Raw genomic sequence first — 57,671 nt, 5'->3', positions numbered from 1 at the left:
ATGGATTCGATTTATCTAGTGAACATATCACAAATAAATTTAGGATATACGACTATGTCAATAATCCAGAACATCTTACCCTGCTAAATAATTATGATGAAATCATTTATAACATTGGGAATAATCCATATTATCATAGTCACATCTATGATGTGTTCTTGAAGTATAATGGCGTGGTCATTTTACATGAATACGTGCTCTATTATTTGATCACAGGGTATTATTTAGATCTCCTCCATGATTCCGAGCTTTATCTAGATGAGCTCATGATGAACCATGGAGATGGTGGTTATGCGGAAGGATTAAGAATCCTGCATGATTCATTGCCTCCTTTACAATATAAATTTCCGGAGAAGCTCCCTCTAAATAAGCGTCTGATCGATCATGCCAGAGGGATCATTGTCCATTCCGAGTACGCACGAAACGAAGTTTTGAAAATTAATCCAAATGCTAATTGCCGAGTGATATCTCAAATTGGCCCGAATGCTGACAATATTAACGTTAATGCCGACAGAAAAAGGGAGCTGCGACAGAAGTATAATATCTCCGATGACGATATACTAATAGCTTCGTTTGGATATGTTTCCTCGTCAAAACGAATTCATCAAGTTGTGGAAGCCCTGTCTCAATTACCAATTACGAATTATAAGTATTTGTTAGTGGGAGAAGGTGATTACGTCAAGCCGCTGTTAAAAAAACATCGGCTGCAAGATAAGGTCATCTTCACTGGTTTCACAACTATCGAAGAGTTCGATGAATTGATTGCGGTATCGGATATAATCGTGAATTTAAGGTACCCATATATGGGGGAAACCTCGGCTAGCTTAATTCGTGCTCTGTTACTTGGAAAGGTTGCTTTAGTGACGGATATAGGATGGTTCCGGGAGCTGTCCGATAAATGCGTGATTAAAATACCGTTGGATGAAAATGAAGTTGCTAACATCCGGCATCAATTAGAGCGCTTAATTGGCAATGCAGAACTACGTGAATCTTACAGTACAGCGATTCAAGCCTACGCTGACTCCGAGTTGGATCCTCGTAAGATTGCTCGCAACATTGTGGCATATTTAGGGGAGTTACAACACCGTCGCCAGAAAGAAAGATTGTTTAATGCAATCTGCGATGAAGCAGCACTCGCCCTGAATGGCATGGGAGTACAGGAAGAAAGTTTTTACGTGAAAGATGTTTCCGAACTGATTTATTCGGTGATAAAAACTCGTGGTGAATGAGCTCGTGTGAAGGGGGCCAGGGCGTGTAGTGCACGTACTGCGGCAGATTAAATACGAAGTTTTACGAAGGCAGGCGGCTTGTTTTGAAAAATATTGCATGGCAAAGCAAAAGTATTTCATTTAACGGTGTGAAACATTCTATATTCATATTAGCGTTTTATTCACTATTGTTTACAGCTTTTTTTTCACCAGTACTTTTTTCTAACCGGTATCTATCGCCTGGCGATAGTTTTATCCAGTCGATTCCGGCGTTTACTTGGAATTTAGATCTTTGGAATATGTATTTGTTCTCAGGTTTTCCACAGTTCGCTGATCCACAAGCTATGATGTGGTACATGCCAAGGCTTCTTTTTAATGCCTTGTCATTCAATCTGTTCATTGTCAGCGCATACGTGTTTGCCGGCAGTTTTATGTATGGCTATGTCTTTCACTTAACTCGTAGTATTTTTGTCTCGCTTTTCGCGGGCATAACATTCAGTATGAGTGGGTTTTTCATGGCCCATCTTGGTCACGTGAACATGATTCATGCCGCGTGCTGGTTGCCACTACTCTTGTTAGGGCTAGAAAAGATGAAGGCATTAAAAGGAAGTCGATTCTGGTTTCTCATCACGGCTCTCGCTGTTGTCAATATTATTCTAGCCGGCCATCCACAGATCATGTTTTATTGCTTAGCGTTATCTGCACTGTATCTATGCTTTTTGTCTTATCACCACAAGAAAGTAGAATGGACTTACTTCATCACGAGTAGTTTTGCCGTAATGGCTGGCATATTAATAGCGGGTGTTCAGTTGATCCCTACATTTGAACTCAGTGGTCTTAGTGTTCGATCAACTATGACTTATAGTATGTTTAATGAGTACTCTCTACCACTGAAGCAAGTGTTTATCTTATTTTTTCCTTACTTGTTTGGTGGCTTAGGTGAGAATCTATATGGAGCAGGATATTTTGGTCGTTGGAATCTGACAGAGATATCTAGCTACGTAGGCTGGTTACCTATGTTGCTGGCAAGTGTAGCTATATTTAGTCGACAAATCTTTCGCAATAAGCTCCTGTCGTTCTGGGCAGTAATCATGGCGGTGTCTTTCGTATTAAGCCTGGGTGACGCTACATTTCTATCGAAAGTCATGTTTCACGTGCCCGGATATAATTTATTTCGTGCACCAGCCAGGAACTTACTGGAATTTTGCTTTGCCATTTCGGTATTAGGCGCGTTTGGACTGCACAAAATCTTAAATTTCGATTTACAGCGACGAAAAATCTTACTTGGGCACGTAGTTTTTGTCGCATTTGTGCTGTCTACGATTATACTGAATTACAACGATTTAGTTGAGAAAGCAAAAGAAAAAGGGGTTATGCTCAGCGTCGATCCATTTTCTAATATAGCAATTACAATACCGCTATTGTTTCTTCTTTTGTCCCTCGGCGTCTTTCTGATGTTAAAGCCGAACCAAGGAGCAGCGGCAGTTTTGTGTATCGTGGTCTTAATATGTGACTTGTCGAGCTTTGGGTGGTTTTACGAGTGGCGGTTCGCTACACCGGAAGCCACGGCAATTGAGCACAAGGAAGGACAAGCTTCACCGCACAGTCGAGTTGTTATACCAGAGAGCGTGGATTTACATAATGTGAACCTAACCCCTAACACGAATCAAATGTCAAATATAATGAGTGTGAACGGCTATAATCCCTTGTTATTAAAATCATACCATTCGTTTGTTAACATGGAAACCCGAGGTTCGATTGACAGAAGTCGATGGAATAACACAGTGATAGATCTACTCGCTGGAAAATACATCTATGTATCAGACCCACCTCAGACGGTGGTGGGCGATCAACTTGAGTTTAGTGATGTTCCATTGAACTTACATCTCAGTAAAAATAACGTATCGACTTTAACTTTTAACGTGAACAATTTCGGAGCAGACCAGATCGGAATTATTGCGAGGTTGAGCAATTCCGTTGGGTTGACGGATAATGTCGAGGTTGCCAAGATTCATATTGTATATGCTGACGATGATCTGGAAACAAAGACACTGTTAGCTGGTAAGGACGTCAGTGAATGGGCATATGACCGTTCGGATGTAAAGACTGCTGTTCAACACAGTAGAGCTGCAGTATACAACTCCTTCGAAATTAAGGATGCCACTCTGGGAGAAACGTTTTTGGGACACAACTATCATACAGTGAAAGTGTTAACCAAAGATAAGCCCGTCAGATCTATGAGCGTTGTTATAAATGATATACCTGAAGTTTATCTGGATATAAGCAGTATTAGCCTATTTAACTCGGCTGAAAAAGTGTCGTACCAAGCTAACATCAACGATACTTTATTTTCCGACAACGCTCGCTGGGTGAAGCATGATTTGTCTGCCACTAGCAATATTATTCAGTATGAAAATAAAATGGCACTGCCTATGGTGCGATCGGTTCGCGACATACAATACTACAGTAAAGATGAAATCCTCAACATTATAACAAACAACAGACTGCCTAATGGAGAGCCGCTAAATATAGCATCTACTGCACTTCTGAGTGAACAACCAGAGTTTGACGGCATCATTACTGCGAATTCTAATCTGGAATTGATAGACGACGACAATGATTTCAAACTGATTCGTTCTAATCATGCCTCCCCGAGCTTTGTCGTAATCTCTAATGTGAATTATCCTGGTTGGAAAGCATATATTGATGGAATTGAAACAAAGGTTTATGAAACGGATTATCTTTTACAAGGTGTCTATATTCCTGCAGGAAACCACACCATTGAAATGAGATTTGAGCCCGTATCATTCAAAATCGGAGTGATTTGTTTATTGCTCGGTTTGTTTTGCATCATCGGGTACGTTGTTTTTCAAACCGTGTATTATAACAAAAAACCGAAAGGACTTAATAGCAATGGATCGCATTTCAGATAAAGTTTCAATTGTCATCCCAGCTTATAAAGAAGGAAAGCATGTTTTTACTTCGCTACAGTTGATCAGTTCTCACATAGCCAGTGTCTGCGATGAATATGAGATTGTAGTAGTAGATGATGGATCTCCCGATGATACATGGGAACAGCTTCTACTATCAACCAAAGTTATTAGGCATCTAAAAATAATCAGATTAAGCAGAAACTTTGGGAAGGAATTAGCGTTGTGTGCCGGGCTTGAAAATGCCAATGGGGATGCTGTTATTATTATGGACGCGGATATGCAGCATCCACCCCATTTGATTCCTCAGCTAATTGCCACTTGGAAGACCAGTAACGCTGATATAGTTGAATGCGTTAAAAGAAAACGTGGTACAGAGACACTAAAAAACAAACTGGGAGCAAAGTTGTTTTATGGTATTATTAGTAAATTAACAGGTTACAAGCTTGAAGGTGCATCAGATTTTAAACTGCTAGACAAGAAAGTACTGCTTGCATGGAGCAGTATGGCAGAAAGGAATACATTCTTTAGAGGAATGGTAGCCTGGCTTGGTTTTCAAAAAGAACAAATCGAATTCGACGTGGAAGAACGTGTGGAAGGATCAACCAGTTGGAGCATATTTAGTCTAACTAAATTAGCCATTCAAGCTGTAGTTTCTTTCTCCACTTTCCCATTAAGGATCGTTAGCATTATAGGTGTCATAACCTTTTTAGCATCAATTATATTGGGGATTCAAACCTTGCATCACAAAATTATTGGTTCGGCAGTTACCGGTTTTACCACTGTCATTCTGTTACAATTAATTATCGCCAGTATTATTATGGTCAGCTTGGGCACGCTGGGAGAATATATAGCGGCTATTTATAATGAGGTGAAGGGCAGACCCAGATATTTGATAAGTCAGAGGGTGCAGCATGAGAATGCCAAAGTATATTCTAACTAGCAGAATGCTGAAGTATGGCATCGTGGGAGTTCTGGGAACGGCCATTCATTTTATTTCCTTAATTTGGTTCGTAGAATTATGTTACTTAGACCCAGTTCTTAGCTCAGCATTGGGCTTTGGTATTGTAGTAATCGTATCATACTATCTAAATAAGACATGGACTTTTCAGTCCAATAATCGAGTGGTAAATGAATTTGTCAAATACTTAGTCACCTCATGTATTGGCTTACTGCTAAATGTGCTAATAATGCATGTGTCAATCAGTATATTCAATTTGGGCTATTTGCTATCACAGTTGATAGTTACAATGGTAATTCCTATTACGAATTTTGTGTTAAACAATGCATGGACATTCAAAAAGCAAATACCATCCCAAAATGCAGCCTTGAACATATACACAGAAGAAACCATTGGCTCTCAGAAGAGAGAGCCTGAATAATCTAAGAGTACACTCTCTCCACATTTTGTTTCCTTGCATTATGCTTCTAAATTTACAAAAAAGGGGATTAGAAATAAACTGTTCTATGGAATAATTGTCTGTTGTAATTCTTATTGTGCTGAAAGGACACATCCCTACAATATTTCCTCATCTGGTTAATTGGTCTGCCTGCCATAGCACTGATGAAACCAGTTTATAAAAAAAGTTCATTCAATTGCTGTGTTTGGTAATTGTAATGTATGTCTTAATTAAATTTGTCAGATGGGACCCCATCGGGGTGTGGGCGGAACCACATTTCCTATCGGACTTACGTGTAGGCATAGTCTTCGCGTCGTTAGCTTACTTGCTTGTTAGTTTCTACAAACGCCAGACACGAGCGAAAAACGACTTTGAAAGTCAACTACTGCTGGCAGGTTTTACTATACTCCGTATTTAACTCACTATCCCGTAATTAATTTCATTGCTTGGTTGGCAAAAATCATCACATTGGGGTGATGGGCCACTTGGATTCTTCCAATGGCCCATTTATTATTTGATCCTACTTGTATACGCGTTCATCATTGTGCAGCCAACAGAGAAAGATAGTATTAGAAATCTTGTTAAGAAAGGATTTGCCCGCAATCGCGCAAACTGAGGTAAAGGGACTATGAGTATCAACCAACAGATGCAGGGCTTGGCACTCGAATGTGGAGCATTCGACGCACGCCGGAGGACATCCACACATGCTCTGGCTAGGAGTGGGCACAGTCATCGTGCGTGGCGATGACTTGATAACCAAGCTTCGAGCGGATTTAGGACACGCTGAGGGATCGCCGTATTTCACGTTGCGTAAGACGTGGGCATACGTGTGTAACGTTGATGGTCACTATCGCTGACAGCGGCAAAAAATCAGATGCAGATAGTTTGTATCACTCGCCCCCGCCAAAACCTTGTCTGCATAATTGTCCAAGTCCCCACATAGACATGTTATCAGTTGCTTTTACTATGTGCTGGAGGGGATTGGAATGCGGCGATTCACGTGGGTGATTGCCTTAGTCATGTGCTTGAGCCTTGTGTTGGCCGGGTGCGGTAAGAAGGATGCAAGTTCGATTGTAAAGGATTTAGACACAGCATTGAATAAGCTGGATAGTTATCAGGGTGTGGGCACCATGGTGCTGCATACCGGGCAGGAGCCGCAGGAGTACCACGTTGAGGTATGGTATCAGAACCCTCACTATTATCGGATTTCCTTGAAAAACGAAAAAAAGGACATCACGCAGATCGTGCTGCGTAATGATGATGGGGTGTTCGTCTTGACACCGCATTTGAACAAGAGCTTCCGCTTCCAAAGTGATTGGCCGGAGAATCAAGGCCAGGTGTATTTGTATCAGTCTCTGGTTCAGAGCATCCTCCTGGATAATGACCGTCAATTCACGACAGAAGAGAAAAGCTATGTGTTTGACGTGTTGGCGAATTATCACAACGGTTCATTGGCCCGCCAGAAAATTTGGCTGGATCAAACAAATTATGCGCCTCAACATGTGGAGGTCTCTGACTCCAGCGGCAATGTGATGGTAAAAGTGGATTTTGCTCAGTTTGAGTTTGGTAAAAAGTTCGAGAAGGATTCTTTCGATATGCAGCGCAACATGACGAGCTGGAAGATTGAGTCGCTTCCTACGATGGCGCCATTGGGCGAGACCAATGCGGCAGAGAACGCTGAGGGCAAAACCGATGTAAGTGCCAAGGGAACCGATGCAGCTGCTACTTCTAACATGGACACATCTAGCGCGGCCACATCTAGTATGGGCGCATCTAGCCCGGTCACCGACACAGCAAACAGTAATGCAAACGCTGGCAGCACCAACGGAGCTACTGCAAGCCCAAGCACTAACCAAAACGCCGGCTCCGCGGCAGTGACACCCGAATCAAGCAGCGGAAAGGCAGCGAAGAAGGAGTTTGGCGTGATAGAGCCATACTACACGCCGGCTGGCGTGAAACGGCAGGATGTGACTGACATCAAGCTCGGAGAAGAAGCGGCAGTAATGCTGCGATACTCCGGTACGTATAACTACACACTGATCGAGTCGCATCCGGAAACTCAAACTGTGTCTCTGCTGCCAGCCGATGTCGTAGATCTTGGGTATACCTTAGGCGTGATAACAGGCGAAGAGAAGAAAACGTTGATTTGGACCCATGACGGCGTGGAGTTCAGGTTGTCTACGGCGGACCTCCCCGTATCTGAGATGATAAACGTCGCACAATCTGTCCAAGGTCAGACGGGCAAATAAGCACCGGGGAGAATGGGCGGCCTAAGACACAGCTAACAGCGATTGATCACTGGCTTACTAGCACCAACAGCGCCGTCGCACCCGTTCTATATATTGTTGATTGACACCCGGCGGCTATCGCATTACCATAAGTCTATTGAGTAAAATCAATGAGGGGGTTCCCTGCTCCAGGGGGCTTCCTTTCATTTTGTTAAGAAGGTGGACTTATGGACTCGTTTTACCGACCGACACGGGTAGAGATCTCTTTGGATGCACTGCGGCATAATCTGACTGAGTTTCGTCGAGTATTACCGGCTCATGTGAAGATGATGGCAGTGGTCAAAGCAGATGCGTACGGTCATGGGGCGGTGGAAGTTAGCCGGGAAGCATTGCGCTGCGGTGTTGAATATATTGCGGTTGCTTTTTTGGATGAGGGATTGGAGCTGCGGCAGGCTGGTATTACAGCGCCGATTTTGGTTTTGGGCTACACGCCGCCGGACGCGCTGGAAATGGCTTGGGAGCACGATATCACGGTGAATGTGTACAGCCACGATATCTTGGATGCGTTTGAGCGGTTGCAGCCGAGAGAGAAGCCGTTGTCCATTCATGTAAAAATCGACTCCGGCATGAACCGTCTTGGCTTAACCACCGAGGCAGAAGCGGTAGCATTCATTGAACGTGCACTGAAGATCCCGGGGCTGCACGTAGGCGGGTTGTTTACCCACTATGCCTCAGCAGATGAGACGGACAAATCCTACACACTGGAGCAGTACGAACGTTTTGATAAAGTAGTACGGCATTTTAGCGAACGCGGCATCGAATTCGATTATGTTCACGCCGGCAACAGTGCGGCGGCGATAGATGCGCCTCATCTCACCTACAACATGGTGCGCCTTGGCATCAGTATGTATGGCATGTATCCATCCGAAGAGGTCAATCATCAGGTAATCGAACTTCAGCCCGTTCTCAGCATCAAAACCGGAGTGGTAATGGTCAAAACGCTCCCAGCCGACTCCGGAATCAGCTACGGAACGATTTATCGGACAGCAGGTGAAGAAACAATCGCAACATTGCCGATAGGGTATGCTGACGGTTTTTCGCGAATGCTGACGGGAAAGGCGCAGGTACTAATCCGAGGGCAGCGATTTCCGATAGTTGGTAGAATTTGCATGGACCAGTGCATGGCGAATGTAACTGGACTAACCGACATCGGTGACGGGGAAGAGGTTGTCATTCTCGGCAGTCAAGGCGGTGACCGGATCGCTGCAGAGGAGCATGCCGCATGGCTAGGCACGGTAAATTACGAAATCACTTGTATGATCTCCCACCGGGTGCCGAGAATATACATTCGGAACGGCCAGGTGGTGTCTACGGTCAACCCGCTTATGCGGCAGGGCTGGAGCGCCCGACAGTAATGAAGAACGTTGGACAACATTTGCCAACCATTTTTTATCGCAGCGTAAGAGGAATTTTAGAATAAACCGCGAATATGTATACAGCGTACTTCTGGAGATAGGACTTTGAAGTGAAAAAAGGTGTAACATATTTGCTATACCTTGCGCATATACTCATCTTGTATAATTTTGCTGTATATACGCCATAATGGTAATATTGTCTGTACGTTTTTGGGGGTGCATGTTTGGTGTCCAACGCTCATAACACGAAAAGAATCATGATAAGCCTGCCTGAATACTTGCTCCAGGAAGTGGACGGCATCGTCGAAAAGGAAAACTCCAATCGCAGCGAGTTTATTCGTCAAGCGATGAAGTTGTATCTGGTGGAACGCAAGAAACGTCACCTGAGGGAAACGATGCAGCGGGGTTACATGGAAATGGCCAAGATTAACCTCAACATGGCCTCAGAGGCATTCGAAGCGGAGGAAGAAGCGGATAACACTCTTGACCGTTTAGTTAGCGGGGTGTAACTATTGATTGTAAAACGTGGCGACGTATTTTTCGCGGATCTTTCGCCGGTTGTGGGTTCGGAGCAGGGTGGCATTCGGCCTGTTCTGATTATTCAAAACGATATCGGCAATCGCTTCAGCCCTACTGTTATCGTGGCGGCGATTACGGCCCAGATCCAAAAGGCAAAACTGCCCACGCATGTCGAAATTGAAGCTGAAGCTCATGGGTTTGACCGGGATTCCGTCATTCTGTTGGAGCAAATTCGTACGATTGATAAACAGCGGCTTACGGATAAAATTACTCACCTAGACGAAGAAACGATGCGTAAAGTGGACGATGCATTGCAAATTAGCGTGGGACTGATTGAGTTTTAATGCATTTTATGGATTGAAGCGAGGGGACCCGTGATCAGGGTTGCCTCGCTTTTTCAGTTTTACGGAGGAGGACGAGCTGAGATGTCGATGTCAAAAGAGCAAGTGCTGCAATTGGAGGACAGGAAAGCCAAGGTTGAACTAACCGACGAAATGAAGAGGGCAATCCAGGAACGTATCCAAAAGCAGATTGCAGCAGAACTACAGCTGTCAATAGGCAAAGTCCGTACTACAGTGGGTCTGTTGGATGAAGGTAACACGATCCCCTTTATCGCTCGCTATCGCAAAGAAATGACCGGTGAACTCGACGAGAATCAGCTGCGCGAGATTGAAGAACGTCTGACTTATCTGCGCAACTTGGAGTCACGTAAATCGGAAGTGATTCGGCTCATCGACGAGCAGGGAAAGCTCACCGATGAATTGAAAGCATCTATCGAGCAGGCGGCGAAACTGCAAGATCTGGAAGATCTGTACAGACCATACCGGCAAAAACGCAAGACTCGTGCCAGCGTGGCGAAAGAGAAAGGCCTCGAACCGTTAGCGGAGTGGATCCTGTCACAGCCGCGCCAGGGGGATATGCAGGCTGAAGCATATAAATATGTGAATGATGACAAAGGAGTGCCGACCGCCGCGGATGCCGTTCAGGGGGCGATGGACATTATCGCGGAGCAAATCAGCGATGACGCAAAAGTGCGCGCGTGGGTGCGTAGATATACATTTGATCAAGGGATCGTGCGAACTGAAGCGAAAGACGCCGAACAAGAATCCGTTTATGAAATGTATTACAGCTACCAGGAGCCGGTGCGCAAGCTTCCGCCTCATCGGATTTTGGCCATTAATCGCGGCGAACGTGAGGATGTACTTAAGGTCACACTGGACGTGCCGACGGAGCGGGTGCATGATTATATCGCACGTCAGCTGATCAAGGGACCGTCTGTCACGCGTGACACCCTGCTTGCGGTCATTGAAGATGCCTACAAACGGCTGCTCGCGCCATCTATTGAGCGTGAAGTGAGAAATGAGATGATGGAAAAAGCGGAGGAGCAGGCCATCGAGGTGTTCGCCGAGAACCTGCGCAATCTGCTGCTGCAGCCCCCTGTGAAAGGGAAAGTGGTGCTGGGTGTGGACCCGGCATATCGTACGGGATGCAAGCTCGCGGTAGTTGACGACACAGGAAAAATGCTGCAAATCGCGGTCACGTACCCAACTCCTCCAAACAATAAGGTTGCGGAAGCCAAAGCAAAGTTTCACAAGCTCATCGACACCTACGGCGTCGAGTTGATCGTTATAGGCAACGGCACCGCGTCCAGGGAGACCGAGCAGTTCGTTGCCGACTTGATCGGCGAAATCAAAGGGCGCGAGCTCCAGTATTTGATCGTCAGTGAGGCCGGAGCGAGTGTGTACTCCGCGTCTAAGCTCGCCCAAAGCGAGTTCCCGGACCTGGATGTCGCCGAGCGGAGTGCCATCTCTATCGCACGGCGTTTGCAGGACCCGCTGGCGGAGTTGGTCAAAATTGAGCCTAAGGCGATTGGAGTCGGGCAGTATCAGCATGACGTATCGCAAAAAAGACTGGATGAAAGCCTGACGTTCGTTGTGGAGTCTGCGGTGAACCATGTCGGCGTCGACGTTAATACGGCGTCACCCTCGTTATTGGCATACGTGTCCGGTATCAATAGTACATTGGCCAAAAATGTTTTCAAATACCGGGAAGAGAACGGTAAGTTCACAAGCCGGGCTCAGCTGCAAAAAGTACCTAGGCTGGGCGCCAAAGCATTTGAGCAGTGTGCGGGATTTCTTCGCATCAGCGAGGGTAAAAATCCGCTCGATAACACGCCGATCCATCCGGAGTCATATGATGCCGTGGAAAAGCTGTTCCGCGAGCTGGATCTGGAGCTGTCGGCCATAGGCACGCCCGAGCTGAATGCCAAGCTGCAGCAGGTTCAGCCGGCAGAATTGGCTCCTAAGCTGGGCGTAGGCGTACCCACATTGAAAGACATATTGGACAGCCTTCAGCGTCCTGGCCGTGACCCCCGCGATGAGCTGCCGGCGCCTATTTTCCGCACGGATGTATTGCAAATCGAGGATCTGACGCCGGGCATGGAGCTGCAGGGCACGGTGCGCAATGTGATCGATTTTGGAGCATTTGTAGACATCGGTATCAAAAACGACGGATTGGTGCACATCTCACAACTCAGCGACACTTTTGTTAAGCATCCGAAGGATGTCGTGTCCGTTGGTGACACTGTGACGGTATGGGTGCTCAGTGTAGATGTGAAAAAAGGGCGCGTTAGCCTCACGATGAAGCAGCCTACGTGAGCGGTCTCGTCCACGCGCGAAATTACCACCATCTCGCTCCGCAAACACAAATAGAGCCTCGACTATGGAAGACCGTTTCTTCTATAGCGGGCTCTGTTTCTTTTTTTGCCGCGGCGCCTATTGCAGCAGAGAGGAAGAGTCCTCCGTGTCGCTCCGTCTTGTCCGGTAGAAAAACCAACAATCGTTCAGCAGCCGAACTTGTCTGCGATTTTTGTTATAAAACGCGCGCATCAATTGATTGCACAGCCATTGTGGCACAGGAATCAGCCCCTTTCCAGCCAGCCTGTTGTACGTGTCGGAAGGCTCATTCACAGACTGCATGCACGCATCGCTCATAAGAGTGGGGAGGCGCTGCGCCTGCGAACGGGTGGAGAGCAATACCCGTGTGCTGCGAATGAAGCTTCAAACAATTGTATAGCAACAGCATATGGCTGGTTGGGCATTCGGGTGCAGGTCCTAGTTGGTCCACTCTTCTTCCTCTTCGTACCATTGTTCCAACTGTGCCTGAAGTGCACGAATCTCCGTTAGCAGCGAGACCAGCGGGTAAGCGTATTCATTTACCGCGGCGAAAGTTCGTTCCAACTGATTGATATATTTCAGTCCGTGGTGCGGCTGATTTGCTGAATCCAGTACCTCTAAGCCATCGCACTCAGCGATCACTTTTGGCAACGACGGCACGTTTTGTGCGGTTAACTTCCCGAGCTCTTTATGCAGGCGCTGGTGTAGCGCCGTGAGTTGATACATATGGGTAGAGGGCATTTCAACGAACTCGATCCGGTCAGCGAGCTGTAACACAGCATATTTCATTTTTAGCATGGTTGGCGCTCCTTTCGAGAGGAAATAGACTGCTCTAAATTAAATAGATTCATCACGATCAATCCATTGGGTATAATACCTACTTGACAGTGTAGCCCATCCTGACGTTACAATTCAAGGAGGAAAAAGATATAACCGAGGGTGACAAAAAATGGATGACCAGCAGCTGCAGCAATGGGTAGAGCGAATATCGTTAGAGTCGTTCGGGCGCCCTTTTCTCCATCAGGCTCGGTTTAACCGCAGGCTGACAGCTACCGGGGGAAGGTATTTCACCAAAACGCATGACATTGAGATCAGCACCCGGCAGTATGAGCAGTTCGGCCCGGAAGATGTAGAGAAAATCATTAAACATGAGCTGTGCCACTACCATTTGCATCTACTAAAAAAGGGGTACCAGCACCGCGACGCAGATTTCAAAGCACTGTTGCAGACAGTAGGCGGCACCCGGTTTTGTAAATCACTGCCGACGGAAAAACGGCCAGAGCCCTACCGGTACAAGCTAGTTTGTGAGGCATGTGGAACTGAATATGTGAGAAAAAGAAGAGTAGACCCGCGGCGCTATGTGTGCGGAAAATGCAGGGGAAAATTGAAATTGCTAGCCCTTGACGTGAAGCCGAAGACATGATAAATTATTCATTGTCCTTCCCTGATAGCTCAGTTGGTAGAGCACTCGACTGTTAATCGAGTTGTCACAGGTTCGAGTCCTGTTCGGGGAGCCATACTTTTATGGAGAGATACCCAAGTGGCTATAAGGGGACCCTCTGCTAAGGGGTTAGACTGCGTAAGTGGTGCGAGGGTTCGAATCCCTCTCTCTCCGTACTAGAAAAACCGCCCAGTCGGCGGTTTTTCTGCTTTTGCTTAGGCGCTTGCGCCCAATGGTAGTATTCTGTATTCACTAGGGTTTATGCTGCTGGTTGCCTTTCGTTAGGCCTACATCGGACCGTGAAAATACTAGCGAATAAAAAGTAGAAAAATGCTTGCCAATTGAGAAGCATTCCGCTATAATAACACTTGTCGTCAAAAATGATAGACATAAATTAAGGCCCGTTGGTCAAGGGGTTAAGACACCTCCCTTTCACGGAGGTAACAGGGGTTCGAATCCCCTACGGGTCACCATTTTTATTCTTAAGTAAATCGTTACCCTCATTTGTCATAATTATGCGGTTGTGGTGGAACGGCAGACACGCCATCTTGAGGGGGTGGTGTCCCATGGACGTGCAGGTTCAAATCCTGTCAACCGCATCAGAAAAGCAAGAGCCTTGATCGCGATCAAGGCTCTTGCTTTTTTTCATCCTGGTCATGTCATTTCTACGGTGTCCTGCGTGCCTCAACCATACTTACTCGATTACTTGCAACCGAAAATGAGCGTTGAAATCTAGTAGATCTCATTGCTATAATACATGAATAGTAATCTCTAACAAAAAAGGTAAGATGTAAACGGGGGCATATCAATGGCAGTACTTGTAACAGGCGGTGCCGGCTATATAGGATCTCACACCTGTGTGGAACTACTGAACAGCGGTCACGATATCATAGTATTGGATAGTTTAAACAATAGTAAGCTGGAGTCGTTACGACGGGTCCAAGCGATCACGGGTAAGGAGTTCAAGTTCTACCAGACCGATTTGCTGGACAAGGACCGGCTGGACAATATTTGCGCTGAAAATGATATCGAATCGGTAATTCATTTCGCCGGGTTGAAAGCAGTGGGCGAATCGGTGCATCAGCCTTTACGTTATTACCATAACAACATCACCGGCACGCTGATGCTATGCGAAATTATGCAGAAGCATGGGGTAAAAAGGTTGGTTTTCAGCTCTTCTGCGACTGTATACGGCATGCCTGAGACAGTGCCTATCTCAGAGGATTTTCCATTGGGCGCCACTAATCCATATGGGCAAACTAAACTCATGATCGAGCAGATCCTGCGTGATCTCTATGTATCGGACAACACCTGGAGCATTGCGCTGCTGAGGTATTTTAATCCCATTGGGGCTCATTCGAGCGGTCGAATTGGTGAGGATCCGAACGGGATTCCGAATAATCTGCTGCCCTACATCGCTCAAGTTGCGGTCGGCAAACTACGGGAGCTGAGCGTATTTGGCAGTGACTACCCGACCACGGATGGGACAGGCGTGCGTGATTATATTCATGTGGTGGATCTAGCGATTGGGCATCTGAAAGCTCTGGATAACGTGATGCAAACTACTGGAGTTGACGCGTTCAATCTGGGCACGGGCAAAGGCTACAGCGTATTGGAAGTGATACGTGCTTTTGAGCAAGCGTCCGGCAGAAAAGTGCCATACCGACTTGTGGACCGCAGACCGGGAGATATCGCCATCTGCTACGCGGATCCGAACAAGGCGAAGGAAACGTTGGGTTGGCAGGCTGTACGGGGCATCGATGAAATGTGTGCGGACGCATGGCGTTGGCAGGAGAATAATCCGAAGGGATATGATGCGTGAGCTCAGTGCGATTGCAGCATCACCACGCACATGTCGACATATAAAAACCAATGGAGGGCTCGCCGTCACGCGCACGGGGAGCCCTGTTTCTGTTCGTCAATGCAGTATTCAGCGGAGATACACATCCCGCATCTATTGTGCGAATTCAAATTAACCATTTTGGTGTAAACAAATATGCGAAATCATGGTGCACACACCAGCCGCGACTCTCTCAGTCAGCAAATGCGTATAAGCACTATACCCGACTCTCTCAGCTCAGCAAATGCGTATAGGCACTATACGCGACTCTCTCAGCTCAACAAATGCGTATAAGCACTATACCCGACTCTCTCAGCTCAGCAAATACGTATAAGCACTATACCCGGCTCTCTCAGGTCAGCAAACGCCTACAAGCACTATACGCGACTCTCTCAGCTCAACAAATGCCTATAAGCGCTATAATCGATCTGCTTCTTGTCAAGATACGATGTCAAGCTGTTGTAGTCGCGCCGAGGCGTTGCGAGAATGTATCCCTGAATGCAGTGGTCTTGTGTGATCTCCGACGCATTGTTTTCCAGTGCAACCTGTCCGATCTTGGCGGCAATCGAATGGCGCGCGATATCCCGAAAAGGTGTAGGAACCGGGTCCACCAGCAGATCGAGAAATCTTTTGGATTCGTCCGTCCACAGATGCCGCGAGGATTCGACATAATGATTTTGCCAATCCAGTTTGGACTTACCGTCCCGCATAGGGAGCACTTTCAAAAATTTCCGAAACATGAAATATCCGCCGATGGACATAAATGTAATCAATACGAACACCCAAAAAAATATAAACCACATAAATGCCGAATTCATTTCAACGTCACCTCACGCCCATTATACCTTAATTTTTCCATCATCAAAAGAATTTTCCCGGTCTATCTGAGCCCGCCAATTACAGCGACCGCGCAAATTCCCGCCCTCGCTTCTATATTTATTGCTCCCTGCTTCCTAGATTTATTGCTGCAATCCTAGTAAAATAGATAAAGTGTGAAAATCAAAGGAGTTGAACCACAATGCCTAAAATCGGCTCTCATGTGTCGTTTTCCAATGGAGGATTATTGAACGCGGCCGAGGAAGCTATATCCTACGGCTCGTCTACATTCATGATTTATACAGGAGCACCACAAAACACACGCCGCAAGCCTATCGAGTCACAATTCATCGAAGAAGGCAAGGCGTTAATGGGCGAGCACGGGATCGGTGAAATTATTGTACATGCGCCTTACATCATTAATTTGGGTTCGCATAAAAAGGAAACGTTCGAGCTTGCGGTACGGTTTTTGCAGGATGAGATCCGCCGCACGCACTACCTTGGTGTAAAACACATCGTTCTGCATCCTGGCGCTTACACGGAGATGGACGCCGAGTACGGTCTGAACCGGATCGCGGAGGGTCTGAACGAAGTATTGACCGGCGTAAAAGAGACCGACGTGAAAATCGCCCTGGAAACTATGGCTGGAAAAGGTACGGAAATGGGCCGGAGCTTTGAGGAGATCGCGTCGATCATCGAGAAGGTGGAGGATAACGATCGGCTGTCCGTATGCTTGGATACCTGCCACATCCATGATGCCGGGTATGACATCGTGAACGACCTGGATGGCGTACTTCAGCATTTCGACGACATCGTGGGGCTTGAGCGCATTGGCGTAGTCCACCTGAATGACAGCAAAAATCCAACGGGTTCACGCAAGGACCGGCATGCTCCGGTCGGCGCAGGCTGGATTGGCTTTGAAGCGATGCACAATGTGGTCCACCATGAGAAATTGAACCACTTGCCGTTGATCCTCGAAACGCCATGGATCGGCAAGGAAGCCAAGACACAGCGCCCGATGTATGAAGCAGAGATTGCATTGCTGAGCGGGACCGTGGAGGCAAGGTTCGGGTGTGAGTTTTTGGCGGATGTGGAGCGTGCGGCACATTTCTTTGGCAAGAAAGAATTGCACCCGCGGGATTTTGTACTGCAGACCTGGGATGTGCTAAAAAACGATGCCAAAGCGAAAAAAGCCGATGGACGCGAGCCCATTGAGCGGCTGTACGACCTGGTTGTCGAAGAACGGCTGTTCCCTGAGCTCACTGAAGAACAGATTAATCACCGGTTAACAGCTTGGCTGGCGGGACAAAAAGTATTTCAGCTGTAAAACGCATATTATCAGAGGATGAGGAGTTCGAGAGTAATGACACCGAATATAGTACGAAAAGCGAACCGGGACGAGTTAAAAAATCGCGCAAGGATGCTCGTTTCCTGCCCGGATCAGCCGGGGATCGTTGCCGCTGTATCGCGTTTTTTGCATGATCATGGGGCGAATATCGTGCAGTCCGATCAATATACCATGGATCCTCAGGGCGGCATGTTTTACATCCGCATAGAGTTTGATTTGGAGCAATTGGACGAGCGCCGCGAGCGATTGGAACAAGAATTCACACAAGTTGCGGCACAGTTCAACATGCAGTGGTCCATTAATCGGGCTGGCCGTAAAAAGCAGCTGGCGATCTTTGTTTCAAAGGAGGATCACGCCCTGCTTGAGCTTCTCTGGCAGTGGCAGGCGGGCGACTTGGAAGCCGACATCGCAATGGTGATCAGCAACCATAACGACATGCGTGGTCTCGTTGAGTCGTTCGGCATCACGTACCATCATATTCCGGTGACTGCCGATACGAAGGTGGAAGCGGAACGGCAGCAGCTCGAGCTCGTCGCGGGCAAGGTGGATGCCGTTGTATTGGCAAGATACATGCAGATCATTACACCCAAATTCATCGAGCACTTCCCCAATCGGATCATAAATATTCATCATTCATTCCTTCCGGCTTTTGTCGGCGGCAAACCTTACGCGCAGGCTCATAACCGTGGTGTGAAAATAATCGGAGCCACCGCCCACTATGTCACAGAGGAGCTGGACGGCGGGCCGATCATTGAGCAGGACGTGCAGCGCGTGAGCCACCGTGATAATGTGGACGATCTAAAACGCATCGGGCGGCATATCGAACGTATCGTGCTCGCACGTGCGGTTGCGTGGCATGTTGAGGATCGGGTTATAGTGCACGGCAACAAAACTGTCGTTTTTAATTAAATTGTTGAGCAGCTAACCCGCCGTGCAGGGCGGGCAGTCCAACGCAGGATTGTGAAAGAGCTCACCCATCGGTGGGCTCTTTGTTGTATTGCGCCGTGTTCGCTTTCTTTTCACATTCCGACATTTTACGCGTACGACACCGTCCACAACCAAAAGCGCACCGCGACATAAAGAAACAAAATCGTATTTTTACTTACATTTAATGTGTTTTTCAAGCATGTTCTCATCTTTAAGTTGGCAAACTGAAATAGTCAGTGGTAAAATGGTGCAAGTGAATCTCGTGCAAGACGTATGCACACGTTAACATGATAGCTGTGGCTTACGCTTTGCTTTAGCTGCAAGGCTCTCTTGTGCGGCCGTCACAATATAATTAGGAGGTACTATCCATGACAGTAATAAACAAAGCGATCGAGCAGTTGTCCATCGACACGATCCGTACGCTATCCATAGACGCGATCGAGAAGGCGAAATCCGGCCACCCGGGTATGCCGATGGGTGCAGCACCGATGGGCTACTCTCTGTTTGCGAAATTCATGAAACATAATCCGGACAATCCGACCTGGATCAACCGGGACCGTTTCGTGCTTTCCGCAGGCCATGGCTCGATGCTACTATACAGCTTACTTCATTTAAGCGGGTATGACCTTCCTATGGAAGAGTTGAAGCAGTTCCGTATGTGGGGGAGCAAAACTCCAGGCCATCCTGAAGTGGGCCACACGCCGGGAGTGGACGCTACGACAGGTCCGTTGGGACAAGGCTTCGGTATGGCTGTGGGTATGGCTATGGCGGAAGCGCATATGGCGGCCGTTTATAACAAAGATCAATTCAATATTGTCGATCACTATACTTATGTTATTTGTGGAGACGGCGATCTGATGGAGGGTCTGTCTTCGGAAGCGGCCTCTCTGGCCGGACATATGAAACTGGGCAAGCTGATCGTACTGTATGATTCCAACGATATCTCATTGGACGGCGAACTGAACCTCTCTTTCTCGGAAAGTGTGCAAAAACGTTTTGACGGCTACGGCTGGCAGGTTCTCCGGGTAGATGAAGGCAACGATCTGAACGCTATCGAAAATGCAATCAAAGCGGCACAGCAAGACGAGCGTCCTACTTTGATCGAAGTTAAGACCGTTATCGGCTTCGGGAGCCCTAACAAAGCGGGCAAAGGCGGACATGTCGGTCCGCACGGCTCACCGTTGGGCGTAGACGAAGTCGCGTTAACAAAACAAGCCTACGGCTGGACTGCTGAGGAAGATTTCTTCGTGCCGGACACTGTTCGCGCACATTTTGCCGAAGTGAAGGAGAAAGGCGTTCAAGCCAATAAGCAGTGGCAGCAACAATTCGACGAATATGCGAAACAATATCCGGAACTCGCCAAGCAGTTCCAAGATGCGGTGAACGGCGACTTGCCTGAAGGCTGGGACAAGGATATTCCGGAAGCGGCTGCCGCTGAAAAAGGTACTCGTACCGCATCCGGCACCGTGCTGAACGCTATTTCGAAAAAGGTTCCTTGGCTGGTGGGCGGCTCCGCGGATTTGGAATCCTCCACCATGACGCATATGAAGGATAGAGGCGTGATGACGCCAAAAGATTACAGCGGCCAAAACATTTATTTTGGCGTGCGCGAGTTCGGCATGGGTGCGGCAATGAACGGTATGCTGCTGCATGGGGGCTTAAAAGTTTTCGGCGGAACATTCTTTGTGTTCTCCGACTACCTGCGTCCGGCTATCCGTTTGGCGGCGATCATGGGCGTTCCCGCAATCTACGTATTCACCCATGATAGTATCGGCGTCGGCGAAGACGGTCCAACCCATGAGCCGATCGAGCAGTTGGCTGCACTTCGCGTCATCCCAGGCTTGACCGTGATCCGTCCCGCCGACGGCGCTGAAACGGCTGCAGCTTGGCGCTATGCGGTTCAAAACAAAAAGAACCCTGTGGCGCTAATCTTCTCCAGACAAGCGGCAGCGAAGCTGGAAGGCAGCGAGCAAGCGAAAGACGCTGTCGCACGCGGTGCTTACGTGCTGTCCGACGCTGGTAATGGTCAACCTCAAGTACAGCTGCTGGCGACAGGCACCGAAGTGCAGCTCGCTGTTGAGGCGCAAAAGAAACTGGCTGAAGAAGGCATTCAAGCACGAGTCATCAGCATGCCTAGCTGGGAGTTGTTCGAAAAGCAGCCGCAAGAATACAAGGATTCTGTGATTCTGCCGGGTGTGACCGCACGTCTTGCCATCGAGATGGGACATCCGTTTGGTTGGGATCGTTACGTAGGCCATCAAGGCACAGTGCTGGGCATCGACCGCTTCGGCGCTTCTGCCCCAGGTCCAGTGGTTATCAAAGAATATGGCTTCAGCGTTGACAATGTAGTTGCTAAAGCAAAAGAATTGTTGAAGTAACACAAGCTTGAAGTTGAAATAACAAAAGGCCGAACCCGCTGTGGTTCGGCCTTACATGTGAAAAGGGGGAGCGGAAATTATGTCTCAATTTGAAAATGTCACAGTTGTCAAAAAAGCGAACATTTATTATGAGGGGAAAGTAACGAGCCGTACGGTGATTTTCGCGGACGGTACCAAGAAAACACTGGGCGTCATGCTGCCGGGAGAATATGAGTTTGGCACGGATCTCAAAGAAGTGATGGAGATCCAAGCTGGTGAGCTGAAAGTTTTACTCCCTGGAGCCACAGATTGGCTGCACATCAACGGCGCAGGCGAGTTTACTGTACCTGCTAACTCCAAGTTCAAGCTGGACATCAAAACCGCAACAGACTACTGCTGCTCATACATCGCAGAGTAAATCCCGATTTCCGGACTTGCTTTCGCAAGGTGGAGTAAAGTATTCTGGTTTTATGTCATAATGACCTTTTTTGTCCATGAGGAGGATGTTAAATGAGCAGTAAATTGACCTTTGATTACAGTAAAGCTCTTTCTTTCATTCAGCAGCATGAAGTCGACTATTTGGCCGCGCAGGTACGTGCAGCCCATGATCAATTACATAATAAAACAGGTGCAGGATCCGATTACTTAGGCTGGATCGATCTACCAGTAGACTATGACAAAGAGGAATTTGCCCGTATCCAACAGGCGGCAAAGCAAATTCAGTCGGACTCCGACGCATTGGTCGTTATCGGTATTGGCGGTTCCTACTTGGGTGCTCGGGCGGCTATCGAAATGTTATCGCATTCTTTCTATAACTTACTGCCCAAGGGTACCCGCAAGACGCCTGAGATTTATTTCGTTGGCAACAACATCAGTTCTACCTATGTGACTCATCTGCTTCAACTGCTCGAAGGTAAGGACATTTCCGTGAACGTCATTTCCAAATCGGGCACCACGACCGAGCCGGCCATTGCGTTCCGCATTTTCCGTGAGCTGCTTGAGAAAAAGTATGGTAAGGAGGCAGCACGAAAGCGGATTTATGCTACCACCGACAGGGAAAAGGGTGCCCTGAAAACGCTGGCCAACGAAGAGGGATATGAGTCCTTCATTATTCCGGATGACGTGGGTGGCCGTTATTCCGTACTGACTGCCGTGGGCTTGCTGCCGATTGCTGCCGCAGGTATTGACATTGAGGCCATCATGCGTGGTGCGGCGGACGCGAGAGAAGCGTACTCCAACCCTAACCTGAGTGAGAATGAAAGCTATCAATATGCAGCTGTCCGCAATGCGCTGTATCGGAAGGGTAAAACAACTGAGATTCTCGTCAACTATGAGCCGTCCCTGCATTTTATCTCAGAATGGTGGAAGCAGTTATTCGGCGAGAGTGAAGGCAAGGACAACAAGGGAATTTACCCTGCGTCGGTAGACTTCAGCACGGATTTGCATTCGATGGGACAGTTTATCCAGGAGGGCAACCGCACGTTGTTCGAGACGGTGTTACAAGTCGCTGAGGTGCATGAGCAGATCACCATCGGCACTGATGCAGACAACTTGGATGGCTTGAATTTTTTGAGCGGCCAGACGATGGACTTCGTTAATAAAAAAGCATTTGAAGGTACCATGCTGGCACACACGGACGGGGGCGTACCAAATTTGATCGTCACCTTGCCTGACATGAGCCCATACACGTTCGGGTATATGGTTTATTTCTTTGAAAAGGCATGCGGAATCAGCGGCTATCTGCTGGGTGTGAACCCGTTCGACCAACCGGGCGTGGAAGCATACAAGAAAAATATGTTCGCGCTGCTCGGTAAACCGGGATTTGAGAAAGAGAAAGCGGAGCTCGAAGCAAGATTGACAAAGTAACACACGAAAAAACAGAAAGCGGTGCACTCCTTTGGGGTGAACTGCTTTTTTCACACTTGTGCGGGACGCTGCGGGGCATCCGGATTGGCGCTGAGACTGAGCATCTGCGGCAGTGCGGTGCTGACAAAGATCAGAACTGCCCGGAAGCATCCGTACAAGCCGTACCAGATCTACACAGAGGAGGAACGGGTGTTGCTGCCTTATTATAAAACGGTGAAGGAGTTTGGCGCAGCGGAAATTGTGATAAAAAAGTCGCGTTTTATTGGGCATGCGAAACCTGTAGCCAGCGAAGATGAAGCGGTCCAGTTCATTGAGATGATCAAAAAGGAACACTGGTCCGCAACACACAACTGCTCAGCGTACATGATCGGAGAACGGGATGAGATTCAGAAGCAATCCGACGATGGAGAGCCCAGCGGAACTGCCGGCAAGCCGATATTGGAAGTGATCAAGAACCAGGGCTTGAAAAATGTGGTGGTTGTGGTGACGCGCTATTTTGGAGGCATCATGCTGGGCGCCGGAGGTCTCATACGGGCGTACACCGATGGGGCTGTGGAGGGAATTGCTGCGGCTGGGCCCGTGTACCAGGTGCTGCACCGGGTGGTGCAGGTCGAGATGGATTATACGTGGCACGGCAAGGTGGAAAACGAATTACGTAACCGTGGCACTATGCTCGGCGACACCGAGTTCACCGATAAAGTGACGGTAACATGTATGCCGTTGGCCGGGGAAGCGGAGCGGTTTGCCGCGTGGATCACCGACGTAACACAAGGCCAAAGCGTGATTCGCCTGGGCGCTGAACGTTACAGCGAGCATACGGAATTACCCTCGGCTTTGACATAGGCTGGCGGAAGGCCAGATCAACTGCGTATAAATTGCACCCGGAAGGTCCGTTCACGCGGTCCATCGAATTCGCAGAAATAGATTCCCTGCCATCGGCCGAGCATCAGCTTTCCACCGGCTACCAGAACGGTGTGAGAAGAGCCCGTTGTTATCGCTTTAAGATGGGCGGCGGTGTTACCCTCCGCGTGCCGATACTGCGGATGCTTCCATGGATACACTTCGTCCAAGCGCATCAGCACATCCCGTTTCACATCCGGATCGGCATTCTCGTTGATCGTGATGCCTGCTGTGGTATGCGGCGAGTAGATGACGGCTAGACCGTCTTGGATAGCGTCCTGTTTTAGTAGACCAATGACTCTGTCGGTAATGTCGATCATTTCATCACGGTGCTGGGTTCGAAGATGCAGTGTATGTATCATGCAGAGGCCTCCTTTGTGTCGGCGGAAACGGTGTTAGCGCCCTTTCCGTTAACGTTATTATAATACAACGGACTCACCGCTACAAAAGATGGTACAATGAAACCAAGGGGCCTTTCACACTGATGTGTGTGTGAGACAAGGCAAGTCAAACGGAAAGGATGTGCGGGCATGAATTTAGCCGAGAACACGTTGGCAAACGCTGATTTTATGATTGAGGAGATTAAGAAAAAGCTGCGAATGGCTACAGGAAGTGCGCTGAAAGCCACCAAGTTGAACGATGAACAATATGAAGATTTGAAGGATATCTATGAGATGGTTGCCGGTAAAACGCAGTTTAGTATCAGCGAGATCGAAGCCATAACGACCGAGCTTGGGCGTTTGCGCAAAGCCTGATACCCGGCGGCACACTCACGCCGTCAAATAAAAGATCGTCCAACTGCACAGGGACAGTAAAACAAGCAATACAGGCCGCACCTCCGTACAATATACCGTAACTCATTCTTCTAAGGGTTATCAACCCGATGCTATATTGACGGAGGTGGACTTAATGCAAAGCGCAGTGAGCAAAAAAGATGTCCGCAAACTGATCGGCCAAACCATCTATGCTCAGAAGAAGGATGGCAGCATGGTGAGCGGCAAGCTGGTGCGGATTAGTGGTAACCGTCTGATTCTCGCTTCTGAAAAGGGCAAAAAGGTCAAAACTTCCGCTTTCATCCCGCTCGTACTGTTTGATTTGTTGGCTATAGGCACTGCACCTTATGCATACGGCTTCGGCGGCTATGGTGGCTATGGCGGCTATGGCGGCTACGGTGGCTATGGCGGCTACGGTGGCTTTTTCTGGTAGTCATCTGGTAGTGGTAGAAAAGTAACAAAATGTAAGCTCATTTGATCAGCCTTACGGCATCGGATGAGCTTTTTTTGCATGCACAAGCTGTTCACCGCATTACCGGACAGGGGTATCGTGGATTTCAGCTCACCAGACGCGCGTTGCCTATTCAGCGGAAATCGGTTTCCCAAGTTGATTTCAGCCAATCATAGACAGCTCGCACAGTGATATCCAGATTAGATAGGCCTTCCGTATTGACGTAAGCCTGTCCCTGTCTAAAATAGTCGGCGTGTCCGCCGATAAGCGGGAGATGAACGATTGTTCCGGGGGAGTCGGCTTTTGCTCGCCAGACCGGGATACCATACGCATTGCGGCGCCAGCCGCCCCAACTACCTAAGCGCGTAACCGGATCCGACAGCTTGCCATTCGCATTCACAGCAGCCGCATATAACGTGGACTTCCGCAGCCAGGCCGGGATCGGACATTTAGGTGAGCCGATCTGTACGATACGAGGCGGGTCGGACGGAGTGAACCAGCCTTCGCGAGTGAGGATGCTGGTGGCATGCAAGGCGGCTATACCGCCTCCGCTATGCCCGAGCAGCAGCGTTACGCCGCCCGGGCTTGTACCTCGCAGCGCATCTGCCGCACGGTTGCCGCCGATAGAGTGAAGCGGGCGGTGTCGTATCGGCCAGAGATCATGCCGCATCTCACGCAGCTGCGTAAATATACTGCGCGACCAATCGCCGTATGGCAGGAGCAGCTCGGAGCGCACCGCCCAGCCTGCCTGATGCAGCCGAACCTTCATCGCCTGGCCAAAACCTTCCATAAACAACGGATCAGTCGCTACGCCGGCCAATAGATACAAATTTATGGATTGTATGGGTATGTTCAATGGTGGGATCCTGCCTCTCGGATGCTTTTCTGGCACGGTTGTATAATTGTCAACGGGCAACTTTTTACCTTTCCTCCCCGTCAATGTATACTAGAATTGACAAAACAACAGGACAGGAAGGTAGTGCATTGTAATGAAGTTTCGTTTTTATCCCGCCGCGGCTTTGCTTCTAGCCGCAACAGTTGTATTATCTGCGACCGGATGCAACGATAACTCTGCGCGTGAAGAGAGCTCGGATCCTGCGGGCACGGGCAACCCAACCGCAGCGCCCAAAGATGATGGACCAACGAGCTCCAATAGCACGCTGCCCGGCGGCGCGGCCCAAGGTGGACAGGCGAGCGGCGATTCGTCTGACAGCTCCGCAGGGTCAACGACGCAGCCGCAATCGGATAAGTCAGGTGCCTCCCCAGCCGGCGCCGGGCAGCAAGGGAGCCAAGCACGTGCTGCCAGCCCCGGTGCTCCAGCCGGGCAATCCCCGTCGGCGAAGCCTGCACCAACCACGGACGAGGACAAAACTATTCAAGTAGTCGCCGACCCTTCAGCTACCTCCGTGTTGGTCAACAAGACTTATAAACTGCCGGACAACTACAAGCCGGACGATCTGGTGGAGCCTAACGTTTCTTTCATTTTCCAAGAAAAGTTGGAAAAACGCAAATTGCGCAAGGAGGCTGCGGACGCATTGGAGCAACTGTTTGCCGCGGCCAAAGAAGACAATTTACCTTTGTCCGGAGTGTCCGGCTACCGCTCGCGCGCGACCCAGAGCAGCTTATATTCGAACTACGTGAAAAAGGACGGCGCAGAGGCGGCTGATAAATACAGTGCAAAGCCAGGGCATAGCGAACACGAAACGGGCTTGGCCATCGATGTCGCCGGTGCGTCAGGAAAATGCGCCGCAACGGATTGCTTCTCTGACACCAAGGAGGCCAAATGGCTTGAACAACATGCAGCGGAACACGGTTTTATCGTGCGTTATCCCGAGGGGAAAGAGGCGATCACCGGCTACCAATATGAGTCGTGGCACCTGAGGTATGTCGGCAAGGAGATCGCTCAGGAGATCAGTAAGCGGAGCATCACACTCGATGAATATGTCGGACAGACGGTCCCGGTTGCGAAGCCTTGACCAGGCACACTGATGCCACAATATCATAAGGAGCGGGATGAATGGATTATACAGCTGACGATGTCGCTGAGTGGATGGTGAAGGAGATACGGTTCTCCGGTATACTCCACCAGAGTGATGCTGTGAAGCATATCGCCGATCACTTTGGAGAGTCGTTTATTTTCCTCAACGAGAACGGGAACCAGTCCATCTCCAAAGATGTAAAGAAAGCTTTCCGAAAGCTGCACGGGGGCAGGATCGCTTGGGACCGGGACGGTTTTTTTTGGGGCTGGACCTGACCAGCCAGGGGGGACGAGCTGCATCACACATTATGTTTTTCGGTATAGTTGAAGAAGACCTCCAAGCGGGCTTGGAGGTCTTTTTGGTCAGACGACAGTGCCAGTGGCATGAGTCGATTGTTGCGTCACTTCATCTAACGAGTCTTTCAGCTCGACGCCCGCGGGTAACACACCTGCGATCTGTTCGCGCAAATCATCATAGTGGTCCGATTCCTCCACAAGGATCGCCGCAATGCCGCGGTCCTCACGCGAACGGATCAGTCGGCCTACGCCTTGTCTGAGCCGCAGCAGCATATAAGGTAAATCCACCTCTTCGAACGGCCGGGTGGAGCCCCCACGCCTCGCCATAAATACCGGATCGTGCGGGGGGAACGGCAGCGACCAAATGATCAGATTGGACAGGGCGGGACCCGGCACGTCGAGGCCTTCCCACAAGCTCACGGCACAGAGCATGCTGAGCTCATCCTGCTGAAACCGCCCGATGAGATGACTAATCTCCTCATCCCCCTCGAACAAGAACCGCATGGAGCTGCACTCCGTGTACTCCGGGATTTCCTGCTTAAACCGCCGAAGCTCGTCTGCGGTCGGGAATAGGATCAAGGCTCTTCCTTCGGTATGCATCAGCAGCTGCACCGCGGCTTTCATTTTTTCTGTGAAAGTTCCGCGGTGCTTCCATTTGGGGGCAACAGCCTTCATTTGCTTTGGATAATCATATGGCGAAGCCACCGAGAACGACAAGAAGCTTTCTGTTCCCACGCTCGCCGCAATATACTCAAAGGAGCCGTCCACCGACAACGTCGCTGACGAGAAAACAATCGGCATTCTCAGAGAGAACACCCGGTCTTGCAGTACTTCCTTCACCGTACGCGGCATGACAACCAGTGTAAGGCCAGTGCCGCTTTCTGTAGCCCAACATATAAGCTTCTCGGAATGATCAAACAGGCTTAAGGCCCGCTGCATCATTTCCAGATGCTCCTCCACGATGCGCAGCTGATACTCGTTCAATGTGTAAAGCTCACTCTCGAACACCAGCTCTTCCTCTATAGCGGACAGCTGCTCGCGGAAGTGATGAACTTCGTCTAACAGCTGCTCGTTCAGCACGACCTGCTTTCGATCTGAGCCGGGGATATTCCGGCACTGGCCTTCCAATACATCGAACATGCGCTCGCTTTGTTCGATAGCCTCATCAATCAGCACCGCAAGTCTCTCTCGGATCTCTCCTTTAAGCAGCCGGGTGATCAATTCCTCGAACACGATGTGCTTCAGCCGGTAGGTCAATGCTTTCTGCGCGGCAGTCTCCAACAAATGCCCCTCATCAAATACGACGGCACAGTGCTCTGGCAGCAGTGGTAGTTGGCCTTCCCGTTTTCGTCCTTCGTACGTCCAGACATGTTCCATATAAAAATCGTGGGAGCAGATAATCAGATCAGCGGACTTACGGTAATGCTCGCGGGACAGGCTCTGACCGCAGCGATGCCGCATCTCACAGACGAAACAGTCCTGAAACGCGTCCCAGTTGATTTTCTCCCATTGTTCGTCGTTCAAACGGGGATAATTCTTGCGATCACCGTATGCGTGGAAGGACTGCAGCGTGCCGGGCGAATGCACAAAGCTGGGCAGGCTGCCATACAGTTCTTTGAATAAGGCGGCATCATCGTGCCCTAATCTCGCGTCATCCAGCTTCATGAGGCACACATACTGATCCGGCGACTTGGCCAGTCTGGCGTCTATCTCCATATCCAGGTACTTGCCCAGCTTGGCAATGTCACCTTCCGGCTTTACCAGCTGCTCGATCAACGATTCATCCGCACAGGCAATAATCGCCGGTTTCCCGGTATAGCGCGCGTAGCATATCGCATACAGCAAATAAACAAGCGTCTTGCCTGTACCGACGCCCGCTTCGGCGAAAATTGTTTGCTTCTCCGCAAACGCTCTTTCAAGCTGGAACGCCATATATATCTGCTCATCCCGCACTTCAAAGCCGGCTTCCGGCAATATATCGTAGAACACATCGGCTATCCATTCGCTCGCTTGTTGAATGAAAGGCTGTGAATGATCATATTCAAAAGGATAACGTGCCACAGTCGCATTGCCTCCATAATATTGCATTGTATTAACTCGTCATTTGCACTTCGTCAGTAACAAAGGATATCGTTGTTCAAGCATCGGCTTGAGCAGGCGACGTCGTCTGGCATGAGGCGCTGCACTGGTGCCGCTGAGTCCATGCCTTGGGCTTGGTTTTGGCGACGGGTGCAGGCTGCAGCCTTTGCCACCATTTTCGTTGCTGTTTCAGCTGCTGATATGCTCGCAAGCGCTGCATAACTAGTTTAGCCCGATTTTCCCCTTGGTACTTTCGACGTGATTCAGCAAAAACGTCAGATGATTCCATCCACATCTCCTATTGTCCTTTTGTGGGAACACTTGTTCCTATTATATGCCAAAAAGATAGGCTGATGCAATATACATGTCCGTGGGATTACAAACTCGTACGAGAGCAAATAAACGGCTGCCGAGCGCTGACCACACGGCTGCCGTGTCATTGTAAAAAATCCAAGGGGACGTCGGCTCTCACTGGGTGTGAAAAGGACGCAAAAATTGCTTGGGAACGCCCGTATCAAACCGCAGTAGCTCGCCTGTGGTCGGATGCTCAAACGACAGTACTTTGGCGTGCAGGCCGAGCCGGCCGATTACCTTCGTGCGTGATCCATACTTTTTGTCTCCGCTCACAGGATGGCCTATGTCCTCCATATGAACACGAATTTGATTTTTGCGTCCTGTCTCCAAATGGACCTCCAACAGCGAAAATGCTGAATTGGACTGCAGAACCTTGTAATGGGTAACCGCAAGCTGCCCGTCATTGGGATAGCGGCCGGAATACATTTTCAGTGTGCGGCTTTCTTTCAACCACGAGGTAACCGTGCCCGCTGGTTTCTGCACTTTACCGTCGACTAAGGCGATGTAGGACCGCTCTTTGACCGCGTCCTGCCAGGAATTTTGCAGAGCTTGCTGGATACGTTCGCTTTTCGCAAACATCATCACGCCGGAAGTGTCCCGGTCAAGCCGGTGAACTACGAAAATTCTGGCGTGCGGATTCGTCCTGCGAACATGGGTCATGAGCTGCCGGTAGGCGGTGACCTCATGCTCTTCCGGCCTGGCGGAAGCAATTGATAGCAAGCCGGATTCCTTTTTAATCACAATAATGTCATCGTCTTCATGCAGTATGGCCATGCCGAGAAGTGGGGCTTCTGCGACCGCGCGCTCCCTGTGTATGGCGACAATGTGTCCCGGCTCCAGCGGAAAATTATGCACAGTCACGGCTTTATCATTCACCGACACTTGGCCGCGGCTAAGCAGGCTTTTGACCGAGTTCCGGCCCATATTCGACAGCGTGGACAGCAAAAAAGGCAGCAGCTCCCCGGGCTCTTTCACCGTGTAGAGCTTCGGCTGTGCAGGAGATTGACCGCCATGTCGCGACGTCCTGGGCTTTTTCGCGGTGTTGGTGGATTTGCCGGAATGCTTTTTTGGTTTGTTCATAATAAGTCGATCGCTCCGATAGGGTGAATTTAATTGACCTTAACTATACCATGATAGGGGTGGGGCATCCAATGTGTAGCGGCTTCAAATAACATACATTGCTGTGAAGTGTCACAAGCCCACGCTTCTCCAGCCGGTCGCGTTGCATGCAGGCTTTCGCGGACCATATCGAAGCGTGGCGAATCGACGGCCGGCATCTTGTAAATTCCGGCGCGCCTCGGCTGCATATAACGCCACCATTTTACATACACTTCATAATGCCTGGTAAGATGAACTCATCTACATTTAACAATCGCTTTATACACAGTTAATCTGCCTTTCATCTTGGATAGGTAAACTTGAATTACTATAAAATGCTACGCTAAGAGGAGACGGAACCATGATTTTGTATCAAATGGCAAAACGTATGGAACGGCGCAAGGAGCTGCAGCGATCCATCGAGCAGTCAGGAGGCGGCTTGGAACATCTGCGCACGCAAAAAGAGCTCGTAGAAGAGCAGCTTATCACGCAGGCGAACCGGTGGTCGGAAGAAGGCTATGACGAATTTATGCTCGCGGCTCTGACGCCTGAGGTAGAAGGCACTCAATATTCTCACAGATGGCTGTGAAAAGGAAGTGGAACCCTTCAAGGATTCCATTTCTTTTTTTGTGTTCGCCGCCTTTTCCGTGTAGAATGAGGGGTGCATTGATTCTGCACGTAAAAGAGGTATTCACATGAACGTCGTATTATCCACATTGAACGCCAAATATATTCATACTTCCCTGGCACTGCGGTATTTGAAGGCATTTTGCGCTTCCGATTTCAATATACAGATTGCTGAATACACCATCAAAGATCCGGCGATGAATATTGTCTCGGATCTATTCCAGAAGCAGCCCGATATCGTCGGGTTTTCGTGTTATATATGGAATATCGAAGAGACGATCACCGTCATCAACATGCTGAAAAAGATCAATCCTGAGCTCATTATCGTTCTGGGCGGCCCGGAGGTGTCGTACGATACCGAATATTGGATGGAGCGGCTGCCAGAGGTGGATTACGTAGTAATGGGAGAGGGGGAGGAGACGTTTCACCACCTCTTGAAGGAACTGAGCGGCGGCCGTGCACTGTACAGCGTGTTCGGAGCCGCCTACCGCAAGGATGGCCGGGTGATCGTCAATCCGCCGCGGCCCAAGCTGAAGCTGGATGATATCCCTTCGCCCCACCGTTTTACCGAGGATGTGCCGACTTTGGCGAACCGCGTCGTGTATTTTGAGACAAGCCGCGGCTGTCCCTTCAGCTGTCAGTTCTGTCTGTCGTCGATCGAGGTCGGCGTGCGGTATTTCGATATGGAACGTACAAAAAGCGACCTGTTGTACCTCATCGATTCGGGCGCGAAGTTGATTAAATTCGTTGACCGGACCTTCAATATCAAGCGTGACTATGCGATGGGAATTTTCGAGTTTTTGATACGCAATCACCGTGGCTGTGTATTTCAGTTTGAGATCACGGCTGACATTATGCGCCCGGAGGTGCTGGATTATTTGGCCGAGCATGCGCCGCCCGGCGTGTTCCGCTTTGAAATTGGCGTGCAATCGACCAATGATGAAACGAATAATTTAGTCAAAAGGAGACAAAACTTCTCCAAACTAACTCGTTCCGTGCTGAAAGTGAAAGAGAGCGGGAAAATTGATCAGCATTTGGACTTGATAGCGGGCTTGCCTGAAGAGAACTACAACTCGTTCCGCAAAACGTTCAACGACGTGTTCCAGCTTGGTCCCGAAGAGCTGCAGCTGGGTTTCCTGAAAATGCTGCGCGGCACAGGCATGAGGGCGGACGCGGACAAGTATGGTTATATTTACATGGATCACGCCCCGTATGAAATACTGGGTAACGATATTTTGCCGTTCGCTGATCTGGTGCGGATCAAACGTGTGGAAGATGTACTGGAAAAATATTGGAATGCCCATCGTCTGGATCACACGGTCACCTACCTCATCCGCGAGGAATTTCCGTCCGCATTTGATTTCTTCCAGCAGTTTGGCGACTTCTGGGAGGCGCAGGGCTGGCAAAAAATCGGGCACCAGCTGGAAGATCTGTTCACGCGGCTGCTGGCATTTTTACGCCACCGCGGTACGCGCCGCTTGGACATAGTCGAGGGGCTGATGAAGCTGGATTATTTCCTGAATCATAAGTATAAGCCGAGAAAAATATGGTGGGATTTTAAGCTGGATAAGTCGCAGCAGTCGGAATACTTCACGCAACTCGCTGAACATCCGGAAGCGGTGTCCGACAGGTTCGCCGCTCTAGGGATGGGTGAAAAAGATTTGCATAAGCATGTGACTCTCGAGGTAGTGCCGTTTCGATTGGACCGCTATCTTGCCAGCGGGCAAGTGCTGGCCGACTCGCAACAGCTGCTGGTCGCATACTTCCCGCCGGATGGCTCCACAGGCGCTCAGCATTTCACACTGCCCCTACCGCCAGTAATGCCGGCGCAACGAAAATCCGTGAACTAACGCTACGCCCGGCAGCCTGCTCGAGCACGATCGCCAACTCGGCGCGGGACTACCACACGACTGCCTGAGCACCACTCGTAGCATGTCCGCCATGAACAGGGGCAGCGAGTGACCGCCAGGTGCCGCCGCCCGGCATCGGCATAGTCGCTCAGCGTGGCATTTTGCCGGATCGCCTTAAACGAACAAGCCTCCAACCGCCGACAGCTAACTGTCATTGCTTGGAGGCTGTTTTATTTTTGTACTGGAATCGCGGTTTTGCGCGCGTCTCTACTCCTTTGCTGCTCAGAATTGCAGTTGTTGGCACACTGACTCATCTCTTGGCTACTGCGATTAAATAAGGCGGATGATTGCTCTGATTCATAAACCTGTATTCCAGTACTTGAAAAAATTGTTGCGGCAGATTTTCCGCCCATTCCCGGACCGCACACGCTTCCGCTGCACCGCCTGGGTGGCCGGTGTAAAGCGCGATCGTAATGACCCCGTCTTTTCTCAGCAGCTGTGCGGCCTGCTCGAGCGCAGGGAGAGTCGATGCGGCTGTAGTGATCGTGCCGCTATCTTCGCCCGGCAAATATCCCAGATTGAACATCACAGCTCCCACAGTGCCTGCGGCGGACACAGGAAGCAGCTCGGACAGCCGCGCGTGGCTGGCTAACATCAGGCTGACGTGAGCTGAATCCATCCGCTCCTTGGCAAGGCGCATTTTCGTTTTTTCCAGCGCCCTTTCCTGGATGTCGAAGGCGTATACCGCCCCGTTCGGACCGACAAGTCCGGCCAAAAACGCTGTATCCACACCATTGCCCGCGGTGGCATCTACCACCGTCTCCCCTGCCGCCACACGCTCGGCGATTAATTTGTGTGCGAAGCTAAGTATCGATAAGAAACCCATTTGAGGCCTCCAGCTTGCAATCTAACTTCTCGTATTTTTTGCCCTGCCAACTATCACGCGCTCTTAGCTCAGCGTCAAACGCGTTGAGCACATCCCACTTTTTCAGGCTCCACATCGGTCCGATCAGCAGGTCCCGCGGCGCATCGCCGGTCAAGCGATGTACCACCATTGGAGGCGGCAGCATCTCCCATGTGTCCACAACGAGTTTTACATATTCATCCTTTTCCAAAAAACGCAAAAGGCCGGCTTCATACTGTTTCACCATCGGAGTTTTACGCATGAGATGCAGCAGATGAATTTTGATCCCTTGGACATCCATCGCAGCTACTGCGCGGCCGGTTGCGAGCATCATGTCGTGAGTTTCGCCGGGTAGACCGTAAATAATATGGGCGCATATGCGAATATTATGTTTACGCAGTTTAGCGACAGCTTCTTCAAAGCATTGCGTGTCATGAGCGCGGTTGATCATCTGTGACGTCGATTCATGAATGGTTTGCAGCCCCATTTCAACCCACAGATATGTCCTTTGGTTCAGCTCGGCCAAATATTCAATCACGTCATCCGGCAGGCAGTCCGGCCGTGTTGCGATGGACAAGCCGACCACACCCGGCTGCGCTAATATCACTTCATAATACTCCCGCAGCTGTTCGACCGGCGCATAGGTGTTTGTGTATGCCTGGAAATATCCTATATATTTTGCGTCAGGCCATTTCCTGTGCTGTAAATCCCGGATTTTGTTGAATTGTGTAACGAGATCATCGTGGCGGCTTCCTGCAAAATCACCTGAACCGCGCGCACTGCAAAAAGTACATCCCCCGGTGGCGACTGAGCCGTCCCGGTTAGGGCAAGTGAACCCGGCGTCCAGCATGACCTTAAAAACTTTGGTGCCGAACTGCCGGCGCATCTCCGTATTCCAGCTGTTAAATCTTTTATCTCCCCATGCGTCAGGACTCTGTGCTAGCTTGGCTGGCTTCATAATAACTCCTTTTTTATAGCAACGTAAATGTTCCCGCGGCGGCCCGTGACGGGCTGCCCCTATTCTACAGTAAAAACACCGGCGGTGCGAGTAGCAGCGGGTTTTGCGAACTTTTTCCTTGACAAAACCCTCCTCGGCGGCGAAAGGATATTTGCATCTTTAACCGACCATGCTATAACTGCAACAACAACCACTAAGCTGAGAAGGGAGATCACAACAAAATGACTAAGTTTCACAAAACGGTTCTGGCTTTGGCGCTGACCGCGTCTTTGGGATTCGCCGGCCAGGCTGACGCTCAGCCAGCGGCTAATGGCGCCCCGGCTCCTGCCCCGGCTCCTGGTACTGCCACCACTCCTTATCCGCCGGCTACCGGAATTGCGGGTACTCCTGGAGCTACTGTCGTAACTCCAAACACAAACTATGGAGCCGCAGACGTAGGCAACGGAAACAATGCCGGCGACGCTGGTGCAGCTGATGTAGGCGACCTGACCGACGGTGCCGGAGGAAACGATAATGGTGGCGGCCTGGGCGGCGATGACAACAATGTGTTGGACGGCCTGGATGCCAATGGCGGCAATGGCGGCAATGGCAATGGCGGTAACGGTGCTAACGGCGGCGGAGATATTAACGGTTACGGAGACAACTACGGTACTTACGATTACCGCGCGAACGCCGACGCTGACGCCGGGGATAACGGCACCGACTGGGGCTGGCTGGGTCTGCTCGGATTGTTGGGATTAGCCGGAATGCGTACGAGAAATCGCAACGACCAAGGAAATCGTTCATAAGCTAGACTGTAGCAGTGGGGTGCACATGCATGACTGATATCGCCATTCCGCGTGGGGACAACTTGCTGTCTAGTGGAGTTGACCGTGAAAGAAGCGATGGCCCTCGGCAGCGGCGTGAGCTTTGGGGCACAGCCGCTGCTTGCCGCTCAGGCACGGCGTAAGCTGCGCACGGCACTGGAGGAGCTGCTGATACCGGAAAGCCCGCGGGCGCAATTTGATATGTTGGACGCATAGATCTCCCGGAGGGGCGGTTATTCGCAGGCGGCTTGCGGTAGCCGCCTTTTCAATGTAGCCGATTCAGAGTATAATTCTCTCTGAACTGCTTACTATCTATTTTTTGGAGGAAACCTATGCGTTTGCGAGGCCGAAAAGGCATTAGAGAGGCGTTAGAGGCTCAGCCGGAGCTCATCGTGCTCAATCCCGCCGACTATAAAGGAAAATGGCACGAAGTTTTTGGTAACGATCGTCCGATCTATGTGGAACTGGGCATGGGTAAAGGGCGTTTCATCAGCCAACACAGTTTACTCAATCCCAACATTAATTACATAGGCGTTGATATGTACGACGAACTGCTCCGGCGTGCGGCGGAGAAAGCGATCGGTGCCCGGGAGGGGAGTGGGGTAACCTTAGCGAATCTGAAGCTGGCACTGTTCAACATCGAAAAGATCGAAGATATTTTCGCTGCCAATGAGCTGGAACGCATCTATCTGAATTTCAGCGATCCATGGCCTAAGAAAAGGCATGCTCGGCGGCGCTTAACCCATGCTAATTTTGTTCATAAATATATTGAGATTCTGAACGACCGCGGTGAGATTCATTTCAAGACCGATTCCCGCTCATTATTTGAGTTCTCCCTAAATTCTTTCGCGGACATGGGGCTGCGTATGCGCAATATCTCCTTGGATCTGCATGCGGAAGGTCTGCGGACGGACTTGGTGCTGACAGAGTACGAGTCGAAATTCTATGAGCGCGGAGTGAATATTCATCGTGTCGAGGTCATGATTGGGCGGCAGGCTTTAGAGGAGCATGTATGCCAGCTTGAGAAGCAGCGGGAACAGGCTCAGGTGCCGGATGCTAACGAGGAAGACGGCGCCTTAGCTGACGAAGAGGCATGAGCCGGCTGTCTGAGAACATCATATTCGTGGAACAAAAATAAAAAGCATGCAGAGAGCTCGGGACTCTGCATGCTTATTTTCGCGATGATAGCAGATGTATCATTGATTCAGAATTTCCATAATGGCTTGCGAACAGTCTGTCGGATTGTACGGACGGATTCGTTGGCGGGCTAGAAGCGCCCGACGTTTCCGTACCTCGGGATAGCGCTCAACCAACAGCCGAAGCCAATGATCGATGGTCGCCCCGGAAGTGATTTGCTCTCCCAGCCTATGTTGAATGAAATACTGCAGGTTTTCCTCCTCCTGGCCGGGAATAGGCTTATAAAATAGCATGGGGATCCCCTTCGCCAGACCTTCCGTGCACGTCATGCCGCCGGGCTTCGTGATCAACAGATCAGAGACGTCCATCCATTTGTCGATTTCGTTGGTAAATCCCATCAGCCGGATGTTTTCGTGTTGGAATCGTTTGTCCTCGGACAGAGTGGCGAACGCTTTTTCATTATTGCCCAGGCAGATGACCAGCTGGATCTTATCCCGCCATTCCGTGAAATATTTCATAAATTCTTCAGTGTTCATCATTCCCCAACCGCCGCCCATAATCAACACGGTAGGCATCGCTTTGAGCCCGAACCGTGTTCGCAGCTCGTCACGGTTATGCGGCTCCCAGAAATTCGGGTGAACTGGAATGCCCGTGACTCGAATCGCATCGGAGCGAATGCCGCGGCCCACCAGTTTTTCTTTTACGTCGGCTGTCGAAACGAGGTATTTATTCACCTCAGAGCTCAACCACGTGCCATGTGCATCGTAATCAGTGATCACCGTGCACAGGGGGACGTTCAAGCCCGCGCGTTTCAGCCGCGAAATGACTGCATTAGGGAAAGGATGAGTGCACACGATCGTGTCCGGACGAAGCTGATTGATGATTTCGGCAGTTTGTGCGTAAAAAATGCGATGCAAAGCTAACTGAGTAAAACGGTTCAAAGATTTCTTGTACTGCGACCGGTAGACCAACCCATATAGTTTGGGCTGAGTAGTGACGGTTTTGCGGAACGCTGTGAACACCCACCGGGCCAGCGTCGGATGGAGAAAGGAGCCGAGTTCCAGAACGCGTGTCTGGATATCGGGCGAGAGCATGCGAAGACCGATGGATAAAGCATGTGCGGCTTGCGTATGTCCAGCGCCAAAGCCTTCTGATAATAACAAGACCCTTTTTTTAGGCATATGCGTTTTCACCATACCTTGTTGACAAATGAGTTTACACAATTTAAACATTAAACATTTTATGTGCAAAAAGCAACTTGTTCAAAAAATGAGATAATTACGGTTTCGGCAGACGCAATTTCAGTTTACCAGCTATTTGTTAATAGAATATCAACACCCTTTTAAATCTTTTTTAATAAAGATATAATAGGCACTACATATGGTTATGATTGGATACAGGGGCATCGGGGTAAACAATAGTGTAAGTCCGAAATCACCCTGGGCACACCCATACTGTGGTGAATTGTGGCATTTGAGCACGCGCTTGAAATGCTGTATTATTAGTTGAGGAGTGCCAAGGCTGATCGCTCGCTGTAGGCGTAACAGGCCGCACAGGCAGCTTGCGCTGGAGCATGCCAGCAGAAAGTGGAAATCGGGTCGCCGCCAGACGAGCGGAAGGCCTAAAAACCATGAAAATCGGTGGAAATGACACAAATAAGCCGCATAGCGGTGGGTCTTACTAGAATTACACACAAATTCTACTGTAAATTAAAAGATGCGACACAATGAGGGCATCTTACGCTTTTGACAAAACGGAGTAAACAGTGGAAAATATACTCGCTACCCGCACAAATCCAAAAAAAACTACCGAAGTTTATAGATAAAAACTAACAAAAAGAGAGAATCGACTTTGGGGTTATATAAAAAAGGGGGATTTTTGATGCTGGATCACTTTTTGTTAGGCGTGCAGATCATCCTGGCGGTGATCGGGGCCTATCAGCTGTTTTTGACGTTCTTTGGTTGGTTCCGCCGCAAATCCGCAGCACAGCATGCGCCTCAGAAGTCTTTTGCCATTCTGGTGGCGGCGCACAACGAAGAACAAGTCGTGGGTGCACTGATTGACAACTTAAAGAATTTGGATTATCCAAAAGAGTTATACGATGTGTTTGTCATCTGCGATAATTGCGACGACAGCACTGCGGACATAGCCCGGAGTAAAGGTGTCTATGCTTGCGAGCGCAACAATCCCGCCCTCAGAGGCAAGGGCTACGCGATTGAATGGATGCTCAAGCAGCTATGGCAGATGCCCCGCAGCTATGATGCCATCGTGATGTTTGACGCTGACAATCTAGTGAATCCGGACTACCTGAAGCACATGAACAACGATTTGTGCAACGGCTCCAGGGTCATTCAGGCGTATCTCGACACCAAGAACCCGCACGATTCCTGGATCACATCTGCATATGCGGTCACTTACTGGTACTGCAACAGACTGTGGCAGCTGCCCCGGCAAAACCTCGGGCTGGCCAACTTTCTGGGCGGCACCGGTATGTGCTTTGAAACCAAATTGCTGAAAGAAATCGGTTGGGGTGCCACCAGTCTTGTAGAAGACTTGGAATTCACGATGCGCTGCGTGCAGCGCGGAGTCAACCCGACGTTCAACTACGACGCAAAAGTATACGATGAAAAGCCGCTCACGTTCAAAGCTTCGGCAAGACAGCGTTTGAGATGGATGCAAGGGCATTTTGATGTCGCGCGCCGCTATTTCTTCCCGCTGTTCTGGCAAGGTTTGACTGAACGCAGCTGGTCCAAAATCGACACGGCCGTGTACGCTTTGAATGTATATAACGTACTGATCGCCTCTTTGGTATCGATCATTCTGTGGGTCGACATGATGATGCCGGGAGATGCAATGTTTAAGTCGTTGTTCTATTACGCACCGAACCTGTTTATGGTGGTCGCGATCCTGAGCTATATTCAGTTCCCGATCGCGCTGATTATTGAGCGCGCCAACTGGAGAACGTATCTCTATCTGGTCACGTTCCCGGTATTTATGCTTTCTTGGTGGCCTATCACAGTGTATGCATTCTTCACTCAAAATAACAAACAGTGGAGCCATACAGAGCATACGCGCGTGATCCGGTTGGAGGAAATGCAGAGCAAGCAGGTCAGCTAAAGCATACTGCTGCGCCACATCGGAACCATTTGACTTTATCGAGTCATCTATGCTATGATGTCTTAGTCATAAAGAAGAAGCGCCCGCTTCTCACCTGACCAACGGAAGTTGGCTGGTTAATAAAGGTAAAGTGAACGTTTATTACGAAAATCACTTGAAATTTATTGGACGTGGGCGCGTGTCGCTCTCGTCCTTTTCATTTTTTTATAATCCTGTGGAGGTGGAAGATTATTAGTACTGAGCATTTAATTAACGATGACATTCGGGCAAGGGAAGTACGCCTGATCGGTGCAGAAGGTGAGCAGCTCGGCATCAAGCCGATTCGTGAGGCTCTTGAGATTGCTATGGATGCCAACCTGGATTTGGTGAATGTCGCTCCGACGGCGAAGCCGCCCGTGTGCCGGATTATGGATTACGGGAAATATCGTTACGAAATGCAGAAGAAGGACAAGGAAGCTCGTAAAAATCAAAAAATCGTTGAACTGAAGGAAGTTCGTTTAAGTGCAACGATCGACGAGCATGACTTCCAAACGAAGCAGCGCAACGTCGTCAAGTTTTTGAATGAAGGCGACAAGGTGAAACTGAGCGTGCGTTTCCGTGGTCGTGAGATCGCCCATGCAAGCATTGGGCAGAAGGTGTTGGAACGCATGGCGACCGAAGTGGAGGCGCTGTGCATCGTTGAGCGCAGGCCAAAGCTCGAAGGCCGTAGTATGATCATGATTTTAGCACCAAAGCAGCAAGCATAAATTGAGGAGGACTAGAACATTATGCCAAAAATGAAAACACACAGCAGCTTAAAAGGCCGCTTCAAAGTAACAGGTACCGGTAAAGTAATGAGATATAAAGCATTCAAAAACCACTTGCTTTCCACCAAGGGCGCTCGTCAAAAGCGCGTATTGTCTACCAACCCCAATATGGCGCCTGGTGACGTGAAACGTTTGAAACAACAGCTGTCCAACATCAAAGGCTAATCCCGCAACTTATTCTACTTAAATTCTGGAGGTAATCAATCATGGCAAGAGTAAAGGGCGGGTTCGTAACTCGTCGTCGTCATAAAAAGATTTTAAAGCTGGCTAAAGGTTATTTCGGTTCCAAGCACCGTTTATTTAGAACTGCAAAGCAGCAAGTAATGAAGTCCTTGCTGTACGCATACCGCGACCGTCGTCAAAAGAAACGCGATTTCCGCAGACTCTGGATCACTCGTATCAACGCTGCAGCCCGCATCAACGGCTTGAGTTACAGCAAGCTGATGTACGGATTGAAGCAATCCGGAATCGAAGTGAATCGCAAAATGCTGGCTGACCTCGCTGTTAACGATATCAATGCGTTCAACGATCTTGCTAACGCAGCGAAGCAAAAAATCAACGCCTAATTTACAAGCAGAAGACCGTTTTCCCTATAGTTTCGGGGATGACGGTCTTTTTTTGTGCAAAAGAACGACCGAATAGTCGCTTGACTTATTCGATTGCTTCGGCTTATAATATTGAAAAAGTACAACGACCTATCGGCTGTGATGAGGACGAAGTTATAAGGGCTCTTATGTTCAGAGAGCAGAGGATTAGCTGAAACCAATGCCATTAATCCCTTATATACGAGCTCACCTCGGAGCTGTTTCCCTGAAAAGTATGTCGGATCACCGGTGTAGCTATTAGGGGGAATCGGAATGGCACACGTTACAGTGCCGAAGGTATACCGGCTGTTAACACTGGCTGCGTACTTTCTAAGGTTATTTGCTGTGAGGCAGATAGCAAAATCTGGGTGGTACCACGGAAGATTAGAACCCCTTTCGTCCCTTCAGACGTCATATTTGACGTGTCGGGATGAGAGGGGTTTTTCGCGTTTTTGACATATTGAGAGGAGGACTATGTGATGATCGTACAAACCACACAGAAATCAAAAGAAGAGCTGCACAGGGAACTGCTTCAGCCGGATGTTGTAACAGGGTCGGAAATGCTGCTGCGCAGCCTGCTATTGGAGGACGTGGATTGCGTCTTCGGGTATCCCGGCGGAGCGGTCTTATATATCTACGATGCCATGCATGGTAATCCGAATTTCAAGCATCTGTTGACTCGGCATGAACAGGGAGCGATTCATGCGGCAGACGGCTACGCGCGTTCGACCGGTAAGGTCGGCGTATGCATCGCGACTTCCGGTCCGGGAGCCACTAACCTCGTGACGGGTATAGCAACGGCTTACATGGACTCGGTGCCTCTGGTTGTTATCACCGGCAACGTGGCTACGAGCGTGATCGGAACCGATGCATTCCAAGAGGCGGACATTACCGGCATCACTATGCCGATCACGAAGCACAGCTACCTGGTACGTGATGTACGGGATTTGCCGCGTGTGATCAAGGAGGCTTTTCTTATTGCTTCTACGGGCCGGAAAGGTCCTGTATTGATCGATATTCCTAAGGATGTTTCTAACGCCACCGCGCCCTTCTACTATCCGGAAAAGGTTGAGATCCGTGGTTACAATCCTACGGTGCAGCCAAACAAATTGCAGGTTGACCGTATGCTCGAGGCGATTGCCTTAGCGGAGCGTCCTCTCATTCTGGCGGGCGGCGGTGTGGTATACTCCGATGCTTCCAAAGAGCTGATGGAATTCGTTGAAAAAACGCGTATCCCGGTGACAACCACACTGCTAGGTCTCGGCGGTTTCCCTAGCGCGCATGAGCTGTGGCTGGGCATGCCGGGAATGCACGGCGCCTACACGCCGAACTATGCGTTGCAAAATTGTGACCTGCTGATTGCCATCGGAGCACGGTTTGATGACCGGGTCACGATGAAGGTGGACGGCTTCGCGCCGAAAGCGAAAAAGATCGTCCATATCGACGTCGATCCGGCGGAAATTGGTAAGATTGTGACAGCATCGATTCCTTGTGTCGGAGACGTGAAAGCTGTTCTGCAGATGGCGCTGCCAAAAGTGAAGCCTGCGAATTCCGACGCGTGGATCAAGGAAGTTACGGATAACAAGCGCAACCACCCGCTGCGTTACAAAGATTCTGAAACGGAACTCAAGCCGCAGTACGTTATCGAAATGATACATGAAACAACCGAGGGCGAGGCGATCGTGACTACCGACGTGGGCCAGCACCAGATGTGGACCGCCCAATATTATAAGTTTAATCATCCGCGTTCTTGGATCACCTCCGGCGGATTGGGCACTATGGGCTTTGGTTTCCCATCTGCGATCGGAGCACAGGTAGCCAATCCGGATCGTTTGGTTGTATCTATCAACGGTGACGGGGGCATGCAGATGTGCTCACAAGAGCTGGCAATCTGCGCGATCAACCAGATCCCGGTGAAGATCGTTGTCATCAACAATCAGGTGCTGGGTATGGTGCGCCAGTGGCAGGAATTGATTTACGACAATCGTTACAGCCATATCGATTTGGCAGGCAGTCCGGACTTCGTGAAGCTGGCGGAAGCCTATGGCGTCAAAGGGCTGAAGGCGACGAATAAAGAGGAAGCCCGGCGTGCCTGGCAGGAAGCTCTGGACACCCCAGGTCCGGTGCTCGTCGAATTCGTCGTTCGTAAAGGTGAGAACGTGTATCCTATGGTTACGCAGGGCTCCACGATAGATGAAATGATAATGGGGGATTCGGAATGACTCACAAACATACCATTTCCGTATTAGTGAATAACCAGCCTGGGGTGCTGCAGCGGGTGTCTGGCTTGTTCAGCCGCAGGAGCTTCAACATCGACAGCATCACCGTAGGTGAATGTGAGGAAACAGGCTTGTCCCGGATGGTTATTGTCACCACCGGCGACGACAAAACGTTGGAGCAGGTATCCAAACAGCTGTACAAATTGATAGATGTGATCAAAGTCGTCGACCTGAGTGCTAACCCGATGGTAGCGCGCGAATTGGCGCTGATCAAGGTCAACGCGGAGCCTAGCGCCCGCCCGGAAATTCTCGGGGTGGTCGAAACGTTTCGCGCCGCAGTGGTCGATATCGGTCCGGCTTCACTCATCGTACAGGTCGTAGGCGATTCAACGAAAATTGATGCGATGGTGGAACTGCTGAAACCATACGGGATTCGTGAGTTGTCCAGAACCGGCGTGACAGCTATGATTCGCGGTTCGGTGAAGTAATTGGCTTCACAAACATAGTATCAGGATCGATTCAGCCCTTGTGCTTTTAGGGTCCATCAAGCGATGCTCTCATCATCCTTGTTTTACGGGTATGCAATTCGTGTTATTATTCACATAATTTTCCTTGTGAGTGGGGGATACAGCGGATCACTTCGCCGCTTGTCCTTGCACCCGGCCGAAGTTGTCCGCTCTATCGCCCACTCACAGGGTCTTTTAAATCAAAGGAGGACTAATATTCATGGCAGTTACTACTTATTATGAAAAAGACGCAGACCTCAACGTATTACAAGGAAAGACGATCGCTATTATCGGCTACGGCAGCCAAGGCCATGCTCAAGCGCAAAACCTGCGTGACAGCGGCTTGAAAGTAATCATCGGGCTTCGTCAAGGCCGCTCTTTCGAGCAGGCGAAAAACGACGGCTTCGACGTTTACTCCGTAGCGGAGGCAACAAAAATTGCTGACATCGTACAACTTCTTATGCCGGACGAAACGCAGGCAAGCGTATACAAAAACGAGATCGAGCCGAATTTGAAGCACGGCGCTGCCATCATGTTCTCCCACGGCTTCAACGTACATTTTGGTCAAATTACTCCCTCCGCAGACAAAGATGTGTTCCTGGTAGCTCCGAAATCTCCGGGCCACATGGTTCGCCGTGTATACGTAGAAGGCTTCGGTGTGCCTGGACTGATCGCTGTAGAGCAAGACGCAAGCGGTAAAGCAAAAGAAATCGGTTTGGCTTACGCGAAAGGCATCGGCTGCACACGTGCAGGAGTTATCGAAACTACATTCCGTGAAGAGACTGAAACCGATTTGTTCGGTGAGCAGGCAGTTCTTTGTGGCGGCGCATCCGCTCTTGTAAAAGCCGGCTTCGAAACACTGGTTGAAGCAGGCTACGCTCCGGAAATGGCTTACTTCGAGTGCTTGCATGAGCTGAAGCTGATCGTCGACCTGATGTATGAAGGCGGTTTGGCTTCGATGAGACATTCCATCTCCAACACGGCTGAATATGGCGACTACGTCACAGGCCCACGCATCATCACTGATGAAGTGAAGAAGGAAATGAAAAATGTACTGACTGACATCCAGCAGGGTAAGTTTGCGCGTGACTTCATCTTGGAAAACCAATCCGGCCGTGCTTTCTTGACCGCTACCCGCCGCTTGGAGGCCGAGCATCCGCTTGAGCAAGTCGGTTCCCAGCTGCGTGAAATGATGCATTGGATCAAGAAGTAAAATTCTAGCTCGCTAGTCGTATATAAGTCTGGTAGAGGGTCGGCTTGAAGTCAATAGGGAACGCGGGCGATTATACTAGGATCGCGGCGATCTCACCTTCGAGCCGTATCTCTTTCTAGTTGTCCTTTCACCAAAACTCGCAGGAGGTGCCCCAACCGATGAGAAAAATCTACATATTCGACACAACGCTGAGAGACGGCGAGCAATCACCGGGCGTAAATCTCAATATGCAGGAGAAGGTCGAGATCGCTTTACAGTTGGAAAAGCTGGGTATCGACCGTATTGAGGCCGGATTTCCAGCCGCCTCTCCCGGTGATCTCGCGGGTGTGAATGCTGTGGCTCGTGCTGTCAAGAACGCCTCTATTATCGGCTTGGCGCGTTCGCGCGAACAGGATATCGACGCGGTGCGTGAAGCTCTGCAGGGAGCGCAGGATCCGTGTATTCACCTGTTCCTGGCAACATCTCCGATCCATCGTAAGCACAAGCTGCGCATGGAGAAGCAGCAGGTGCTGGAGTCTGCGGAAGCTGCGATCCGATATGCTAAAAAGTATTTTGATAAAATCGAGTTTTCACCGGAAGATGCGGGGCGTACGGAGCTGGACTTCCTCTGTGAAGTGACGGCGATGGCGATTCGTGCCGGCGCTACGGTTGTTAATATTCCGGATACGGTCGGCTACTTGACACCTGGTGAGTTTGGTAATATTTTCAAAACATTGAAGGAAAACGTACCGGGCATCGAGAAAATCCAGTTGAGCGCCCACTGTCATGATGATTTGGGTCTGGCTACGGCCAATGCGTTGGCGGCGGTCATGAATGGAGCAGACCAAATCGAGGGCACAATCAACGGCATTGGTGAGCGCGCAGGCAACACTGCGTTGGAGGAAGTCGCCATGGCGTTGGAAACACGGCAGGAGTTTTTCCAGGCGAAGACCTCGTTGGTGCTGGGTGAAATTGCGCGTACCAGCCGATTGGTCAGCAAGCTGACGGGCATGGTTGTGCCGGGCAATAAGGCGATCGTCGGTGCGAACGCATTTGCGCATGAATCGGGCATTCATCAGGATGGTATGTTGAAGGAGAAAACGACGTACGAGATCATGTCCCCCGAAACAATCGGGTTAAAAGAGAGTAAGCTCGTGCTAGGCAAGCACTCCGGACGCCACGCGTTCCGCGAAAAGCTCATCGATCTCGGCTATGATTTGACTGATGAGCAGGTGAACGCCGCGTTCGCCAAGTTCAAAGACCTGGCGGACAAGAAAAAGGACGTCATAGACGAGGATATCCGTGCCTTGATCGAAGAGAAGCTTATCAAAACGCCTGAAGTATTCGTATTGGATACAATACAGCTTTCTTATGGCAATCAATCCGTTCCTACGGCCACGATACGTGTAACTACGATCGACGGCGGTTCTGCCGAAGAGGCGGCTGTGGGCAACGGTTCGGTGGACGCGATCTACAAAGCCATCGATAAGGTGACCAATGAAGAGGTCGAATTGGCTGACTACTCGATCAAATCTGTCACCCACGGTAAGGATGCACTTGGCGAGGTACATGTGGTGCTGCGGCAAGGTGATTACTCCGTCCAAGGTCGGGGCGTGAGCACGGACATTCTTGAGGCAAGCGCCAGGGCATATGTGGATGCCGTCAACCGTTTGATCGAAAAGCGGAAATCACCCGCCCGCAGCCGAGATAATGTCACACTGATTTAACTTACTGCGCCTGATGCGCGTCACGCTGATGCGTGTGCCAAGGCTGTGCCGTGCGACGTCACGCTGGATGAACCCAAACGACTCTGGCGCTCGTCCTACCGGTATTTTGCCGAAGCATAATCCCGTTATCGTGTACGTGCGATGAAGTTGGAACCACCGTGCGCTCGTCCCACCGGTACTTTGCACAGCACATAAGCCGTGCTTATCGTTACGTGCGATGTCGTTAAACACACTCTGACGTGCGTCTCATCAACGCATATGTCGGGGTGTGTTTTGTTATCTATGACAGCATATTGCAGCGTCGACCTATTCTGCGCCATGCCCAAACAGGCTTCACCTCACTTACATATCATGAAAGAAGTTCCTTATGAAGGGAGGAGAGATCTATGGGTTTGGCCGGAGCAGGTGGTGGCGTAGGCGGCTTCTTCACTAGTGTTGGCGCGATTCTGGTACTGTTCATTCTGTTGGTCATCGTCGCCAAAGCATGGATCTAATTGACGGCTTCGGACCGTCAGCATATTGCCGTGCATTCGGCAAAATGCCCTCATCATATGCAAGACAAAACAGGACCCCTGCTGCAGGGGTCTTTCGTTTGAAGCAGACAAGCCCATAAGAAAAAAGCGGCTCTGCAGATCCGGATGGATTTTGCAGGGTCGCTCGTTTACTCCGATAATTCAGACGGTTTGGAGCATCTTTTGGATAGCACGGTCCAGACGGGTAAAACCTTCCACCATCTGGGCGTAGTCAGTGTGCGTGAAATTCAGGCGCATCGCATTTCTTTGCGGCTCGTCCGCGTAGAAGCTGATGCCAGGCACAAAGGCGACGCCCTCCTCAACAGCCAGCTTCAGCAGCTGTTCCGTATCTATGTGCTCCGGTAGTTCAACCCAGATGAACATGCCGCCCTTAGGTTCGATCCAACGCGCTCCAGCCCAATCCTGCCGGTGCAGCAGGTCGACCATCTGGCGCATACGCTTTTCATACTCGGTGCGAACCAGATCGATGTGCGCATTCAGGTCAAAATGTTGAAACAGCTGGTGCAGCGCCTGCTGATCCATAGTACTTGAATGCAGATCCGCTGCCTGTTTGGCACGTGCCATCTGGCGGATGACTTGAGGATCTCCGATAGCCCAGCCGGTACGAAGCGCAGGAGCTACGATTTTGGAGAATGTGCTTGTATAGACAACTCCACAGCCCTCCGGATGCTTATCCAACGAGAAGATCGAGGGTAGTGCTTCCCCACCGCCAAATCGCAGCTCGCCGTATGGATCATCTTCAAGTATCAGCACGTTCTTCCGTTTACAAATATTTAAGGTGCCTAGACGGCGTTCCACACTCCACGCTTTTCCTGCAGGGTTGGAGAAGGTTGGTACTACATAAATCATCTTGGGATTATACTGCTCGATTTTAAGCTCAAGGTCCGATAAATTCATACCGTCCGCATCGCATTCCACTGAGATAATACGCGCCTTGTGTGATTGGAAAATCTGGATGGCGGCTAGATATGTAGGCCGTTCCACGAGAATAACGTCACCCGGATCGATGTACACGCGCGTCAGCAAATCGATCGCTTGCTGGGAGCCTGTCGTAATTAACATGTCGTCTACGCCGACGTGGATGTTTTTGCGTTCCATATGTTTGGCGACGCTTTGCCGGAGCGGTGTGTAGCCTTCGGTCAAGCCATACTGCAGTACCTGCTTGCCTTCTTCGAAGACGCGGTTGAATGCGTCCTTGACAGCTTCAATGGGAAAATACTGCTCATTCGGCAGTCCGCCGGCCAGTGAAATAATGGACTTCCCTTGCGTCAGCTTCAAAATTTCCCGTACAGCAGAGGATTTAAAACTGTCGATCGTATCCGAGAAACGATATTCCATGCGCAAGCTCCTTTAGTGAAGAAAAGTAACAACGTTTTTACAATATTTTATACATATTATTTTAATCTTTAGATAGCGATAAAACAACCTATTCAGTGTGTCGGATTGATCAAAAAAAATTATCATAAATGCAAATAACACGGGGCAGACCAGCAGCTTTATAGTATATGCCTATGACGATCATAGCTTTTATATCTTAGTATAACAAGGCTAAATATGATAAAAAAGAGATAATGCATAAATCTAGATGTGGGAGTTGAATGACATGGCAGAAGTTAAAAAAATAGCAGTAATATCAGGCGACGGGATCGGCCCTGAAGTCATCGCCGAAGCGGAGAAAGTATTGAAAAAAACGGAAGAAGTGTTCGGATACCGTTTTGAAACCGAGCACGGATTGTTTGGCGGGATTGCCATCGATCAGAAGGGTACCCCCCTGCCGCAGGATACCTTGGATATGTGTAAGAATGCCGACGCAGTATTATTGGGAGCGGTTGGCGGCCCACAATGGGACAATAACCCGAAGGAGCTGCGTCCGGAAACGGGATTACTAGGTATACGCAAGGCGCTGGGTCTGTTCTCCAACATCCGTCCGGCGGTTATATTCGACTGCCTGAAAGATGCCTCCACATTGAAGCCTGAGGTGCTCGAAGGAACGGACCTGATCGTCGTGCGTGAGCTGACAGGCGGTATTTACTTCGGTGAAAAATTCCGTCGGGACGGGGATAACGGTCAAGAGGCGGTCGACACCTGCGTGTACAATGTGCAGGAAATTGAGCGTATCGCTCGTCAAGCGTTCGAAATCGCACGCACACGCAGCAAGAAGCTTGCATCCGTCGACAAGGCGAACGTGCTTGAAACTTCCCGCCTATGGAGGGAAACAGTGATCCGCATATCCGCAGATTATCCGGATGTCGAGCTGGAGCATGTGTTGGTCGATAACTGTGCAATGCAACTGCTGCGGCGCCCTTCGAGCTTCGACGTCATCGTAACCGAGAACATGTTTGGAGATATTCTGAGCGATGAAGCGGCGATGTTGACCGGCTCGATCGGCATGCTGTCCTCCGCTTCCCTCGGCGAAGGAGCTTTTGGTTTGTACGAACCGGTGCACGGCTCTGCTCCGGACATCGCGGGGCAAGGTGCTGCAAACCCAATAGCGACCATTTTGTCCGTGGCTCTGATGTTCCGTTTGACATTTGGATATCACGATGCAGCGGAAGCGATTGAACGCGCCGTTAAAGAAGTGTTGGATGCAGGACACCGCACCGGCGACATCGCGGTAGATAAGAGCACGGCGATCGGCACAACAGCGATGGGCGATTTGATCGTGGACGCAATTAGAAAATAATGGGCTTGGCAGCACAGTTGCAGACTCTACCATTCTTTCGCCAGGAAGATGAGCGGAGTCTTCTTTTTTTGCCGGAGGCCGTCTCTAACATGAATTATGGCAGCCTATTTTTAATTATAATCATTATCAATTGATAGTCTCTCTAATCTTGACTTTCATTTAGGCGAATGTTACGATTTTATACGTAGATTTTAAGGAATATAAAGGAGGAAATAGCAGATGGCAGAACGTTTGGTAGGAAAACAAGCACCTCATTTTACACTTGAAACAGCAAATGGGGACGGCGTTGGCTTCGGTAAAGTATCTTTGTCCGATTATAAAGGTAAGTGGTTGGTATTGTTCTTCTATCCGCTTGACTTCACTTTTGTATGCCCAACTGAAATTACCGCTTTGAGCGAAAACTATGAAGCTTTCAAAAAGTTAGACACAGAAGTATTGGGCGTATCTATCGACAGCGTACACTCTCACCGCGCTTGGATCAATACTCCGGTAGAAAACAACGGCTTGGGCAAGTTGAACTTCCCATTGGGCGCTGACTTGACTAAGCAGGTTTCTCGTGACTACGGCGTATTAATCGAAGAGGAAGGCGTAGCGCTCCGCGGTTTGTTCATCATCGATCCGGAAGGCGAATTGAAATACCAAGTTGTTAACCACAACGATGTAGGTCGCAGTGTCGAAGAAACATTCCGTGTGTTGGAAGCATTGCAATCCGGCGGTTTGTGCCCAATGAACTGGAAAAAAGGCGACAAGCACTTGGTAGCGCAATAATACACTTTTTTCTCACGTTTGACTGCACGTTTCAAAAAATCCCTTCAGTCTGCTATACTGCAGCTAGAGGGATTTTTTTGCTTCACGGGAAATTGCAGCTGTCTGTCGGGAGCGGCTGATCTGAAGCCTATAATTACTTTTTGTCAGGGAGGGCAATGAATGGAAGTTAGAGAAGGCTTGAAATATAGCGAGAATCATGAGTGGGTACGGGTGGAAGGCAACCGGGCGATCATAGGGGTGACCGATTTCGCTCAACAAGAGTTGGGCACCATTGTATTCGCCGAGCTCCCTGAAGTGGGCGACGAGCTGCGGGCGGGTGAGCCGTTCGGCAGTATGGAATCGGTAAAGACCGTCTCGGAAATGTATGCGCCAATATCAGGCAAAGTAGTGGACATCAACCGCAAGCTGCAGGACAACCCTGGTGAGATCAACATGCGCCCTTACGACAGCGGCTGGATGATCGTGATGGAAATGGCGGATCCATCGGAGCTCGAAAGGCTGTGGGACGCCAAGAAATACGAAGATACATATAGTCACGAATAGTACTGAGAATGCTCGAATCAGGAGCAGACATACAAAAGACCTTCTTCCGTTCTAAGCGGAAAAGGTCTTTTTGCATGTCTGCTCGCCCGTGAGGCGCGACGTTTTGTGTTGGTGTCATTTGCCGGCCAGCTTTTTGTATTTTCTCATGTATTTTACCACGGCCAATACATAAGTAGCATGGGACCAGGTGAGCGGAGCGACAGACACGGGGCCGCCGTCGAACGGATCAAGCTGCTCGGGAAGTATGCCGCTCTCCATGGCATGCTGGACGACCCACTGGAGTGTTTGGCGCGGCTTTTCCAGATCCTCCATGGTTTTGGCATATTCGATTTCCCATTCTGCGATCCAAAGCGTGCATATGATCCAGGGGTTGCCTGGAATCCTCTCGATATCGGAGGAGCGTTGGAAATAGTAGTCATGGTAATACCGGGCCACGCCCCCGATATCCGTTTTGATCGTCAGGTGTTGACGGTTAGCCTCCATGGTTTTGACCACGCGGTAGTCGTCAGCGGGCAGTACGCCGAATTCGAACACCCCATACACGCTGCTCTCATGCGTTTTGTCCTTCACCCACTGGCCGTTTTCCTTGTATAAGCCGCGGATAAACCGCTGTTCTTCCTCGTCCCAGAGATGCTTCAGCATGCTGGCCTTGATACGTTCCGCTGTATGTCGATAGCGGCTGCTGCGCTCCTCGTCGCCGAACAGGCTGCAGAAGTTCGCCGCGGCGATCAGGCCGCCATAGACAGCGGAGGTTGTGAATGTATAGATGCCGTACCGCTCTTCCCATAAGTCATAACTTGGCTTGGGCAGGTTCAGCTCCTGATCGATGTAACTTGTCATAAAACGTGCGGCCCTTCGGATCAATGTGCTGTATAATGACTGCGGCAGCTCAATTACGCCGTGCTGCTCGAAATCCTGCCATAGCGCATACAGCACGAGCGCAGTCTCATCTTCCTGGATCGGGAGCTGCTCGATGCCTGAATGGATATAGGGATGCCAACTGGAGCCGACCGTGCCGTCAGGATTATATTTGTGGTGCAGGTAGCCTTCGGGCGACAATACATTCGCGCAAAAGTGGAAGAACGGCGTGATCATGCCCTGGTAACCTGCCATTGTCATAGCATAAGCGATCAGAGCGCCGTCACGCGGCCACATATAACTGTAGTGATCGCGGTTACTCTGCATAATGTCGGAGTCATTGGCCGCGATAATCGCGCCGTTCATGTCTGTTTGCGTCCGTACGATGAGCAGACTCTGTTTGAACAGCCGGATCACTTCGGGTGGAAGGTCGCCATATTCGCGTTCCGATTTGTTGACCCAACGCTGCCAATACACTTTGATGCGGTCAAGAAGCTTGCCGGGGTGGCTCTCGTTGATATAGGAGTTGAGCTTCTTCACTTCCTCCAGGTTTTTGCCGGCTGTCATCCAATAGTACATCGTTTCATCGGAGTTGGGCGGCACATGCAGACGGAAGCTGATCGTGCTGTCAACCGAGCCCTGGGCTATCGCGTTACCCATCAGGTGCCCGTCCTCCGCGTCCCGCCAAGTGCCTTCCGCGTTATAAAAGCGCTTCACACCGGTGGTATATTGATAAATACCGCTCGCTCCGGTGCTGCCGCTAAACATGAAGTATTTATCTTTTTTATAATGAAATACGGTATTATTGGCTGGATAGTATGCGGCCGTGTCGCCGACCTCCGTCTCGTTAATCACCAGATCCTGATTGAAAAAGATGCGGATTTCGCGCACCGTGTCCCGCGCGTTGTTAATCTGCAGACGTTTCAAATAAATATCTTCCCGCTGATGTACTCCATCGTTGATAAGCAGAGCAACCCCTAAATGCGGGTGTGTGGCCGTCACTTCCGTGATGAGCGAATCCTCCACGTAAGATAGCTTGAACTCCCATTCCGGGTCGGACAGCCAAGAGAAAGTGCCGTCAACCCATAGACCTATTCTGCACTGATATCCGCCGATGTGGTTTAATTGACCTACGTAAGGATAGTACAAATCTCGCATATACGTATGGCCGTCCAAATTGATCAGAAATTTCCCGTTTCCGATGGCTAAATGTCTTGGCAATTCATCCACATCCTCTGTCTCTGGAGTAGCACTTCTTTCCATTAGAGTACCTTTTCTTGCTTAGGCGGTCAATGTCGCCACCCTGGCAGTATATGATTTTGCAGGCAGGTGAGTGTTGTCAATTGGACCAGGCGGATTTTACCAGCATGCTACAAAACCTATGTGACACACAGTTGTTTTAGAATGCGGACGAAGCCGGGATTTGCAGGTGCTTGTGCGGCTTTATGACGCCCGCCTGAATAAGGGCCCGTACCAAGGTGTACGGCCGCCGGATGAATCGACGATCGCCCGTCAGCGGTCACATGTTACCATTAACCCTCGATTCCCTGACTCGCACCAAGCAATCATAAAAAGGGGGCTTGTGTCATAAAGTTGGAGTAAAACCCGCCGTAAGGTGAAGATTGGATCATCCGCTCATTTTCGACAAAAAAGAGACAAAAAAGAGGATTTCGCCGAATTACGTCGAATATGTTACAAGTCGCTTTCTGTTTTAGAAAGAAGGAGCGTGAATTTCATGAGCTTTTGTTGCGGTGCAAGTATGATCGGAACCAAAGGAACTTTAAAACATATCCGAACCCATATCCATAACGTACCTCTGCTGCTCTGCCCGGTTTGTCATCGGGTGGAAGTACATCATTTGGTCGAAAGCGAATATGACATTCTGGCCGAGTACGCTCATGGCGATGGCGCGCCGGAAGTCGATTTTCAGGAATATACATATACCCGCAACGAGGCGGAATTATATGAGAACTGCGTCAACCATGAGAATGAAGACCCGCTCGAGGTCGTCACGAGCCAGATCGATATGGCTCTGGATCTTATGATGGTAGCTAAGGCGTGGGGCGATGTCGAATGGGAGAATCAGTTGAAGCAACGGCTGAATATCCTGAGCCGCCGCAGAAGCAAGTTGAGGAACAAAAGGACGACGCGCGGCTTATCATAATTTACAGTTGACAACGTCTCTATTGTTGTAGGGACGTTGTTTTATTTTTTTAAAGATGAGACAAGCACAAGTTGACAAATGAAAAAATGTGAGGAAGGTCACAAAAACAGACCCCCGCAACCATTCTGGAGACAGCGAAAAATATAATGTGAGGTGGAAAGTTTGCTGCTCGTTTTATTTAAGAAATTTCTTGGAAAACGTCAGACTCACCCAGCAGAAACGACAGATCCGCAGCCACCGGAACAGATCGTGCTTTTGATTCAGAAGGGCGATTTACGTTTGCGCAACCAGTTCATCACGGACTACCAGCCATATGTTGCGAAGGTGACGAGCCGTTTTTGTAAAAGATATATAGATCCAGCAAGAGATGATGAATTCAGCATCGCGTTAGGTGCTTTCAACGAGGCGGTCAATCAATTTTCCGCGGAATCGGGCAGATCCTTCTTGGGCTTCGCCGAGCAGGTCATTCGACGCAGGTTAATAGATTATGTCCGAAAGGAGCAGCGGTTTTCCCAGCAGCTGCCTTATAGCCTCTTTGATGTCGAGGATGAGGAAGATAACATCGTCAACCCGGTAGAAATTCATCAGGCGCTTGAGCAGTACGAGAAACAAAAAGGAATGGAGGAACGGCGCGGCGAGATTTTGGAATTAAATCGTTGTTTAAATGATTTTGGTATTTCATTTGCGGAGTTGGTAGATGCGTCTCCAAAGCATAATGATTCCAGACAGGCACTGGTTGCAATCGGCAAACAGCTGGCGGGGAATCCCGATTTGATGCGGACAATGCTGGCAAAGCGTATGCTGCCAATCAAAGAACTATTAGAATTGGTGGAGGTATCAAGAAAGACATTGGAACGCAACCGCAAATTCATCATCACCGTGGCTTTGATCAATAACGGCCCATATCCTTATCTTCGTGATTATTTGTATACAAAAGACGATTCGTCAGAAGGGGGGGGCAGCGAATGAACAAAGGCATCGTTATGGAAATGACTGAAAAAAGCATCGTAGTGATGCGGCACGACGGTCATTTTGAAAAGATTTCCCGCAAAAACCGCACCTGTGAAGTGGGCGAGGAAATCGTGTATGCCGATCAAAGCCCGAAGTGGGCAAGCCCACCCATCGCACTCCGGTCCGCTATCGCTGCGGCTGTAGTGTTCTGTATCGTGCTGGCGGTCAGTTTTTCCGGCAAATTAGGCACCTCTCAAGTCGTCGCTTACGTGTCGATGGATATTAATCCATCCGTCGAAATGGGGATTGACGCCAATGAACAGGTGCTTGAGCTGCGCGGCTTGAACCCGGATGGAACGGCACTGGTTCAGGCGGTAGATTACGAAGGAAAAACGTTGGAGGAGGTCACTGCCGCCTTGTTGGACAAGGCGGAGCAGAATGCTTTGGCAGCGGGCTCAGCCGACATTGTGATCGCCAGCACCGTTATTCAGGAAACAAGCGCTGTCAATGATGCTCAGATTGCAGATAAGCTAAGGCAGCAAGTCACCAATCACCTGAAGAAAACCCATCCGGACCAGGCCGATGCTTATCACGTGGAGGCGTTTGCCGCACCCCGAGAGATACGGTCGGAAGCCAGCAAGAGCGGCGTTTCGATGGGAAAATATTCGGTTTATCTGTATGCCAAGAAGCAAGGCATCGATGTCACGGTCGATGAGTTGAAGACAGAGTCGATTCACCAGATTATCGAAGAAAACTCGCACAGCGCATCCGCCATCTTGGAGCCCGATAAGCTACCGTCTAAAGATTTGATCAGACAGCTCATTGAACTGGAAAGGTCGGGAGAGTTGGATAAACGGCTCGAAGAGTGGAAAAGGGAGCAGTCGATCAAGGTAACTGGAAACCGTGGCACGGCAAGCACGAGCGACCAGGACGCTTTTCAGCAGCCTGGTGGCGGCAGTTCTAATGCGGGTGTACAGCAAGGCGGTGATAATGCCGAACGGGACAGCAGACAAGACAACGATTACATCGATCGTAGAGACAGCAGAGAGGCCACTGACGAAGATGATGATGACGATGGCCGCGGCAGAGATGACCGGACACGCAGAGACGAGGATAATAGAAACAACGGCAACGGCAGCGGCAGCGGCAGGAACTACTGGCAAGGCGGAGATGATTACGAAGCTGATCACAGGCGCTCCACTCCTATCAGAGAGAGTACCACAACGCCGGTAAAGCAGCCGCCGATCACACCCAAGCCGGAAGAGCGTAAGCCCGATGCCACACGGGCGATGGATGCCGAAAGAGGCGACGATCGTGCTGACGCCTCGAGAAAGTATGATAATTCCACAAATGCCGGCGACGAGGATCACGGTGACAGGGATGACGACAAACAGGGCGAGCGTAACAAGCAGGAAGAACAAGACAAAGATCACCAGGATGATGATGACAGCGAGCACACTGAACGTGAAGGTCAACAGGAAAACGGCAGCGGTGATTTGAGTGGTAGTGCGGAGCTCAATAAGCGCTTAGAAGAGGAAGCGCGAAAGCGGCTGGAAGAGTTCCATAAACAGCTCCAGCAAAAGAAGGAGCAAGAAAGCGCCGGTAAGGAAAAAGAAAAGCAGGAAGACACGGATGATGACCGAAAAGAGGGGCCGGCGCAGAAGGAGGACGGCGGCAGGCAGTCGGACGATAGAGCAGAGTCTGACAGCCGCCGCCCCTCCGGCGGTGACAAAAACAGTGCCGGGGAAAGAAGTGAGGAGGTACAGCAGGGCTCCGGCGATGAGCGGAAGCCTGATAACAACAGAAGCGCAGACAACGATAGGAACTCCGATAGTCAG

The 57,671-nt window shown here is 49.9% G+C and carries 53 protein-coding genes, 4 tRNA genes and 1 other annotated feature (2 of these 58 only partly in view); of the genes, 45 read left to right on the top strand and 12 right to left on the bottom strand.

Translation table 11 applies throughout. From position 1 onward, the window contains the following. The 9 genes from CBW46_RS11705 to CBW46_RS11665 form a co-directional block, all read left to right on the top strand. Positions 1–1,229: the 3' portion of a glycosyltransferase family 4 protein gene (locus CBW46_RS11705; protein WP_089200182.1), read on the top strand. The gene continues 112 nt to the left of window position 1, outside the view; the window shows 1,229 of its 1,341 coding nt (coding positions 113–1,341); its start codon lies off the left edge, out of view; its stop codon occupies positions 1,227–1,229. A gap of 83 nt (positions 1,230–1,312) precedes the next feature. Next, entirely contained in the window at positions 1,313–4,141 is a 2,829-nt protein-coding gene (locus tag CBW46_RS11700; RefSeq protein ID WP_089200181.1) for a YfhO family protein, read from the top strand. After that, entirely contained in the window at positions 4,122–5,081 is a 960-nt protein-coding gene (locus CBW46_RS11695; RefSeq protein WP_089200180.1) for a glycosyltransferase family 2 protein, read from the top strand. The genes CBW46_RS11700 and CBW46_RS11695 overlap by 20 nt, the downstream gene beginning before the upstream one ends. Next, positions 5,053–5,520: a GtrA family protein gene (locus tag CBW46_RS22295; protein WP_089200179.1), complete on the top strand. Its 468-nt coding sequence runs from the start codon at positions 5,053–5,055 to the stop codon at positions 5,518–5,520. The genes CBW46_RS11695 and CBW46_RS22295 overlap by 29 nt, the downstream gene beginning before the upstream one ends. 1,004 nt (positions 5,521–6,524) lie before the next feature. Beyond that, entirely contained in the window at positions 6,525–7,787 is a 1,263-nt protein-coding gene (locus CBW46_RS11685) for a hypothetical protein (RefSeq protein WP_089200178.1), read from the top strand. 206 nt (positions 7,788–7,993) lie between these two features. After that, complete coding sequence (alr, locus tag CBW46_RS11680) at positions 7,994–9,181, top strand: alanine racemase (protein ID WP_089200177.1); 1,188 nt, start codon at positions 7,994–7,996, stop codon at positions 9,179–9,181. A 227-nt stretch (positions 9,182–9,408) separates the two neighbouring features. Beyond that, a complete protein-coding gene (locus CBW46_RS11675; RefSeq protein ID WP_089200248.1) occupies positions 9,409–9,690 on the top strand; it encodes a CopG family ribbon-helix-helix protein in 282 nt (93 codons plus the stop codon). A gap of 3 nt (positions 9,691–9,693) precedes the next feature. Beyond that, on the top strand, positions 9,694–10,044 hold the full coding sequence (locus tag CBW46_RS11670) for a type II toxin-antitoxin system PemK/MazF family toxin (protein ID WP_089200176.1): 351 nt from the start codon (positions 9,694–9,696) through the stop codon (positions 10,042–10,044). Positions 10,045–10,131: 87 nt separating this feature from the next. Further along, positions 10,132–12,357, top strand: coding sequence for a Tex family protein (locus tag CBW46_RS11665; RefSeq protein ID WP_089200247.1), 2,226 nt, complete (start codon positions 10,132–10,134; stop codon positions 12,355–12,357). A gap of 117 nt (positions 12,358–12,474) precedes the next feature. Here the strand turns inward: CBW46_RS11665 and cmpA are convergent, their stop codons facing one another. Together cmpA and CBW46_RS11655 are read right to left on the bottom strand one after the other, a co-directional pair. Next, a complete protein-coding gene (gene cmpA, locus CBW46_RS11660; protein ID WP_207802279.1) occupies positions 12,475–12,615 on the bottom strand; it encodes a cortex morphogenetic protein CmpA in 141 nt (46 codons plus the stop codon). A gap of 198 nt (positions 12,616–12,813) precedes the next feature. Beyond that, positions 12,814–13,173: a hydrolase/acyltransferase gene (locus tag CBW46_RS11655; RefSeq protein WP_089200175.1), complete on the bottom strand. Its 360-nt coding sequence runs from the start codon at positions 13,171–13,173 to the stop codon at positions 12,814–12,816. Positions 13,174–13,324: 151 nt separating this feature from the next. On the opposite strand from CBW46_RS11655, the gene CBW46_RS11650 reads away from it, so the two are divergent. The 6 genes from CBW46_RS11650 (at position 13,325) to galE (ending at position 15,638) form a co-directional block, all read left to right on the top strand. Next, positions 13,325–13,798 carry a SprT family protein gene (locus tag CBW46_RS11650; protein ID WP_089200174.1) on the top strand — a complete coding sequence of 158 codons (474 nt, stop codon included), beginning with the start codon at positions 13,325–13,327 and terminating at the stop codon, positions 13,796–13,798. A gap of 18 nt (positions 13,799–13,816) precedes the next feature. Beyond that, a tRNA-Asn gene (locus tag CBW46_RS11645) sits at positions 13,817–13,892 on the top strand. Between the two features lie 9 nt (positions 13,893–13,901). Continuing rightward, positions 13,902–13,990 (top strand) — tRNA-Ser (locus CBW46_RS11640). A 224-nt stretch (positions 13,991–14,214) separates the two neighbouring features. Then, positions 14,215–14,289 (top strand) — tRNA-Glu (locus CBW46_RS11635). Positions 14,290–14,333: 44 nt separating this feature from the next. Then, positions 14,334–14,415, top strand: a tRNA-Leu gene (locus tag CBW46_RS11630). A gap of 209 nt (positions 14,416–14,624) precedes the next feature. After that, entirely contained in the window at positions 14,625–15,638 is a 1,014-nt protein-coding gene (gene galE, locus CBW46_RS11625; RefSeq protein ID WP_089200173.1) for a UDP-glucose 4-epimerase GalE, read from the top strand. Positions 15,639–16,048: 410 nt separating this feature from the next. Here the strand turns inward: galE and CBW46_RS11620 are convergent, their stop codons facing one another. Next, positions 16,049–16,474 (bottom strand): DUF2621 domain-containing protein, encoded by a 426-nt coding sequence (locus tag CBW46_RS11620; protein WP_089200172.1) that lies wholly within the window; start codon positions 16,472–16,474, stop codon positions 16,049–16,051. Between the two features lie 200 nt (positions 16,475–16,674). Here CBW46_RS11620 and CBW46_RS11615 point away from each other — a divergent pair, with 200 nt between their 5' ends. The 6 genes from CBW46_RS11615 (at position 16,675) to CBW46_RS11590 (ending at position 23,813) form a co-directional block, all read left to right on the top strand. Further along, positions 16,675–17,799: a deoxyribonuclease IV gene (locus CBW46_RS11615; RefSeq protein ID WP_089200171.1), complete on the top strand. Its 1,125-nt coding sequence runs from the start codon at positions 16,675–16,677 to the stop codon at positions 17,797–17,799. Positions 17,800–17,835: 36 nt separating this feature from the next. Further along, a complete protein-coding gene (gene purU / locus CBW46_RS11610; protein ID WP_089200170.1) occupies positions 17,836–18,729 on the top strand; it encodes a formyltetrahydrofolate deformylase in 894 nt (297 codons plus the stop codon). 386 nt (positions 18,730–19,115) lie between these two features. Then, positions 19,116–21,125, top strand: a complete 2,010-nt coding sequence (gene tkt, locus CBW46_RS11605; protein ID WP_089200169.1) for a transketolase — start codon at positions 19,116–19,118, stop codon at positions 21,123–21,125. Between the two features lie 79 nt (positions 21,126–21,204). After that, positions 21,205–21,522: a pyrimidine/purine nucleoside phosphorylase gene (gene ppnP / locus CBW46_RS11600; protein ID WP_089200168.1), complete on the top strand. Its 318-nt coding sequence runs from the start codon at positions 21,205–21,207 to the stop codon at positions 21,520–21,522. Positions 21,523–21,614: 92 nt separating this feature from the next. Continuing rightward, a complete protein-coding gene (locus tag CBW46_RS11595; RefSeq protein WP_089200167.1) occupies positions 21,615–22,970 on the top strand; it encodes a glucose-6-phosphate isomerase in 1,356 nt (451 codons plus the stop codon). A 192-nt stretch (positions 22,971–23,162) separates the two neighbouring features. Next, positions 23,163–23,813: a YigZ family protein gene (locus CBW46_RS11590; protein ID WP_089200245.1), complete on the top strand. Its 651-nt coding sequence runs from the start codon at positions 23,163–23,165 to the stop codon at positions 23,811–23,813. 17 nt (positions 23,814–23,830) lie between these two features. Here the strand turns inward: CBW46_RS11590 and CBW46_RS11585 are convergent, their stop codons facing one another. Continuing rightward, positions 23,831–24,232 carry a secondary thiamine-phosphate synthase enzyme YjbQ gene (locus CBW46_RS11585; RefSeq protein WP_089200166.1) on the bottom strand — a complete coding sequence of 134 codons (402 nt, stop codon included), beginning with the start codon at positions 24,230–24,232 and terminating at the stop codon, positions 23,831–23,833. A 168-nt stretch (positions 24,233–24,400) separates the two neighbouring features. Here CBW46_RS11585 and CBW46_RS11580 point away from each other — a divergent pair, with 168 nt between their 5' ends. Both CBW46_RS11580 and CBW46_RS11575 read left to right on the top strand, forming a co-directional pair. Further along, positions 24,401–24,625 (top strand): DUF1128 domain-containing protein, encoded by a 225-nt coding sequence (locus CBW46_RS11580; RefSeq protein ID WP_089200165.1) that lies wholly within the window; start codon positions 24,401–24,403, stop codon positions 24,623–24,625. A 154-nt stretch (positions 24,626–24,779) separates the two neighbouring features. Further along, the gene (locus tag CBW46_RS11575; RefSeq protein ID WP_089200164.1) at positions 24,780–25,076 is read left to right on the top strand and encodes a 50S ribosomal protein L33; all 297 of its coding nucleotides are present in this window, start codon (positions 24,780–24,782) and stop codon (positions 25,074–25,076) included. Positions 25,077–25,227: 151 nt separating this feature from the next. Here CBW46_RS11575 and CBW46_RS11570 read toward each other — a convergent pair whose 3' ends face one another. Then, the gene (locus CBW46_RS11570; RefSeq protein WP_133253970.1) at positions 25,228–25,950 is read right to left on the bottom strand and encodes a hypothetical protein; all 723 of its coding nucleotides are present in this window, start codon (positions 25,948–25,950) and stop codon (positions 25,228–25,230) included. A 133-nt stretch (positions 25,951–26,083) separates the two neighbouring features. Here CBW46_RS11570 and CBW46_RS11565 point away from each other — a divergent pair, with 133 nt between their 5' ends. Beyond that, positions 26,084–27,070: a M15 family metallopeptidase gene (locus CBW46_RS11565; RefSeq protein ID WP_089200162.1), complete on the top strand. Its 987-nt coding sequence runs from the start codon at positions 26,084–26,086 to the stop codon at positions 27,068–27,070. A gap of 41 nt (positions 27,071–27,111) precedes the next feature. Continuing rightward, the gene (locus CBW46_RS11560; RefSeq protein WP_089200161.1) at positions 27,112–27,348 is read left to right on the top strand and encodes a DUF6953 family protein; all 237 of its coding nucleotides are present in this window, start codon (positions 27,112–27,114) and stop codon (positions 27,346–27,348) included. A gap of 87 nt (positions 27,349–27,435) precedes the next feature. Here the strand turns inward: CBW46_RS11560 and CBW46_RS11555 are convergent, their stop codons facing one another. Both CBW46_RS11555 and CBW46_RS11545 read right to left on the bottom strand, forming a co-directional pair. After that, positions 27,436–29,430 carry an ATP-dependent DNA helicase gene (locus CBW46_RS11555; RefSeq protein WP_089200160.1) on the bottom strand — a complete coding sequence of 665 codons (1,995 nt, stop codon included), beginning with the start codon at positions 29,428–29,430 and terminating at the stop codon, positions 27,436–27,438. A gap of 486 nt (positions 29,431–29,916) precedes the next feature. Next, positions 29,917–30,882 carry an RluA family pseudouridine synthase gene (locus CBW46_RS11545; RefSeq protein ID WP_089200158.1) on the bottom strand — a complete coding sequence of 322 codons (966 nt, stop codon included), beginning with the start codon at positions 30,880–30,882 and terminating at the stop codon, positions 29,917–29,919. Positions 30,883–31,261: 379 nt separating this feature from the next. Between CBW46_RS11545 and CBW46_RS11540 the strand changes: the two genes are divergently transcribed. Both CBW46_RS11540 and CBW46_RS11535 read left to right on the top strand, forming a co-directional pair. After that, positions 31,262–31,489, top strand: a complete 228-nt coding sequence (locus tag CBW46_RS11540) for a hypothetical protein (protein ID WP_089200157.1) — start codon at positions 31,262–31,264, stop codon at positions 31,487–31,489. A 106-nt stretch (positions 31,490–31,595) separates the two neighbouring features. After that, complete coding sequence (locus tag CBW46_RS11535) at positions 31,596–33,377, top strand: B12-binding domain-containing radical SAM protein (RefSeq protein ID WP_089200156.1); 1,782 nt, start codon at positions 31,596–31,598, stop codon at positions 33,375–33,377. A 310-nt stretch (positions 33,378–33,687) separates the two neighbouring features. On the opposite strand, the gene mnmM is transcribed toward CBW46_RS11535, so the two are convergent. Both mnmM and mnmL read right to left on the bottom strand, forming a co-directional pair. Then, the gene (gene mnmM / locus CBW46_RS11530; protein ID WP_089200155.1) at positions 33,688–34,263 is read right to left on the bottom strand and encodes a tRNA 5-(aminomethyl)-2-thiouridylate-methyltransferase MnmM; all 576 of its coding nucleotides are present in this window, start codon (positions 34,261–34,263) and stop codon (positions 33,688–33,690) included. Continuing rightward, complete coding sequence (gene mnmL / locus CBW46_RS11525; RefSeq protein WP_089200154.1) at positions 34,241–35,239, bottom strand: tRNA modification radical SAM protein MnmL/YtqA; 999 nt, start codon at positions 35,237–35,239, stop codon at positions 34,241–34,243. The genes mnmM and mnmL overlap by 23 nt, the downstream gene beginning before the upstream one ends. 221 nt (positions 35,240–35,460) lie before the next feature. Here mnmL and CBW46_RS21500 point away from each other — a divergent pair, with 221 nt between their 5' ends. The 3 genes from CBW46_RS21500 to trmB all read left to right on the top strand — a co-directional run bounded on the left by CBW46_RS21500 (position 35,461) and on the right by trmB (position 37,142). Beyond that, positions 35,461–36,027, top strand: coding sequence for a WGxxGxxG family protein (locus tag CBW46_RS21500; RefSeq protein WP_089200153.1), 567 nt, complete (start codon positions 35,461–35,463; stop codon positions 36,025–36,027). Between the two features lie 84 nt (positions 36,028–36,111). Beyond that, positions 36,112–36,261, top strand: a complete 150-nt coding sequence (locus tag CBW46_RS11515; RefSeq protein WP_243633276.1) for a hypothetical protein — start codon at positions 36,112–36,114, stop codon at positions 36,259–36,261. A 116-nt stretch (positions 36,262–36,377) separates the two neighbouring features. Further along, a complete protein-coding gene (trmB, locus tag CBW46_RS11510; RefSeq protein WP_089200151.1) occupies positions 36,378–37,142 on the top strand; it encodes a tRNA (guanosine(46)-N7)-methyltransferase TrmB in 765 nt (254 codons plus the stop codon). A gap of 99 nt (positions 37,143–37,241) precedes the next feature. On the opposite strand, the gene CBW46_RS11505 is transcribed toward trmB, so the two are convergent. Continuing rightward, positions 37,242–38,363, bottom strand: coding sequence for an MGDG synthase family glycosyltransferase (locus CBW46_RS11505; protein ID WP_089200150.1), 1,122 nt, complete (start codon positions 38,361–38,363; stop codon positions 37,242–37,244). 700 nt (positions 38,364–39,063) lie between these two features. On the opposite strand from CBW46_RS11505, the gene CBW46_RS11500 reads away from it, so the two are divergent. The 9 genes from CBW46_RS11500 to CBW46_RS11460 all read left to right on the top strand — a co-directional run bounded on the left by CBW46_RS11500 (position 39,064) and on the right by CBW46_RS11460 (position 47,827). Continuing rightward, complete coding sequence (locus CBW46_RS11500) at positions 39,064–40,299, top strand: glycosyltransferase family 2 protein (protein ID WP_089200149.1); 1,236 nt, start codon at positions 39,064–39,066, stop codon at positions 40,297–40,299. Positions 40,300–40,364: 65 nt separating this feature from the next. Then, positions 40,365–40,504: a sequence feature (ribosomal protein L20 leader region), on the top strand. 25 nt (positions 40,505–40,529) lie between these two features. Beyond that, a complete protein-coding gene (infC, locus tag CBW46_RS11495) occupies positions 40,530–41,045 on the top strand; it encodes a translation initiation factor IF-3 (protein WP_243633282.1) in 516 nt (171 codons plus the stop codon). A 21-nt stretch (positions 41,046–41,066) separates the two neighbouring features. Then, positions 41,067–41,270 carry a 50S ribosomal protein L35 gene (gene rpmI, locus CBW46_RS11490; protein WP_089200148.1) on the top strand — a complete coding sequence of 68 codons (204 nt, stop codon included), beginning with the start codon at positions 41,067–41,069 and terminating at the stop codon, positions 41,268–41,270. Positions 41,271–41,311: 41 nt separating this feature from the next. Continuing rightward, positions 41,312–41,671 (top strand): 50S ribosomal protein L20, encoded by a 360-nt coding sequence (rplT, locus tag CBW46_RS11485; RefSeq protein WP_089200147.1) that lies wholly within the window; start codon positions 41,312–41,314, stop codon positions 41,669–41,671. 497 nt (positions 41,672–42,168) lie between these two features. Next, positions 42,169–43,911, top strand: coding sequence for a biosynthetic-type acetolactate synthase large subunit (gene ilvB / locus CBW46_RS11480; RefSeq protein WP_089200146.1), 1,743 nt, complete (start codon positions 42,169–42,171; stop codon positions 43,909–43,911). Beyond that, on the top strand, positions 43,908–44,396 hold the full coding sequence (gene ilvN / locus CBW46_RS11475; protein ID WP_089200145.1) for an acetolactate synthase small subunit: 489 nt from the start codon (positions 43,908–43,910) through the stop codon (positions 44,394–44,396). The genes ilvB and ilvN overlap by 4 nt, the downstream gene beginning before the upstream one ends. 238 nt (positions 44,397–44,634) lie before the next feature. Further along, entirely contained in the window at positions 44,635–45,627 is a 993-nt protein-coding gene (gene ilvC, locus CBW46_RS11470) for a ketol-acid reductoisomerase (RefSeq protein WP_089200144.1), read from the top strand. A 158-nt stretch (positions 45,628–45,785) separates the two neighbouring features. After that, on the top strand, positions 45,786–47,333 hold the full coding sequence (locus CBW46_RS11465; protein WP_089200143.1) for a 2-isopropylmalate synthase: 1,548 nt from the start codon (positions 45,786–45,788) through the stop codon (positions 47,331–47,333). Between the two features lie 386 nt (positions 47,334–47,719). Continuing rightward, complete coding sequence (locus CBW46_RS11460; RefSeq protein WP_089200142.1) at positions 47,720–47,827, top strand: sporulation protein YjcZ; 108 nt, start codon at positions 47,720–47,722, stop codon at positions 47,825–47,827. 180 nt (positions 47,828–48,007) lie between these two features. On the opposite strand, the gene CBW46_RS11455 is transcribed toward CBW46_RS11460, so the two are convergent. Beyond that, positions 48,008–49,204 carry an aminotransferase-like domain-containing protein gene (locus tag CBW46_RS11455; RefSeq protein WP_089200141.1) on the bottom strand — a complete coding sequence of 399 codons (1,197 nt, stop codon included), beginning with the start codon at positions 49,202–49,204 and terminating at the stop codon, positions 48,008–48,010. Positions 49,205–49,469: 265 nt separating this feature from the next. On the opposite strand from CBW46_RS11455, the gene leuB reads away from it, so the two are divergent. The 3 genes from leuB to gcvH all read left to right on the top strand — a co-directional run bounded on the left by leuB (position 49,470) and on the right by gcvH (position 51,860). Beyond that, complete coding sequence (leuB, locus tag CBW46_RS11450) at positions 49,470–50,549, top strand: 3-isopropylmalate dehydrogenase (RefSeq protein ID WP_089200140.1); 1,080 nt, start codon at positions 49,470–49,472, stop codon at positions 50,547–50,549. A 219-nt stretch (positions 50,550–50,768) separates the two neighbouring features. Then, on the top strand, positions 50,769–51,317 hold the full coding sequence (locus CBW46_RS11445) for a peroxiredoxin (protein ID WP_089200139.1): 549 nt from the start codon (positions 50,769–50,771) through the stop codon (positions 51,315–51,317). A 159-nt stretch (positions 51,318–51,476) separates the two neighbouring features. Then, positions 51,477–51,860: a glycine cleavage system protein GcvH gene (gene gcvH / locus CBW46_RS11440; RefSeq protein WP_089200138.1), complete on the top strand. Its 384-nt coding sequence runs from the start codon at positions 51,477–51,479 to the stop codon at positions 51,858–51,860. Positions 51,861–51,974: 114 nt separating this feature from the next. Here the strand turns inward: gcvH and CBW46_RS11435 are convergent, their stop codons facing one another. After that, positions 51,975–53,939, bottom strand: coding sequence for a glycoside hydrolase family 15 protein (locus CBW46_RS11435; RefSeq protein ID WP_089200243.1), 1,965 nt, complete (start codon positions 53,937–53,939; stop codon positions 51,975–51,977). 514 nt (positions 53,940–54,453) lie between these two features. Here CBW46_RS11435 and CBW46_RS11430 point away from each other — a divergent pair. The 3 genes from CBW46_RS11430 to CBW46_RS11420 form a co-directional block, all read left to right on the top strand. Beyond that, positions 54,454–54,882, top strand: a complete 429-nt coding sequence (locus tag CBW46_RS11430; protein WP_089200137.1) for a hypothetical protein — start codon at positions 54,454–54,456, stop codon at positions 54,880–54,882. A gap of 162 nt (positions 54,883–55,044) precedes the next feature. Then, positions 55,045–55,851, top strand: coding sequence for an RNA polymerase sigma factor SigI (sigI, locus tag CBW46_RS11425; protein WP_089200136.1), 807 nt, complete (start codon positions 55,045–55,047; stop codon positions 55,849–55,851). After that, positions 55,848–57,671, top strand: the 5' portion of a protein-coding gene (locus tag CBW46_RS11420; protein WP_089200135.1) for an anti-sigma-I factor RsgI family protein. Its footprint extends 33 nt past the window's final position; the window shows 1,824 of its 1,857 coding nt (coding positions 1–1,824); the start codon lies at positions 55,848–55,850; its stop codon lies off the right edge, out of view. Before sigI ends, CBW46_RS11420 begins: the two co-directional genes overlap by 4 nt.

The organism is Paenibacillus xerothermodurans (genome assembly GCF_002220865.2).
GTDB classification, from domain to species: Bacteria; Bacillota; Bacilli; order Paenibacillales; family NBRC-103111; genus Paenibacillus_S; species Paenibacillus_S xerothermodurans.
This window is presented reverse-complemented; position numbering and strand designations above follow the sequence as displayed.

Excerpts from the sequence above, each read along its gene's own strand:
- CBW46_RS11695 (WP_089200180.1), top strand. The coding sequence starts at position 4,122 with ATGGATCGCATTTCAGATAAAGTTTCAATTGTCATCCCAGCTTATAAA.
- CBW46_RS22295 (WP_089200179.1), top strand. The coding sequence starts at position 5,053 with ATGAGAATGCCAAAGTATATTCTAACTAGCAGAATGCTGAAGTATGGC.
- CBW46_RS11685 (WP_089200178.1), top strand. The coding sequence starts at position 6,525 with ATGCGGCGATTCACGTGGGTGATTGCCTTAGTCATGTGCTTGAGCCTT.
- alr (WP_089200177.1), top strand. The coding sequence starts at position 7,994 with ATGGACTCGTTTTACCGACCGACACGGGTAGAGATCTCTTTGGATGCA.
- CBW46_RS11665 (WP_089200247.1), top strand. The coding sequence starts at position 10,132 with ATGTCAAAAGAGCAAGTGCTGCAATTGGAGGACAGGAAAGCCAAGGTT.
- CBW46_RS11655 (WP_089200175.1), bottom strand. The coding sequence starts at position 13,173 with ATGCTAAAAATGAAATATGCTGTGTTACAGCTCGCTGACCGGATCGAG.
- CBW46_RS11650 (WP_089200174.1), top strand. The coding sequence starts at position 13,325 with ATGGATGACCAGCAGCTGCAGCAATGGGTAGAGCGAATATCGTTAGAG.
- galE (WP_089200173.1), top strand. The coding sequence starts at position 14,625 with ATGGCAGTACTTGTAACAGGCGGTGCCGGCTATATAGGATCTCACACC.
- CBW46_RS11620 (WP_089200172.1), bottom strand. The coding sequence starts at position 16,474 with ATGAATTCGGCATTTATGTGGTTTATATTTTTTTGGGTGTTCGTATTG.
- CBW46_RS11615 (WP_089200171.1), top strand. The coding sequence starts at position 16,675 with ATGCCTAAAATCGGCTCTCATGTGTCGTTTTCCAATGGAGGATTATTG.
- purU (WP_089200170.1), top strand. The coding sequence starts at position 17,836 with ATGACACCGAATATAGTACGAAAAGCGAACCGGGACGAGTTAAAAAAT.
- tkt (WP_089200169.1), top strand. The coding sequence starts at position 19,116 with ATGACAGTAATAAACAAAGCGATCGAGCAGTTGTCCATCGACACGATC.
- ppnP (WP_089200168.1), top strand. The coding sequence starts at position 21,205 with ATGTCTCAATTTGAAAATGTCACAGTTGTCAAAAAAGCGAACATTTAT.
- CBW46_RS11595 (WP_089200167.1), top strand. The coding sequence starts at position 21,615 with ATGAGCAGTAAATTGACCTTTGATTACAGTAAAGCTCTTTCTTTCATT.
- CBW46_RS11585 (WP_089200166.1), bottom strand. The coding sequence starts at position 24,232 with ATGATACATACACTGCATCTTCGAACCCAGCACCGTGATGAAATGATC.
- CBW46_RS11580 (WP_089200165.1), top strand. The coding sequence starts at position 24,401 with ATGAATTTAGCCGAGAACACGTTGGCAAACGCTGATTTTATGATTGAG.
- CBW46_RS11575 (WP_089200164.1), top strand. The coding sequence starts at position 24,780 with ATGCAAAGCGCAGTGAGCAAAAAAGATGTCCGCAAACTGATCGGCCAA.
- CBW46_RS11565 (WP_089200162.1), top strand. The coding sequence starts at position 26,084 with ATGAAGTTTCGTTTTTATCCCGCCGCGGCTTTGCTTCTAGCCGCAACA.
- CBW46_RS11560 (WP_089200161.1), top strand. The coding sequence starts at position 27,112 with ATGGATTATACAGCTGACGATGTCGCTGAGTGGATGGTGAAGGAGATA.
- CBW46_RS11545 (WP_089200158.1), bottom strand. The coding sequence starts at position 30,882 with ATGAACAAACCAAAAAAGCATTCCGGCAAATCCACCAACACCGCGAAA.
- CBW46_RS11540 (WP_089200157.1), top strand. The coding sequence starts at position 31,262 with ATGATTTTGTATCAAATGGCAAAACGTATGGAACGGCGCAAGGAGCTG.
- CBW46_RS11535 (WP_089200156.1), top strand. The coding sequence starts at position 31,596 with ATGAACGTCGTATTATCCACATTGAACGCCAAATATATTCATACTTCC.
- mnmM (WP_089200155.1), bottom strand. The coding sequence starts at position 34,263 with ATGGGTTTCTTATCGATACTTAGCTTCGCACACAAATTAATCGCCGAG.
- mnmL (WP_089200154.1), bottom strand. The coding sequence starts at position 35,239 with ATGAAGCCAGCCAAGCTAGCACAGAGTCCTGACGCATGGGGAGATAAA.
- CBW46_RS21500 (WP_089200153.1), top strand. The coding sequence starts at position 35,461 with ATGACTAAGTTTCACAAAACGGTTCTGGCTTTGGCGCTGACCGCGTCT.
- trmB (WP_089200151.1), top strand. The coding sequence starts at position 36,378 with ATGCGTTTGCGAGGCCGAAAAGGCATTAGAGAGGCGTTAGAGGCTCAG.
- CBW46_RS11505 (WP_089200150.1), bottom strand. The coding sequence starts at position 38,363 with ATGCCTAAAAAAAGGGTCTTGTTATTATCAGAAGGCTTTGGCGCTGGA.
- CBW46_RS11500 (WP_089200149.1), top strand. The coding sequence starts at position 39,064 with ATGCTGGATCACTTTTTGTTAGGCGTGCAGATCATCCTGGCGGTGATC.
- rpmI (WP_089200148.1), top strand. The coding sequence starts at position 41,067 with ATGCCAAAAATGAAAACACACAGCAGCTTAAAAGGCCGCTTCAAAGTA.
- rplT (WP_089200147.1), top strand. The coding sequence starts at position 41,312 with ATGGCAAGAGTAAAGGGCGGGTTCGTAACTCGTCGTCGTCATAAAAAG.
- ilvB (WP_089200146.1), top strand. The coding sequence starts at position 42,169 with ATGATCGTACAAACCACACAGAAATCAAAAGAAGAGCTGCACAGGGAA.
- ilvN (WP_089200145.1), top strand. The coding sequence starts at position 43,908 with ATGACTCACAAACATACCATTTCCGTATTAGTGAATAACCAGCCTGGG.
- ilvC (WP_089200144.1), top strand. The coding sequence starts at position 44,635 with ATGGCAGTTACTACTTATTATGAAAAAGACGCAGACCTCAACGTATTA.
- CBW46_RS11465 (WP_089200143.1), top strand. The coding sequence starts at position 45,786 with ATGAGAAAAATCTACATATTCGACACAACGCTGAGAGACGGCGAGCAA.
- CBW46_RS11460 (WP_089200142.1), top strand. The coding sequence starts at position 47,720 with ATGGGTTTGGCCGGAGCAGGTGGTGGCGTAGGCGGCTTCTTCACTAGT.
- CBW46_RS11455 (WP_089200141.1), bottom strand. The coding sequence starts at position 49,204 with ATGGAATATCGTTTCTCGGATACGATCGACAGTTTTAAATCCTCTGCT.
- leuB (WP_089200140.1), top strand. The coding sequence starts at position 49,470 with ATGGCAGAAGTTAAAAAAATAGCAGTAATATCAGGCGACGGGATCGGC.
- CBW46_RS11445 (WP_089200139.1), top strand. The coding sequence starts at position 50,769 with ATGGCAGAACGTTTGGTAGGAAAACAAGCACCTCATTTTACACTTGAA.
- gcvH (WP_089200138.1), top strand. The coding sequence starts at position 51,477 with ATGGAAGTTAGAGAAGGCTTGAAATATAGCGAGAATCATGAGTGGGTA.
- CBW46_RS11430 (WP_089200137.1), top strand. The coding sequence starts at position 54,454 with ATGAGCTTTTGTTGCGGTGCAAGTATGATCGGAACCAAAGGAACTTTA.